Below are 57,312 nucleotides of genomic sequence, written 5' to 3' on the forward strand. Positions count from 1 at the left end.
CGGACCACGACCAGAAGCGGCCGCTCCTGCCACTTCGGATGCGGCAATCCGATGACCGCCGCCTCCTGCACGGCCGGATGGGCGACCGCGACATTCTCGAGGTCGATCGAAGATATCCACTCGCCGCCGGATTTGATCACATCTTTAGAGCGATCCGTGATCTGGATGTAACCGTCGGTGTCGATGGTGGCGACGTCTCCCGTCGCAAACCAGCCCTCCGCATCCAGCACCGCCCCGCCCTCTCCCTTGAAATAGCCTGAGGCGACCCAGGGCCCCCGCACCATCAGGTTTCCGGCGCTTGTGCCGTCATGCGGCAGCGGTGTTCCATCTTCGCCCACAATCCTAGGCTCGACGCCATAGATCGCGCGCCCCTGCTTGCATTGAACAGACACCTGGTCGGCAACCGGCAGATCACGATGGACCGGCAGAAGATTCCCGATGGAGCCGAGCGGGCTCGTTTCGCTCATGCCCCAGGCATGGATGACGAAGGCGCCGAAGATACTGCGGAATTTCTCGATAATGCTGCGTGGCGCAGCGGATCCGCCGACGACCACGCGGTCGAGCTTGATCGCCGAGAGATTGAGCGCGGGATTTTCCTCGATGTACTTGAAGAGGCCGAGCCAAACGGTCGGTACGCCGAGCGACAAGTTACAGCTTTCCTGTGCCGCCAGTTCGAAGATGCTCTTGCCGTCCAGGGCAGGACCGGGCAGCACGACCTTGGCCCCACACATCGCTGCCGCGTAGGGAATCCCCCAAGCATTCACGTGAAACAGCGGGACAACGAGAAGAACGCTGTCACCGCTGGACAACTTGAGACCATCATTCGCGCAGGCGACAAACGAATGCAGGATGGTCGAGCGGTGACTGTAAAGCACCCCCTTGGGGTTGCCGGTCGTGCCGGATGTATAGCAAAGCGACGACGCCGTTCGCTCGTCAAACACCGGCCAGATCAGGATGTCGTCTTCCGCCTCGACGAGCGTCTCATAGCAGAGACAGCCGGGAAGCTGGGCCGGGAGGTGTGCGCTGTCCGTCATCGCCACCAGATGCTCGACGGTGGCAAGATTCGGCCGCAGCTTCTGAACGAGATCGGCGAAGGTGATGTCGAACAGCAGCACCCGATTTTCGGCGTGGTTGATGATGTAGTCGATCTGCTCGGGAAACAGGCGCGGATTGACGGTGTGCAGCACCGCGCCGATGCCGGATACAGCGAAGTAGAGCTCCATGTGACGATGGGTGTTCCAGGCGAGCGTCGCGACGCGATCGCCCGGCCCGACGCCCAGTTTGATCAGCGCCTTTGCGAGCTTTGCCGCGCGCGACCGCAAGGCAGCATAATTGCTGCGATGGATCGTCCCCTCGCAGGTCTTGCTGACGATCTCCGCCCTGGGATGGAAACGCGCCGCATGCTCGATCAGACTCGAGATCAGTAACGACCGGTCCTGCATCAATCCGAGCACCGAGCTTCCTCCGTAACCCCAGCTGCGGGCGGCCTTTGTTTGATCTTGCCGTCCTCTCCCGGACATTTCTTGGTGGAGGTGCGCACTGTCAAACGAAACGATCCGCGCAAAGGCGAATTTCACATCCTTGAAAATGCGCGGGGCGACGATCGCATCGTCTTCGCTCAGAGTGATCCGTGCGCCATCATGGCGCGGGCTACATCGTGGGAAGCAGGGAACGCCAGGATGAGCGCGCTATTTGGCCGTTGACGGATCGGAGGGCTCCGACTCCATCTCGATAGCCCGTATCGTCATTTCACCGATGTGCCAGTACAGCGCGGATGCGTCAAAAGGGCTCCGACCGCTACCTGAAACGATATCTCACGCGCCACATACGGTCAGACGACCGTCCGCATCGATCAGACGCGCCTGGACGTTCGGACGGCTGGCGACGATATCCAGAATTCGAGGAATGGCCATCAGGCTAAACGCGGTCGAGAGAGCGTCTGCTTCGGTTGCGCTCGGCGCGACCACGCTGGCCGTTTGATAGAGGGATGGACTGCAGCCCGTTTTTGGATCGAAGAGGTGCGTAAAGCGACCGGCGGCGTCGAAACGGAATCCAGCGCCGGCCGTTGTCGCGACGGCGCGGTCGACGAGATCGATCGTCTCAGTGAGCGCGCCTGGCCTGTCCGGATCCGCAAGACCGACACGCCACGGCGCGCCCTCGGGTCGCGCCCCGATTGCGCGTATCTCTCCCATGTTGACCAGCGTCGTCGAGAAGCCCGCCTTTCGCAGCTTGTCGACGACCTTGTCGGTCGCGAACCCCTGCGCAATGCCGTTCAGAGTAACCGCTGCGCCACGATGTGTCAGAGCAATGCGATCTGGCCTCACCAGCAGTCCGCGGCAACCGACCCTGGTCAGAACTTCAGCGAGCTTCTCCTGCGGCGGGCCATTCGGATCGGGACGCTCCGATGAGAAATGGTCGGCATAGAGTCGCCACAATGGCTGAACGGTCGGATCGAATGCCCCGCCGGTCAGGTCGGCAAAGGCGAGCGAGGCCTCCAGCAGAGCCACCATGTCCGGGTCCGGCGCCACGAGAATGCCCGTGCGGTTGAGCGTGCAGATCGCGGAGTCCAGGCGGTACAAGCTGAATTGCTGCTCCAGCCTGCGCACGTCGAGAAGACAACTGCCGATCAATCGCTCGGCCTCGGCGCGGTCGGGATGATATATCTCCATCGAGACCTGCGCGCCGAGCGCCGAACCATGCCAGCGCACAGCCTCTTGCGCCCGAGCGATATGTGAGCCGCCCGCGAGAGCTGAACCGAGCGCCGTCGCGGTGATTGCAATCATCCGTCGCCGCGAGAGAGTTGGATTGCGCATCATCGAGCTCCTCAGTTGAGCCTGACATCGCCACGATCGTGTTCGGCAGCCCCGCTTGCCGTATCACCACCTAGCACATAGGCGCCTGGAATTTCCGCAAGTGTCACCACTCGCCCGCCATTATCGGCCGCAAACCCATCGGCCGCAGCCCGATTGCTGAACGGGACCGCTTCCGCGGCACCCATGCCGCCCTGCTTCCGGCTTTCGATCACGAAAAATGCCTTCCGTGCGTCGATCCAGTTGGTGGCGCCGGGATCCTCCCAACTCGTGGCGCGGGCCATGTCCGAGACGTAGATCGCCCGGATGTCCCGCGGCTGATCCGGCATCAATGTGAATGCCACGGTATCCCGGACAGAGGTGAACCAAAATGGATCGATCCGGCTCGCCGTGATGATCTGCCCTTTGGGTCCGGGATGCTCCGTCAAGTTCATGCCGCAAAAGACGCCCATCGCATCGCGGGTCAGCGGCAACGGCGGCGGCATGTTGGTGTTGCCCGTGTCCGGATTACAGCCAACGAGAAGCAACGCCGCGATGATGATCGCACCGACGGATCTTGGGGTCATAGTTCCCTCCGTGCGAAGAAGGTCGTCGCAAGCCCGAGCGGCGCCACGATCCAGACCAACAGCCCGAGCAATAGCGCAGCAATGCCTGTGGTCGCCGTTCCCGACAGCCCGGCCATGCCGGAAAACTGGCTCACGTTGAAGCCGGTGAGATTCGCCAGACGGTAAAGATCAGTGGGATTGAGAAACAGGAGCCATTCGAGGACCGTTGCCGAGATGATCTGTCCCTGGTCGATCACCAGGATCCCAAGCAACGCCATATCGAACACCAACACCATCAAAAGCCAGATTCCAACCGACAGGCCTGCCGCGGTGCCGCGATCGCGGACCAGACTGCTGATCAGGAATCCGACCGCCACGAATACAGCCCCAAGCATGATCGACGTCCCAAGCATGGAAGCGAAAGCGTACCAGCTCGCCGCCAGTACAGAGGCGCCGGTGATCGCGAGCGCAGCGGCGGCCGCGCCATAACCGAGAATCGTCGCGAAGGCGAGGATCAGGACATGACCGCAGAATTTGCCGAAGATGACCTGGCTGCGACCTACCGGGTAGCTTAGCAGCAGGATCATCGTGCCCCGCTCCATTTCACCGACCACCGCATCGTGCGAGATCAGAAGTGCGATCAGCGGCAACAGAAAGATCGTCAGACTGGACAGGCTGACAACCACCACATCGAGGGCGCCGGCACCCACATTGCCCGTGGGAGCGCTGCCGAGGAATGTCAGTGACAAGGCAAGAGCGGCCAGCAGTAGCGTCGTCGCCAACACCCAACGGTTCCGCAGGCCTTCCTGGATCTCCTTGAAGGCGATGATTGCGACTGTCCTCACGCGACCTTCTCCTGCGTGTTGAGGAAATGTGCGTAGAGATCGTCGAGGGTCGGCGCCGCAATTTCGATATTCTTGACACGGGGATCGCTCGCAGCCGCGCGCAACAGATCCATTTTGCCTTTCTCGTCAGCCACCAGAATGGTCCTGCGGCCTGCTGCCGAAAAGGTTTCGTTCGCGATCGGGGCGGCAATCGCGTCATCGGCGCCAGCCACCAGATCGAGCGAGACCCGGATCGGCAACTGCGAGAGCGAGCGCAACTCCGCCAACGTACCTTGTGCGACCAGCCGGCCCCGATTCATGATCAGGACGTGCTCCGCGCGATCTTCGAGTTCGTTTAGCGCGTGGGACGAGATCAGGACGGTGGCGCCCCCGTCACGCAATTCGTTCAGAATCTCGTAAAATGTCTGCCGCAGCGCCGGATCGAGCCCCGTGGTCGGCTCGTCCAGCAACAGCACGCGTGGTTGCCCGAGCAACGCCTGGGCCAGACCCAATCGCTGCCGCATGCCCTTGGAATAGGTCCCGACGCGGCGATCGGCAGCATCGTTCAATCCGACGCGGTCGAGCAGCGCCCATGCCGAGACCGGCTTGATCCGCTTCAGGCGCGCATAGAACGTCAGCGTCTCGCGCCCCGTAAGCGCCGCGTTGAATGCGACATTCTCGGGCAGATAGCCGAGCAGTCGGCGTGCCGAGAATTCGCCCGCCGCCGGGTCCTGCCCCATCACGCGAATTTCGCCGCGGTTTGCGTGGATCAACCCCAGCATCAATTTGATAAGCGTGGTCTTGCCGGCGCCGTTGTGGCCGACCAATGCGCTCAGCCGGCCGGGCACAAGAGAGAACGAGACGTCGCGCAGCGCGCGCACGGCGCGATAGTTCTTGTCGACACCGGTGACGGACACGGTCGCGGTCATCTGGGACTCCAGTCGGGCGAGGGCTTCGGCGGCGGCGCGACCAGCGGATGGCTGTCGACGACGCCGCCAGGATAGAGCGCCGGAAACTGCGCCTGCGCCCAGCGCAAGACCTGTACCGCCGGACTGTTGATCAAGACCTTGGCGGACGGCGCCGTCCACAGCACGCGGTCGACCAGATCGTTGGGCCGATAAGCGGTGTCGGCAATGCCGTCACCGTTCAGGTCGAACGCCGGGTTGTCGCTCCAGTAATTGCCGCGGCCACCTTTCGACCAGTCGAGATCGCGGGTGCCGACATATTTTACCTGGTTGCGGTTGCCGACGAATGCGTTGCCGGAAATTTCGTTACCTTCCGAGCCCGCCGTGAAGTGCACACCGATGCCACAACGTTCGAACCAGTTGTTGCGGAACCTGTTGTGGTTGGTGTTGTAGATGAACACGCATTTTTCCGGCCCGCTGCGGACGTCCCGCGTTGGCCGTATGTCGGGCACCATCTCCTTCTCGTCGTCCGCCCCTTGGCGGCTGACCGCGACCTCGTCGAACGGTCCGCCAACGACCCGGTTGCCGTCGATCTCGGCGTAATTGGCGTAGTTGAACAGTATCCCGTAGTCCCGGTCGCGATCGGAGATGTTGTTGCGGATAAGCAGCCGGTTCGAATACATGATGGCATAGCCGACAGTATTGCGCACGGAACGGTTGCCGCTGACCTCGCTGTCGTTGGTGTACATGTAGTGGACTGCGAAGCGCACCTGTTCGAAACGGTTGTTGATGAAGCGGTCCTTGCGGCTGCTGATCGTGAAAATGCCGTCTCGGCCATAGCGGAAGGTGTTTTCCGCGATGGTGACGTCGGGCGCGTTCCAGAGCGACACGCCGTTTCCGCTCTCGCTGCGGCGTCCCTCGCGCAATCCTTCGATAACGTTGCGTTCGACGCGGGAGCCCGCTGCACCATGAACGTAGATGCCGAACAGATTTCCTTCCAGGCGGTTGCCCTCGATCACTGCACGCTCGGCGGTCTTCTCGAGAAAGATCCCTGAATTCATGGCCTGGAGATCGCGGCCGGATTCCCTGATCGTGATGCCGCGGATCGTGACCTCTGGCGCTACCACGGTAACGACATTGCCGGACCTGCCGCCACTGAGCACGGCACCGGGTCCCCCGGTCAAAACGAGGCGACGGTCAATCCTGATGCCCCCCTTGTAAACGCCGGGTGCCAGCGTGACGACGTCGCCTTCCTGCGCACGGTCGAGCACCGCCTGAAGCGGCTGGTCGGCGACAGCCTTCAGCTCCGCTGCGGCGGCGGGACCAAGGACCCCGGCGGCGAGGACCGCCGCCGGAATGAGTCGTTGCAAGAGAGCCAAGTGCAATCCTCGCTTCAGACCACCTTGGGCTCGACCAGCATGCGGCCCTTCATCTCCATATGCATGGCATGACAGAACCACGAGCAGTAGTACCAGTAGACGCCGGGCTTATCCGCCGTGAACGACACCGAGGCCGTCGCCATCGGTGCAATCTCCATCTGGATGCCGTAGTTCACGATGCAGAATCCGTGGGTCAGGTCTTCTACGGCGTCGATGTTGGTGATGTAGACCGTCACCTGGTCGCCCTGCTTGACCTGGAATTGCTCGAGGCCGAATGCCGGTGCGGTCGACGTCATGTAGACGCGAACCTTGTTGCCGTCGCGGATGATCTTGGAATCGGCTTCGAGATTGATCCCGTCGGCCTTCGCCTGCTTCACTGCGTCCGCGAACATCGGGTCGGCCCTGTCCCAGATCGAGATCGGGTTGATCTTGGAACGATGGACGATCGTTGCATCGTGCGGCTCGGCGAAGCTCGGACCGTCGTGGACGAGAACCATCTTGTCGCCCGATATGTCGATCAGCTGATCGTTCTCCGGCTTCAGCGGACCGACATTGAGGAAGCGGTCCTTGGAGAACTTGTTCAGTGAAATCAGCCACTTTCCGTCGGCCTCCTTGGTCTGGCCCATGGAAGAGTGGTTGTGACCGGGTTGATAGTGAACGTCGAGCTTCTGGATGATGGGATCGACCTTCTCACCCTTGAAGGCGCGCTTTGCGAGCTCGATGTTCCACTTGCAGACCTGGCTGTCGAGGAACAGCGTCGTGTAGGCGTTGCCCCTGCCGTCATAGGCCGTATGCAGCGGCCCGAGGCCGAGTTCGGGTTCGGCCACGACCACGTCGCGCGGCCTGATCTTGTCGTCGAACAACTGGTCGAACAGCCGGACATCCATCACCGTGACGGTCGGCGACAGCTTTCCGGCCGCGACGATATGAATGCCGTCCGGCGCGGTATTCAAGCCATGCGGATTGTTCGAGACCGGGACATAGCGCGTGTACGGCGAGCCCTTGCGGCCGTCGAGTACCGGCACGCCGTTCATCTCCTTGAAGTCGCCCTTCTTTACGCCGTCCTCGATGCGCTTGAGGTTGAAGATCACGACCCAATCCTGCTCGTTGGCCGTCATCTCGGCCAGGGTGACGCCCTCTTCCGAATTGTAGCAGGTCGAGACCGCGTATTTGCCCTGGTAGTCGGCATCGACGTTGTCGAGATTGCCGTCGACGATCACCTGCCACGCGACCTTCATGGTATCGCTGTCCAGCGCCGTGAAGATCGAGTGATATTCCTTCGGCTTGTCGAGCACCTTGCCATCATTCGGAAGCGGCACGCCATCCTCGCCGTTGCAGAACACGTATCCGGTGCGGGGATATTTTTGCAGTCGCAGACCGTGGACCGTATGCTGGTTGGGCAACTCGATGATCTTGTCGCACTTCATGACGTCGAGGCGCACGCGCGCGACCCGGCTATTGGCCTTGTCGTTCATGAACGCATATCGGCCGTCATAGGTGCCGTCGGTGAACGTGATGTGCGGGTGATGCAAGTCGCCGTTCATGAACGTGCCGCCGCGGTTCTTGAGTAATTCGCGCGTGGCCGGCTGCATCCCTTCGGTCAACACCTTCAGGCTTTCATTGGTCTGTCCCCATCCCGTGGCGCTGCAGCGGTTGAAGACGGGAACGCGCATCAGCTCGCGCATCGAGGGCAGGCCGACAATGCGCATTTCGCCGGATTGGCCGCTGGAGAAGAACACGTAGTATTCGTCGAGTTCGCCCGGCGCCACCTCGGTCTTCTGCACCGCCGGACGCGCCGCCGGCGCCTTTGGTGCCGCATTGGTCTGCGCGTCGGCAGGTGCAACGAGGCCGCGGCCGTCACTCGACAGGCCGACGCCGCCCGCGATACCTACGCCGGCGGCCGCAGCCGAGGTCCCCAACAAAGTGCGTCGACTGACGGATTTTCCAGTTTCGTTCTCACTCATGCTAGCCTCCTGGTTTTCAAGTTGGTGGCGGGGTGACGGCTTCCGCGCGCGGCAACGCAACCGGCTTACCGCCCGCGGTGATGATCGTGCTCGGGCCTTTGCCGCCGCTGCGCATTGACGGAGACGACATCGCTTCACGTTTCTCGCGCTTCAGCCGCACCTGGATCATGTGCGGGCAGCGGTGGTCGTCGAAGTAGAGCTCCTGGCAATGCATGCAGTAGATGCATTCATTGACATTGATGTGCCCTTCGGGATGAATTGCCTGCACGGGGCATTCGATGGCGCAACGCTGACAGGGCGAGCCGCATTCAGGCCAGCGGCGCAGCCATTCGAACATGCGGATGCGGCCTGGAATCGCTAGCGCCGCACCAAGTGGACACATGTAGCGGCAGAAAAAGCGCTCGACGAACAATCCCGCCGATAGCAGTGTTAGCGCGTAGATGACGAACGGCCATTCGCGCGCGAACTTCAGAATGATCGCCGTCTTGAAGGGTTCGACTTCCGCAAGTTGCTCGGCAAATGCCGTCGAGTACAACGACATCCCGAACAGACCGAGGAAGATGATATATTTGAGCGGCCACAGCCGCTCATGAAGACCCCATGGCAATCGATATTGCGGAATCTTCACCGCCTGCGCTACGTTGTTGAGCAGTTCCTGCAACGCGCCGAACGGACAGAGCCAGCCACAGAACGGACCGCGTCCCCAGAACAGAAGCCCGGCGGCGATCGAGCACCACAGCAGGAAGATCAGCGGCGCGGAGAGGAAGTATTCCCAGCTGAACCCGGTCAATAGTGAATTGGCGAACGTCAGCACGTTGACGACCGACAACTGGGCGTTCGCGTACCAGCCGAGCCACACCAGGATGAACGCGAGGTAGGCGCGCCGCACCCAGGTGTAGACCTGCGGACGGCGCACCAGTTGGTTCTGAAAAAAGAAGATCAAGGTGAGCGCGCCAAGCGCGAGGACCGTGGTGCCGATCTTGACGATGTTGCCCCGCCAGATCTTCAGCCACAGTGGCTCGTCCTCGCCTGCGAGCGGTGGCGCAGCATCGCGCCGTTCTGCCATCGATGAAGCCGTTTTGTCGGGCGTTTTTGCCGGCGCAGCGGCCGGCAGTTGCGCCACCGGCTCGCGCTTCACGTAGACATCAGGCAGCCTATATTCCAGCTCGAAGGTCACCCATGCCTTTTCGCGCGCGCCCACGACGCGCTGCACGAGCAGTTGCAGCGTCCACGGTTCGGTCGGCTCGAAATTGAACTCGGCCGGTACGACGAACAGGGCAATCTCAGGAAAGTCGGGTGCGCCTTCGGCTTCGAGGCTCCCCAACCGGGTGTGGTCGCGATCGCGAAAGCGGATGCTGTTGGTCTCCTGGATCAACTCGATCCGATCGAAGATCCCGCCGCGAACGTAAGCTGCTCCCTTGAAGGAATAGCGGCCCGAACCTGCAACGACGATAGCCTGCTGGCCAGGCTTGAGCCGTGCAGTCAGGCGATCGTATCCGTCGTTGCCGAGCAAGCTGCGGCCGATGGTCGGCACCGCGACGTCGGCCACATACAGATCGATGAAGGTGTCGCCGGGCTCCCCCTCTTCCGGGCGGGCCGCTGCAGCCGCGTTGCCTGATTTCTCGAATGCCTGATTGACTTCGGCAAGGGAGATGGTCAGGCGGCGAACGGAGCCGTCACCGACCAGGCTTTGCCAATCGCGGATCGCGCTCTTGCCGGGATCAATCTCTTTGGTAGCTTGAGGCGCGGCTCCGGTCGGCGAATTGCCCTGGGCACCGAGACGACCGCTCTTGATGAGCTTGGTCGCGGACCTGACGATGCTGTCTCCCATCACCAGAACGGTGACCGTCGCGCCACTGACAATATCGACCTGCGGCGCGGGTGCCACTCCGCGCACAACGGGGTCCATGTCAGTACCAATCAGCTTGTTGACGGCTTCAAGGATGCGTTTTTCCGGAATACCCACCAGAACGATGGGCTCCTTATGTTCGACCAGCCTGAGGCCGGTGAGTACGCCCTTCGTACTGATTCCGATCAAAAGCTGAATCGGCTTGCCGGAGTAGCCGGTTGCGTTGGCGAAGTCCGAATTCAGATAGACGAACCCGAGAAGCTGGTCATCCTTATATGCAGGTGCAATCGCCGGATCGCCTTGCAGCGATCCGAACCTGTTTGCACCCGGAACCAGTTCGCCCGGCTCCGCCTTCGGCAGATACTCGCTCAATCTGCCAGCCGCATAGATCGGACAGCCGGAGCCCACCCAGCCGAGAATGGCCAGAACCAACCCCAGGTACAGACGGATGCCGAAGAGTTTTCGCAAGGGCGCCGCTTTCAGTTAGCAGAACGCCGTTGTTCTGAATCCCGCTCCTTGTAACAGCGCGACCAGGCTTGCCTTTGCGCTATCTCAAACTAATGCGATGCGGATCAGGCCAAGCTCCGCAAACTGATTGGAACCCAAGATGCGCAGCGAACCCCTGTTGGCAGCAGAGCCGACCGCTCCCGTCCGCAACGTCGGCGAACTCTATGCGATTGCATCCACGCAGGCCCAACGGGCCGCGCTGCGATATGGCAAGCTTGCGGCAGCCGGCGACGAGACCTTCGAGCCCGTCCGCTGCGTGTTTGAAGCATTGAGCGAGCGGGAGCGGCAGCGCGCTGAAGCAATCGAAGCAGCCTGCATCGCGGCTATCGGACGCGCGCCGGCTCAGGCCGATCTCTGCTGGATGCCGATGGACCTGGTTCCCACGGAAGAGCTGTCCGATCTCAAAAATTCCCTTCTCTCGACCGCCTATGGCGCATGGGCTCTCGCCGTCCGGCACCGCGAACGCGCTTTCATATTTTGGACTTATGTTGCCGCACGCGCTGAACTCGCAATCGTACGTGCGGCCGCTGAGAGAATGGCCCGCGAGGCGCTGCACGATGGTAATCTTCTACGCCGTGAACGCCGATTGGCCTGGCGGGCCGAGCGAAGTGAGGCCCATGCGGGAGACGCGCCCGCAGCCACCGAGCTGTCCTCGGCAGCGCTACTTGAAAGCCTTCTTTTCAAAGACATCTTCCGATGGTCGCAGGAAGCGCCCGCGGCGCAACGACGGCACCTCCTGTCCCTCATCGGAGACGGTTCACAAGGTCCGGTCCCCGAGACAAACGACACGCTGCCGCACCCTGAAGCACTCGACGAGGTCAAGCGTCGCGCGCTTCGACGCGCGGAGCAATTGTCTTCGATCTATCTGGATGAGGCCGACAAAGCCGTCGACCAGTCCCGGCTGGAACTGGCTCAGCAGCTCGCGGCCCGGTCCATCGCTCGGCTGGCAGACCTTCGGACCATCGCATCTCACACTGGATGATGGATCGCCAACGTCATCGACGTTTGCGCTCCGACAAAGACATGATCGCAATCCCGTCCGATGCTGGATTTATGGAACAACAGAACATCGTCGATTACCGGTCTGAAGAAATGACGATTGATGTCCGCGCGATCCCCCGGCCGACGCGCCATCCGTTGATCTTCGATACGTTTGATCAATTGGACTTAGGAGAGTACTTCTGTGTCGTGAGTGACCACGACCCGCGGCCGTTGCACTACCTGTTCGATGTCAGGTACCCAGGCGCCTTCACGTGGGATTATGTCGAGAAAGGCCCGGATGTCTGGCGTGTCTGCGTCGGCCGTGCTGCCCAGGCTGAATGAGTCACTACAGCTTGGATTGATACGAAGCCAAGCGCGTGGACGCGCGGCACGTTTCACGTCCGCTTTGCGCCGGAAGCTGCCTTCCAAGTGATTGTTCCGTCAGCGTGCTTTCTCTTTCACGTACCGTCCCGGCGCAGCTTCACCCGGAGGATAGAGGTTGCTGCCGAGTTGCGTGCGCGCTGCCAGCTTGTCTTCCGTCCATGGCTCCAGCCAGGCGATCCAGTCATTCCACCAGCTGCCGGGCTTCTCCTCCGCACCGGCGAGCCACGCTGCTGGATCTTCATCCCGACTGGCTGACACCCAATAGCTTCGCTTGTTCTTCGATGCGGGATTGATCACCCCGGCAATATGCCCGCTCGCGCCAAGGACAAAACGAATGTCGCCGCTGAACAGGCCTGTGGTTCGATATGCGGATCGCCATGGCACGATGTGATCTTCCATCGTCGCGAGGACGTAGGCAGGCAGATCGACCCGGCCCAGATCGATGGGCGTGTCGCACATCGTCAGCCTGTTCGGCTCCCGGAGGTTGTTCTCCAGGTACATGTTCCTGATGTACCAGCAGTACATCGGGCCGGGCAGATTGGTGACGTCCGCATTCCAGAACAGGAGATCGAAGCGTTCGGGCGGCTTTCCCTTGAGATAGTGATTGACCACATTCGGCCAGATGAGCTCCTTCGAACGCAGCGTCTGGAACACGAACCCGAGCTCGGCGCCCCGATAGATACCGCCCCTCCCGATCGACTGCTCGCGCAGACACACACTCTGCTCGTCCACGAATACGCCGAGGTCGCCGGGCTCACGAAAGTCGAGCATCGTCGTCAGCAACGTCACGCTCGCGACCGATTCGTCGCCTCGGGTGCGCAGGAGCGCGAGCGCTGAGGACAGGATAGTGCCTCCGACGCACCAACCGACAACGTTGATCTTGTCGACGCCCGAAATCGATCGGGCGACTTCCATCGCGCGTATTGCGCCGCGCTCGATATAATCGTCCCACCCAAGATGCCCGCATGACGCATCGGGATTGCGCCAGGAGACCATGAAGACGGTCTGGCCCCGCTCGATCGCAAAGCGGACGAACGAGTTCGCCGGCTGTAGATCGAGGATATAGAACTTGTTGATGCAGGGCGGGACGATCAGCAACGGCCGGGCAGCCACCTGCTGGGTTGTCGGTTCATACTGGATCAGCTGAAAGAGCTCATTCTCGAACACCACCGCGCCCCTGGACGTCGCGACGTCCTTTCCGACTTCGAATGCGCCTTCGTCCGTGATCGTGAGGTTTCCCTTGCCGAGATCGGCCACCAGATTGTCCAGGCCGGCCTTCAGGCTCTGACCTTCCGTTTCTGTCGCGATCTTGATGGCGTCGGGATTGGTGGCGACAAAATTGGTCGGGCTCATTGCCTCGACGAGCTGGCGCGTGAAGAACCGCAGGCGATGCTTCTCCTTCTCCTCCAGATCGAGAGCTTCCACGAAGTCGACGCAATAGCGCGCGTTCAGCAGATAGCATTGCTTCAGCAGGCTATAGTGTGAATTGTCGCGCCATTCCGTACCATTGAACCTCCGGTCCCCGCGCGCAGGCTCGACCGCTGGTTCAGCCTGCGCGCCCGCGCTCGTCTTGAGCGCATGTTCCGCGAGCGCATAGAGGCGCCTCAGATGGTCCGCCTGGAGTTCGACAAGACGTCCCGTCGAATCCATCACCGAACCGGCCTCCGTATGGCCGCCGGTGGCCGACGTGGACGCAAGAGACCGCCAGAAGCTCGCGCCCGCCTTCACGAAGGCATCAACGAACTCGTCAGGCATGTTGAACGGCCGGTTCATGTCACCCTCACTCGAACGAAATATAGTGCGTTGTTCGTTTCCTGCTCCGGGCCGCTTCTGTCTGGCAGCCTTCCCGGTCACCGCGTGACGTCAAAGGATGCCACACCGCTGTCCAATCGTCACGATCCCGCGTGGATAATCGAACCTGCCGTGATCCCGTCCAAGTTCACCGGGAGACGCTTGATATTGTCGTACAAGGGGCGCTTCGGGGCCTCCAAAAACGGCCACTTGCGATCGGGATCCGCCCCACGGCAAGATCAGAGGTCTTCGAGGCGACGCCAGGAATGTTGCACACGGCGGTCCTCTTTGCTGAACGCGAAATAGTAACCGCCGCCGCCGCCGGGCTGGTCATGCGTTCGATCAATCGCAAAGCCCGAATAATGGCAATACAGCAGAGTGCCGACACCACCGTGCCCGACAAAGAGCGCATCGCCCGGTTTTTCCCGAGCCAAGACGTGTTCGACCTCGCGTACGATGCGCAACTGGGCATCAACCGCGCGCTCCCAGCCCCGAACGCTGATTTGGGGCTGCGCAAAAAACTGATCGGCCACCCCCTGAAATTCGTCAGGCATCAGGAATCCGGTTGCGGATCGATCATTCTCATGCATCGCTTCCCGCACCTCTACCTCGAGGCTCAGCTTCGCGGCGATGATCTCGGCCGTCTCGATCGCCTTCCGCTCGCCACTGGAGATGATCTGCGTAGTGCGCGAGAGCTGCCGCGTGCCCGCGACTGCGTGGGTGCGAGCCCTCCCGATCTCACTCAGGCTCCAGGACGGGACCGGGATCGCCGGATCAATGTCCACCTGGGGATGGGTGAGATAGCGTACGAGGCTCGTCATGAGCTAGGCATCATTCTGCGTCGTGACCCGCAGGCCCGCGGCATCGAAAACGTGCACGTCCCGAGCTGCGGCGATGAGCGTAGCCCGCTCGCCGGGTATCGGGGTCTCCCTGCCGCGCACCTCGGCAACGAACAGCCTGTCGTCGGCACGGCGCACATAGGCAAAGGAAGCTTCGCCGAGCCGTTCGACCAGTTCGACGACGCCTTCCACGGCGAAGGGACCGTCTTCCCCTCGGCCGAGATGCTCCGGACGGACACCGACCGTCAGCGAGTCGCCGACCTTCAATGATGTCGCCGGTAGATCGAAGCTGCGAAAGCCGGGTCCCGAGATGCGTGCGCAGCCGCCCTCGACGCTGCCAACCTTCGCTTCGAAAAAATTCATCGCAGGCGAGCCGATGAAGCCGGCAACGAACAGATTGGCCGGCGCGTAGTAGAGATCGAGCGGCCTGCCGACCTGCTCAATGCAGCCCTTGTTCATCACGACGATCCGGTCGGCCAGTGTCATCGCCTCGACCTGGTCGTGCGTGACATAGACGATCGTCGACTTCAGCATTCGATGCAGATTCGCGATCTCGACGCGTGTCGAGACGCGCAAGGCCGCATCGAGATTGGAGAGCGGCTCGTCAAACAGGAAAACGGCAGGCTCGCGCACGATCGCACGACCAATCGCAACGCGCTGACGCTGACCGCCGGAGAGATCGCGCGGATAGCGCTCGAGCAATTCGTCGAGCCGCAGCATGCGGGCAGCCTCCGCGACGCGCCGGTCGCGCTCGGCCGGCGGAACCCCCGTGAATTTCAACCCGAACGTCATGTTCTTGCGCACGTTCATATGCGGATAGAGCGCGTAGGACTGGAACACCATCGCGATGCCGCGCTCGGCGGGCGCGAGCGTGTTGACAAGCTTGCCGGCGATTTGGATGTCGCCACCCGACGCACCGTCGAGCCCGGCAATCATCCGCAGAAGCGTCGACTTGCCGCACCCTGACGGCCCGACGAGAACGACGAATTCGCCGTCCTCGATGTCCAGGTTGACGTCGTTGAGCACGGTCGTCGCGCCATAACGCTTGTTGAGGTGCTCGATGCGCAGATTGGCCATTCTGACAACCTATTTGACTGCGCCGGAGGTGAGGCCTGCGATGAGTTGGCGCGAGAGGATCACGTAGATCAAGACGACCGGCAGGATCGCCATCGACAGCGCGGCGAGCACCGAATTCCAGTCGGTGATGTACTGGCCAAGAAACTGCTGCACGCCGAGCGTGACCGTATGCGTCGAATCGCTCGACGTCAGGATCAATGGAAACCAGAGATCGTTCCAGATCGGCACGATGGTGAAGACAGCGACGGTCGCGATCGCCGGGCGCAGCAACGGCGCGACCACCTCGAAGAAGATGCGGGTTTCCGGAACACCGTCGCAGCGCGCGGCATCGCGCAGGTCCTTGGGGATCTGCTGGATGAACTCGCTCAATATGAAGATCGACATCGGCAGGCCTTGCGCGACGTAGACGAGAACCAGGGCCGTCAGCGTGTCGTTGAGGCCAGCCGAGCGCATCATGTTGAGGATCGCGACGGAGCCAAGCCGGATCGGCACCATGATGCCGATCGACAGAAACAGTGCGAGCGCCGTCGAACCACGAAAGCGGTATTCGGTCAGCGCCCAGGCCGCCATCGCGCCAAACAGCAGCACGAGCGCCATGCTGACGAGGGTCACGATCAGCGAATTCGAATAGTAGGTCAGGATATGGGAGGAGCGAAAAACCTTCTCATAGCCGACGAGGCTGAAGGTTGTGGCATCCGGCAGCGCGAGCGGGCTGCCGAAGATGGCGCTGCGCACCTTGAACGAATTCATCACGACGAGCAGGATCGGACCTACCGCCAGCACGCTGTAGGCGATCAGGACGAGATGGACACTGAGGCTTTTCGCGCGCTGCTCCGCCGTCATGCCCGCCCCTCAGAAAGCGTAACGGCGGACGCGCCGCTGCACGAGGAAGAGATAGAGACAGAGGCCGAGGAGGATGATGAAGAACATCACGGTCGCGACCGCAGAGCCCATCGTCGGATTTCCGAGTTGGAGCTGATTGCCGAAGAAGGTGCGGTAGAAAAACGTGCCGAGAATGTCGGTCGCGAAATTCGGCCCCGCAAGCGCGCCCTTGACCGAATAGATCAGATCGAAAGCGTTGAAGTTGGCGACGAAGGTCAGGACCGAGACCAGGCTAATCGTCGGCAGGACGAGCGGAAGCTTGATGTGGAAGAAGATGCGGAAATGCCCGAGCCCGTCGACGCGCGCCGCGTCGATGAGTTCTTCGGGGATGTTGAGCAGCGCGGCATAGATCAGCATCATCGGGATGCCGACGAATTGCCAAACGGAAATGAGGGACAGGGTTACGAGCGCGCTCGATTCGAGACCCAGCCAGGGAGCGAACAGTGAGCCCAACCCAACGGCCTTCAAGGCGCCGGAAGCAACGCCCCAGAGCGGGGAAAGGATCAGGTTCCAGGAGAATCCGACGATGACAACCGACAGCATCGTCGGCAGAAACATGACGGTGCGGTAAAAGCCCTTGAGCCTCAAGCCCGGCAGGCTCAGCAATCCTGCGAGCGCAATACCGATCGGATTCTGCACGCACATGTGCACGGCAAAGAAGATCAGATTGTTGCCGAAGGCATTCCAGAACGGCTTCGACCACAGCGCGTCGCCGAGCAGCGTTTCGAAGTTGGCGAGCCCGACGAAATACCGCGCTCCCGATGGATCGCTCGTGTAGGTCGAGAGCGCCATCGTCGCGACGAGCGGATAGATCGAGAACAGGGTGTAGATCGCGACCGCCGGTCCGAGAAAGAACAGCAGAAGGCCCGCGAGTTTTGCGCGAGGCATCTGGGCGGTGATGTTCGAGACCGATTCGGGCATGACGGAAAGAGATCAAACCTAAAGTGAGTTATCGTCCCTCTCCGCGCTTGAGGCTCGCGCCATGGGTTAGCGGAGTGTGCAGCAACTATCGAATAAAACAAGGAAGTCCCTCTCCCCGCGAGAGCGGGGAGAGGGACTGGCGTCATTTAGCGGGCTTGTACCACTTGTCGAGGCCGTCCTGCAGTTGCTTGCCGGCGGCATCAGGCGTCAGCTTGCCGTTGACGACCTGCGCCGACACGTTCCAAAGCTCGTTTTCGAGATTCGGCGTACCGCGCGACAGGATCTGGTACGAGTTGCGGATCGTCGACTTGCAGTTCTGGCGCCATCCGACCATCGTCGCCGCGACGTCGTCCTCGACCTTCACTGGCGTCTTGGCGAGGGAGAAGAAGCCGGGAAGGGAGTTGGCGTAGATCGTCGCGAATTCCGGCGTCGTCAGCCATTCCAGAAACTTCTTGGCATCTTCCTTGTTCTTCGACGCAGCGTTGACGCCCATCGCGATGTCGGTGTGATCGGAGATATAGCAATCCGCCGTGCCAGCCGGCTGCGGCGGCGGGAACGCACCCATGGCAAATTTCGCCTGGCCGCGGAACGTCGAGATATCCCACGAGCCAGCCGCATAGATCGCGCCCTTGCCGAGCGAGAACAGGTTCTGACTGTCTGCGTAGGTCTGCGCCTGGAAACCCGATCCGAGATACGGCGCCCAGCTGGCGATTTCCTTGAACGCTGCGACGTATTGCGGGTCGGTGAGCTTCTCTTTGCCGGCAATCAGATTGGCGCGACCGGTCTCGCCTTTCCAATAGTCGGGGCCGATGTTCTGGAAGCCCATGGTCGCGGCCTCCCACTGGTCAGCCGTGCCCATCACCAACGGGACGTAGGTCCCGTCCTTCTTGAATTTCTCAAGTACGGCGTGGAATTCCTCGAGCGTCTTCGGCTCGGACACGCCGACCTTGGCGAAAGCTTCCTTGTTGTAGATGAACCCGGCGATGACGGAAGCGATTGGGACGCAGAAGGTGGTTTTGCCGTCGTCGGTTTGCCATGCGGCCTTTGCGACATCAGAGAAATTGTCCATGCCCTTGAGGCCGTCCACCGCGTCGAGCTGATGCTTCTGATAAAGCGCGAGCGAGGCATCGAACGGACGGCACGTAATGAGGTCGCCGGCAGTACCACCATCGAGCCGCGCGTTGAGGGCGGCGTTGTATTCCTTGGGCGCCGAGGGCGCGAATTCGACCTTGATGTCGGGATAATGCTTGTTGAAGGCGGGAATGATCTTCGAATTCCAGATGTCGGCGTCGTCATTGCGCCAGCTCTCGATCTTCAACGAGCCTGCCTGGGCCGACGCAAGCCCCGCAAGCAACGCCAACGCGGCAACCTCAGCTCCCATTGCAGCCTTGAATGTCCGTCTCATGCTACGCTCCCTTGTTCGGGCCTTCGCCCGTGATCCCGTTGACGCTTGCGCGGCGCAACGCGTCGTCTATCCGGCCTTCCGCAGCAGCCAGCCACGTGACCGCTTCGCTCATGCTGACGATACCGCAGGCAACCAGGATTGCCGGCTTGACCTCACCGCCGGCCTCGCGCAGCGCCGCTTCCGCTTTGGCATCGCTGACGCCGGCGATTGTTGCGACGATCCCGCGCGCCCGCTCGCGCAATTTCGCATTATCGGCCTTCAGATTGACCATCAGGCCCTGATGGATGTGACCAAGCTCGAATCCCATCAATGATGAGAGCATGCCGAGCGCGGCCTTTTGCGCAGCTCCGGCCGCGAGCCGGGTCGAGCCGCGCAGCGCCTCCTCCCCGCTCTCGAGCAGGATCGACGCGTCGGCACCGACGAGCAAGGGCGAACCTTGACGATGCGCAATGCCAATCACGAAAGCGCCGCGACGGCGCGCCTCTGCGGCGGCCGCGACCGTGAACGGCGTCGAGCCGCTCGCCGATACGACGATCACGGCATCACGAGAGAGGTCACCGAGCCCGGTCATAGCCCGCTCGCCGGCTGCGGCATCGTCCTCCGCGGCCCCATCGATGCGGAACGGCTCGGTTGTCCCGCCGGGCAGGACAATTGCGATGCGGCTTTCATCGAGGCCGAACGTGCCAGGAAGCTCGGCTGCATCTTCGGCCGCTGCAAGACCGGAGGAGCCTGCGCCCGCGTAGACCAGGCGCCCGCCTGCTCGCCAGATCGCAGCAAGGCGAAGCGCGGCGGCGCGGATGTCGGCGGAGGCAGCTGCGACTGAAGCAATCGCTCGGCGATACGATGCGAGCATCGCCTCCGCAAACATCGCCTCATTGACAATCACGACACCGTCCGTGCCGCGCCACCTCTCCCCGTCCGTCTCCAAGTTCGGCAGTACCGACATCGTGAATACCAATGGTAGATACCTCTTGTATTTGTTTTAGCCATATGACATACCACTTGTCTAGAGGCGTTAAGAAATTTTTTAGGAGGCTCCTTGGCGACGGCCCAGTTCTTCCTCGGTGTGGACGGCGGCGCGACGCGTTGCCGCGCGAGACTGCGGGATTCGTCTGGCCGCGAGCTCGGGCGCGGCCTCGGGCCGGCTTCGAACATCTATCTCGATTTCGACGAGGCCATGCGGGTCGTTCGTGAAACGATCGAGTCCGCGATCGCCGACGGCGCGCCAAGGCAGGAAATCGCAGTCGGCCTTAGCCTTGCGGGGCTTTCGGACGACAAGGAAGCGGAGCGTGTCTCCGCTGCCCTGCCCGGCTTTGCGCGCATCGTCGCAGTCAATGATGCTGTCGCCGCCTGCGTCGGTGCCAATGGCCTCGGCGACGGCGGCCTGATCATCGCGGGCACGGGCTCGGCAGGCATCGCTCGCGTGGGAGCTCGAACGACCATCATCGGCGGGCGCGGTTTCTGGCTCGGCGACGACGGATCTGCCGCACGCCTCGGCGAGTCGGCGTTGCGCGCGACGCTGCGTGCGATCGATGGCCTCGAGCCGATGAGCGGACTCTCGCAGGCGCTCGGGCGCCATTTCGATTACGATCCATTGCGGATGAGCCGCTGGGCAGCGGACGCGAGGCCCAGAGACTACGGCGCCTTCGCACCCCAGATCCTGGACGTCGCCAGGTCCGGAGATATGCGCGCGCGCGAAATTGTCGGCGAAGCAGCCAGCGCGATCGCCGCGCTTGCGAACGCGCTGAATGCGCTTGGCGCCGAGCGCATAGCGCTCGCTGGCGGCTTCGGTGAGCCCTTGCGTCCCTTCCTGCCGCCTGACGTGGCCAAGCGCCTCGCCCCGCCGCGGCGCGATGCGGTCGACGGCGCAATCCTGCTCGCCGGCGGAACGCTCGCGGAGGACGCAGCATGTCCATGACGGTCGAAACCGCGCCGGGTCAGAAGCTCTATCGTGCCGTGGTCGACGCGCTTCGGCGCGAGATTGAGACCGGACGCTTCGCGGAGACGCAATTGCTTCCGGCCGAGCGCGTATTGTGCGAACTGCTCGACGTATCGCGCACCACGCTGCGCAAGGCGATTGCCGATCTGATCGCCGAAGGCGTGCTGTTTCATCGCCATGGCGCCGGGACCTTCATCCATCGCGCAACGCCGCGCGTCGAACAGCCCTCGTCGCGCCTGACGAGTTTCACGGAAGACATGCGGCTGCGCGGATTGGAGGCGAGTTCGCGCGAGCTTGAGCGCGGCGTGTTCCTGCCGACGCCGGAAGAGGCCATGATGCTTGGCGTACGGCCGAACGAACGCGTGTTCCGGCTCGGCCGCCTGCGCCTGGCCGACGGTTCGCCCATGGCGATCGAACGCGCCGCCGTGCCGATACGCTATCTGCCTGAACAGGATTCGGTCGGCGGCTCGCTCTACGAGGCGCTCTCCGCGCGAGGCTTCAAGCCCACCCGGGGCCTGCAGCGCTTGCGTGCGACCCTCGTCGATCATGTGGATGCGGAACTACTTGGCGTCGCAGCGGACAGCCCGGCGCTCTATATCCAGCGCATCGCCTACCTTGCCGACGGATCCTGCGTCGAGTTCACGAAATCCTGGTACCGCGCCGACGCCTATGATTTCGTCTCCGAACTCACGCTGTCGCCACCGACCCGAAAGGCGTACCGATGACGACCCACATGCTTCAGGAGATCGGCGAGGCAGGCGAAGCGGTCGCGCGCCAGCTTGGCCAGAATGCGGAGCGGCTCGCTGAACTTGGGGCGCGCCTGCGCGCCCTCGATCCGCCACTCGTCGCAACCATCGCCCGCGGCTCATCGGATTGCTGCGCGCTCTATCTGAAATACCTCGTCGAGATTGTTTCGGGGGTGCCTTGTGCCTCTATCGGCCCCTCCATCGCGACGCTTTATCGTACGCCGATGCGGCTCGAAGGCGGCGTTTCCGTCGCGATCTCGCAATCGGGACGCAGCCCGGACATCGTCGAAATGCAGCGCGCCGCACGGCGTGGCGGTGCACTGGCGGTCGCACTGGTCAACGACGTGACCTCACCGCTCGCGCAAGAGGCCGAAGTGCTTCTGCCGCTGTGTGCCGGCACGGAACGTTCCGTCGCTGCGACCAAATCGATGGTTGCAGGTCTCGTCGCGGGCGCGAGCCTCGTCGCGGCCTGGCGCGAGGATCGGCAGCTCGCAGACGCCCTCACCGGCCTGCCGGACGTCCTGCGCGGGCAAGCGGCGCCGCCGCCCGCGACGATGCTGGAGAGACTCGCAAATGCCCGCAGCGCCTTCGTGCTCGGCCGTGGCGCGACGCTTGCGATCGCCGCGGAGGCGGCGCTGAAGCTCAAGGAGACCTGCGCGATTCACGCCGAGGCCTACTCCGCGGCGGAGGTACTGCACGGCCCGGCCGAACTTGTGGCCTCGGGCTTTCCCGTCATTGCCTTCCTGCCGTCCGACGCGGCGCGCGAAGGCATGCTGCCGACACTCACGGCCCTGACCAATGCCGGCGCGACGGTGATCACGATCGAGGCGGGCGGCGCTGACGAGGCCGATCGTCTCGCGACGGCAAAAGTCGAGGCGACGCTGCTGGAGCCCATCGTCATGATCCACCGCTTCTACCGCCTTGCCGAGGCGCTTGCGCTCCGGCTCGGGCGTGATCCCGACCGCCCGCGCAACCTGCGCAAGGTGACGGAGACTGTTTGATGACCATACTATCCGGCGCGCGAATTTTTGATGGCGAGCGTTTTCTCGACGACCACGCCGTCGTCGTCGAGGGCGGGCGCATCGCGGCAATCGTCCCTCACTCCGAGAGACCTCACGGCGCCGCGCACGATCTCGGTGGCGGCCTGCTCGCGCCCGGCTATATCGATGTGCAGGTCAATGGCGGTGGGGGCGTTCTTTTCAACGAGGATCCAACGCCCGAGGGCATCGCCCGTATCGCCGACGCGCATCGCAACCACGGGACCGTCGGGCTGCTGCCGACGCTGATAACCGACGCGCCGCAAGTGACGACCACCGCCATTGCCGCCGCGTGCGAGGCGTGGCGTCTGACGCCGGCGTCGCTCGGCATCCATCTGGAAGGGCCGTTCCTGGATCCGCGCCGCAAGGGCGCGCATGAGCTGAGGTACATCCGCAACCTCGGGCCCGACGACGTCGCGACGATCGTCGGAGCAAATTGCGGCTCGGTCATGCTGACGCTCGCGCCCAATCGGGTCGGGGTGGAGAGCATCGCCGAACTTGCCCGTCATGGCGTGCTCGTCTCGCTCGGCCACTCCGATGCGACCTACAAAGAGGCGCGCGCCGCGGTCGAAGCCGGCGCGCGCGCGTTCACCCATCTATTCAATGCGATGAGTGCGCCGGCCGTTCGCGAGGCGGGCATGGTCGGTGCCGCGCTCGATCTTGACGAGCCGTTCGTCGGCATCATCGCCGACGGCCATCACGTGCATGAGGCGAACCTGCGCATCGCGCTTGCCGCCAAGCGTCGCGATCGTTTCATGCTCATTACCGACGCGATGCCGCCGGCGGCCGGTGGTCCCGATCAATTCGATCTGCTGGGCCGCCGCGTGACGAACGTTGATGGTTGCCTGCGGCTCGACGATGACACGCTCGCCGGCTCGGTGCTGACCATGGACGAGGCAGTGCGTTATGCCGTCAACGTCCTGAGGCTCGATCTCGCCGATGCACTCGCGATGGCCTCGCGCGTCCCGGCGACGTTTCTGCGGCGTGAGACCGAGCTCGGGCGCATCGCGCCCGGATATCTGGCGAGCCTCGTGCATCTCGACGACGATTTGCGCGTGCACGAAACCTGGATCGAGGGCCGACCGACTGCCAACGGCGCCTAATGCATAGATCTGGCGGGCGTTGTTTCGATTGAAGGACGCGATTGAGCCATGTCTTCTTCATCTTCGTCGACAGCGCAGCCCCTCCGCGTTCTCGTGGTTGGCCTCGGCACCATGGGAACCAGCCACGCCCGCGCCTACCGGGCGATCGAAGGCTTCGAACTCGCTGGCCTCTGCACGTCTCGCGCGGCCGATCGCCAAGACCTCGAGGCCGAGTTTCCCGGCCTGCCGCGTTTCGAACGATACGACGAGGCACTCGCGACGCTGCGTCCTGACGCCGTCGCGATTTGCACCTACACCGAGCATCACGCCGCCATGGCGCTAAGGGCATTCGCGGCAGGCGCGCACGTGTTCTGCGAAAAGCCGCTCGCCGACACGCTGGAAGACGCAAAGCGCGTCGTCGACGCGGCGCGCGCGAGCGCAAAGGCGCTGCTGATCGGCTATATCCTCCGCGTCCATCCGTCGTGGTCGCGCTTCGTCGAGATCGGCCGGACGCTCGGAAAGCCACTCGTGATGCGCATGAATCTCAACCAGCAATCGGCCGGCTCGTTCTGGGAGGTTCACAAGAAGCTCATGCTGTCGACCTCGCCGATCGTCGATTGCGGCGTGCATTATGTCGACATCATGTGCCAGGTGGCGCGCTCGCGGCCGGTCGCGGTGCACGCAGTCGGGGCGCGACTCACGGACGAGATCGCGCCTGGCATGTACAACTACGGCCATCTTCATATCACGTTCGAAGACGGATCGGTTGGCTGGTACGAGGTTGGCTGGGGACCGATGATGAGCGAGACCGCTCATTTCGTGAAGGACATCATCGGGCCGAACGGCAGCGTGTCGATCGTTGCAAAGGAAAGCACGGACGCGACTGCGCGTTCGGCGGACCATGACACCCATACGCGCACCAACGCGATTCGCATCCATCACGCGGCTCTGAACTCGGAACGCGACTTCGCGAGGCCCGATGAACTCCTCTCCACCGAAGACGAACCCGGTCATCAGGAGCTCTGCGAGCGCGAGCAGCAGCTGTTTCTGAAGGCGATCCGCGGCGAGATCGATCTGTCCGAGCATCACGAGGCCGCGATCAACTCGCTGAGCATCGTCTTTGCCGCCGACGCCAGCGTTCGAAGCGGCGAAGTCGTACACCTGTAGCGACTGATTTTCGGATGCACTCGTGGCACGCAATGCCTGGCCCGGCAGGGAGCAGGACACGATCAGAGCATTGAACACCCGTAGTGAGCTCGTCGATGTCCTCTCGCGGCCAACGAAGCGGGACGGCTTTGACCTGTGTGTGTGCAAACGCCATCGCTACGCCGCAACGTCCGCAAAGAAAAACCCCGGCGGTTGCCCGCCGGGGTTCTCTGATCGGTCGAAAGATCGATCTTAGAAGTTGCGCTGAGCGCGGAGGAGCATGCTGACCGAGCTCTGGTCCTTCAGCTCATACACGCCTGCCGGCTTGGCAGCGGCAGCAACGCCCGGGCTCGCGATGGTGCCCGAGTACTTCTGGTCCAGATGCGACCAGTTGACGTCCGCCGTGAAGGCCAGGTTCTTGACCGGGGTCCACACGGTGTTGACACCGATCACAGCGAAGTTGAAGTCGGGGTTGCAGGTACCGACGAGGCCGAGCAACGTAACAGCGTTGGCGCAGATCGCGGTCTTGCCACCGTCACCGTACCGCACGGAGCCGTAGCCACCGTAGATGCCGCTCGCCACGTTCGGGGTCCAGTTGTGGGTATAACCACCGCGGAAGCCCCAGGTCTTCACAGACTCGATCGACGAGCCGGTGGTGAAGACACCATCAGCAATGCCGGCGATTCCGACGCTCTGGTACGCGCCGATGCCGCTGCCGCTGTACATGAAGAAGGTCTGCGGGAACAGGCTCTGGAAGTTGTAGCGAGACGCGCCATCCGTGTAGACGGCCTGCAGGTTGATGCTGTCGCCAGGTCCGGTCGGGATGTTCTTGATCGACAACGCACCCTGGATCGCCCAGCCCCACTTGTCAGCCGGGTGACCGGTGAGTTCCGTGGCGCCGTAGTAGGCGGGATGCATGTCATGAGCGGCAACCGAGATCTGGGCCAGACCCCAGGCCTGGTCGACACGGATCGCACCAACGATGTCGGGAGAACGCGTTCCACCCCAATCGTTGGTGCCATAGATGCCCTGAACCATGTTGGCAGCCGTCGCACCCGACAGATTCCAGAGGTTCGAATTGCCGCCTGCCGACGTGGTGATGTCCTGCAACGCGATCGAGCCGGTGATGCCCTGGCCGAAGTCAGCCGTGTAAGCGACCTGGTTCACGCCGGTGACGTGGTTGGAACCGCCCGGAATGGTGTCGGGACCGCCAGCCGGATAGCTCTGCCACGGAGCGTCGAACACCGAGACCGTGCGGCCGAAGGTGAAGCCAGCGAACTGGATGAACGCGTGGTAGAGGCCGAGCGAGGCCGAACCGTCCGCGGCGCCCTGCGCCGAGCCGTTGCTGCCGCTCACGGTGTTGCTGGTCCAGGTGAAGACCATATCGGCGTAGGTGCGAACCACGCCATACTCGGTCGCCGTGCGGGTATCGACGGTCAGGTCCATACGAGCGCGGCTGTACCAGTAGTTGGTCAGACGGTTGTTCGAACCCTGGTTCGCGCCTTGCTGGAAGGAATAGTCGCCTGCGCCAACCGAGGTGTCCGCACGGACGTAGCCGCCGAACTTGATGCAGGTATCAGTGCCCGGCATGTAGTAGAAGCCTGCGCCGTACAGCGAGCAGATCTTCACGTATTCGACCGCCTTGGCCTTCACGGGGAGATCGGCTGCCTGTGCTCCGCCAACGGCGATCAGAGCCGCCGCCGAGCCAAGCATAAGGCTCTTCGTCAATTTCATTTGATTAACCTCCAAGTTGGTGTTGGGCGACTTGGACGCGATCGACGATCGCGGCCTCCGGCCCTCAATTCCCCATTCGTCCGCACCCGGGTTCCGGCTGCGGAAACGACTTCAAGGTGCCCCCCTCCGTCGCTAGGTTCGATATAATTTAACGAAACAATCATCTCAATTGATTGTTTTGATCAATTAACGGTTCGCGACGACCTGTTGTATGAGCGCAACACCACCAAATTCGAGGGGTTTTGGTCACATTTCGCGCCGAATAACAGCAAAAAACCCTCGGGGGGCATCCCGAGGGTTTCCTTGGAGGTTTAGCGAGTGGCGTTTCAGAACCCTTTGTTGAAAGAGTTTGAGCTGCTCCTAAACACCAGAGATGATTATTTTAATTAATTGATATTTGCAAGCCCATATTTGAGCCGATGCTTGCCGCCGTTTGGTTGCAAAAGTTGAGTATATTGCCTCGGTGGATAACGAATATCTGAGAGCAAAATCATTTGAGATAACCGTAAAGTAGCTAAAAGGCCCCTGGTGCCTTCAACCTCGCCGGAACTCAAAAATGATCGAGAAAAACCTCGACCGAGCAATCAAGGATTTCATTTGGAATGTGGTCGAGATCCACTCCCAATTGGAGGAGATCCATAAGAGCTGGGCCGAGCTCCTCGGCATCACAGAACCGCAATGGCTGATTCTGATGGCCATTGAAGAGTTGGATGAGGGGCAAGGCGTGGCTGGAATCGATGTTGCGGGCAAGTTGCGGATTCACCCGGCATTCGTCACCAATCAGACGAAGAGTCTCGAGAAGAGCGGATTGTTGTCGCGAGTGACTCGTGCGGACGACGCGCGTTATGTCTTGATGTCTCTTACAGCCAAGGCACAAGCGGAAATTGCGAAGCTCGCCAAGAGGAAACTTGCTCTAAACTCGACAATGTTCAACGAGTTCGACGAGAAAACCTTGGCAGACATCAACGCCGCGCTGGCGACGATTGCGAAGAATGCGCGGCTGGCATCCCGCCTGCTGGCGATAGATATCTCCTGAACCTTCAGCAGCTTGTTGACTGGCGCATAGGTAAGGGCCCCAAACTCGAACGAGCCACAGAGCGGACATCTTTGGACTTGATCTGCTTGCCGCTGGCAGCCTGCTACAAGTAATTTATCGGTTCAAATTGCCGATGCGGTCCGAGTTTTCGCTCAAGCCAATCGAGAACGAAATCGTCCTTCGTGACGAAATTTTCAAGCTCCCCCGAGCCCCGAGATATTGCAATGGAGCAATCCACTCCGGCAAGCTTGCAGTCGGCTTGCAGTTCAAGAGCATCCTGCTGGTCGACCATCGCCCGACCACCGGCTACAATCAGGACCGGACAGCGCATTCGCTGCACCAGTTGTAGACTAGACGTCCGCGCGCGGTCGGTGGCCGGGTCCCAGATTCCAGTCATCCAGCCCACGTTCGCTCGATGTCGGACCGCTGTCCAAAGTCCGCCGTCACAAACAGCCGCAACTATCCTGCGGTCGGTTGCAGCGATGCGCGACGCATGACTGGCGGCCATTCTCTCACCGCTGACAGCAATTCGGTCGGCATCGACATCCGATCGACTTTCCAAATAGTTCACCCAACTCGCCAAGAAGGCTTCAGGCCCGAACAGACGATGCCTTGATGCATCTTCTCCTCGAACAACCAAGATCGACAAATTGCGCCCCTCAGCCGCAGGCAGAAGCCGGCTCAAGCTCGTATCGACGGACGATTCTTCGTCGCTAATGCAAATGACCACGGGCGCAGGCCGTGCGCGACACGCGGGGGGCAGAAAGCACCCGGCAAGCCGCACTTGATCAAAAGGCTCAATCTCTACCCGCTCCACGCGACGAGGCTCACAGGCCTCGAAACTCCTGAGACTAGCCTCCATCCGGTCCTCAAGCGCGATGCTCGATGAACTCCCTGGATCAGCGAGCTCTCTTGCCACCTCAAAAGCTGTCAGGGCGCAAAACCAGGATTCACTGGATGACGTTTGCAACTTTTTCCTGATGGCGAACTCAGCCGAATCCCGATAGCGATCACCAACCGTCATCCAGTTGTGAATCCAGCGGTCGCGATCTCCAGGAGCCGCAACCAACAAATTGTCAAGAAATGCCGCTGCAGCGTGCCGCACATCTGCAAGGTTGGCGCTGGCGTTCGTCATAGATGCCTGCGGCCACCAATCGCCGTCCATGTCCCCCTCCGAAGGCCTGCTCTCCAACTCCCATAGGCACCCCTCCTTGGTTTTCGCCCGACCGTCCCCTCAACGCGTCCCTTGTCCATATCGCGAGCAGGCGAACTTGCCTGCACGAGACGCCGGCAAGACGCGCAATCACGATTGTCGGGAATACGACTTAACGAAGATTAGATTTTTGATCAGCTCGGTCAACCCTTGTCGGCGAACATAAATGCAGGCAACGATGACCAAGATTGTGTGATCGTTTCATTTGGTTTCCGAAGCCTGGACCAAAGCCCCGCCATGAATCGTGGCGACACAAGCTTCATCCAGGACTGCATCAACCCTTCGGCATTCTCCAACGTGGCCCCAAGGACCTGCATGCCCATCTCGGGCTTTTCTTGCAAGAGCGGGCGGTATTCTTACGGGAAAAGCTTGCCGAACTTGGCATTCCCTTTGTGGCCGGCATCGGCGGGCAAGCCGACGCGGCCTGGCGCAGCCCCCTCTCAGGTGGCGGCAACCGCATTGGTGCAGGCCGTCACGCGACCATGCGTGACGCGTCATGTAAGCTTTCGCGTCTGCTGCGCGCTATCCAGTCGCCCCGAGCTCAAGTGTGACAGGTCCTTCGATCGTGCCGAAGGTCAGGGGCCCCGCCACTCCGACCGGCCTCACATGCAAACGGTTGAATGCCGGGCGGAAGCCGCCTTGCGCCCTTGCCGTCAATTCCAGGCCGGCAGCCTTCCGGCACAATTGGAAGGACAGAAGCAGAGCATCTGTGCGCCAGGCCGCCATGTCGCCGTCGTCCTCATAGAGATCGGCAGTGGCATGCGACGCCGGTGAGCCGAAGACCATGAGCGACCGCTCGCCCGGATTGCCGGCCAAATCGATATCAACGACCGGAATCATGGCTCCAGCACGGACGAACACAGGCAGGCGTCCAAGGGGCGCGGCGACCTGCACAGTCTCACCATCTGAGAAATGCCGGCCATCGTGCCAGTCGTACCAGCCACCTTCATGGGCAGGTAGCTGGACGCGGCGATCGGAAGCGCCCTCCTCGAGCACGGGCGCGACGAGCAGATCGGGGCCGACCATGAAGGCGTCCTCGACTTCCCTCACCGCCGCATCATCAGGGAAATCCCAGAACAGCGGGCGCACCACGGGCTCATGGTCGCGGCTGGCGCGCCACATCTGCGTGTAAAGGTAGGGCAGCAGCCGGTGCCGCATCCCGATCACCGCTCGCACCTGCGGCAGCACGGATGCGTGCATCCAGGGCAGAGTGACCGAACCGTCGTCGTTCCACGAGTTCATGATCATGCGCGGCCAGAGTGCGCAGAACTCGACGAAGCGGCACAGCAACTCCGGGCTTGGCCTCGGGCCATGAAAGCCGCCGACATCGTGGCCGATGTTGAACAGCCCCGACAGGCTCATGTTGAGGCCCTGGGTGAGATTGAAGCGCAGCGTCTTCCAGGCGGTCTTGTTGTCTCCCGACCAGGTCTGGCCATAGCGCGCAAGTCCCGCCGGCCCGCCGCGGGTGATGACATAGGGCCGCCGCGAGGAGGATCGATCCGCCTGTGCCTCGAAGGATAGCTTCGTCATCAGCAACGCCTGTGCCGGACGCGCCAGCACCTGGGCGAAGGGGCGACCATCGCCGGCACAGACCGCGTCCTCATCCCAGATCTCGAACTCATTGTTGTCGTTCCACATGGAAACGACGCCATGATCGAGCAGCGCATGCTCGATGCCCGCGCGCCACCACCGGCGTCCGTCGGGATTGGTGAAGTCGACGTGAAAGCCGACGCCGTCCCAAAACTGCGCGACGGCCGGGGCTTTCGTCGCCCCGTCCTTCACCAGAATGCCGGCGTCGATGGCCTCGGTGAGCCGCGGATGATCGTCGAGCAGACACGGCTTGATGTTGGTCACCGGCTGCATGCCGGCTTCGACCAGCCGCGCCATGGTCACCGATGGATCGGGAAACTTGTCGTGATTCCAATTGAATACGTAGCGCCGCCCGCCGATCGAGGTATAGCCGGAGCCGAAATGGAAGCTGTCGCAACGGATGGCGTGGCGGCTGCAGTCGGCGATGAAGTCCATGACCCGCCGGTCGGCGTCGGGCGCATCCGCGATCGCCATCGACGTGACACCGAACCCGAGCGACCAGCGCGGCGCAAAGGCCTGGCCCCCCGTGAGCCAGGAGAAACGACGCACGACCTCGCGCACACCGGGCCCCGAGAGCACGTAGAAGTCGAGGTCGCCATCATCGGCGCGATAAGACCGGAACGTGCCGTGATAGTTATCGATCGTGCAGCCGAGATCGACAGATCCGGTGGCGAGATTGTCGTAGAAAATGCCGTGAGCGCCTTGCGGCCCGTCGACGATGACGAACGGCAGCATCTTGTAGAGGGGATCGCTCAGCTCGGCATCGAACCCGCAAGGGTCTACGGCGTCGATGGCAAAGCGCCGTCCTGTGCGATCGAGCGGTCCGGCTTTGTCGCCGAGGCCGTAATGGCGCTCGTCCGGATGACGCGCCATCATGTGCGCGATGGCCGGCGTTTTGTTGGAGACGAAATAGGCCTGCGTCGGCCGGTCGCGCAGAAATGGCTCGACCTCGCCGTCTCGCCGCCAGGCAACGCCGAACGGGCGAAGCGTGACCTCGGCCGTCAGCCCCTCCGCGGCAATGGTGACGGTGCCCTCGCCCATTGAGACCGTCACCGCGGGATTGACGAAGCCCGACAGATCGTCGCGGTCGCGCCCGCCATACGGCGGCTCGATGCCGCCAGGTGCCAGCGACCAGCCACGATCAAACCGAAAGCCGCCAGCACGCCGAAGCGTCACCCGGCCGAGATCGCGCTCAAGGATGCGCACCGCGACGGTGGCCCCCTGCCCGACGTCGAACATTGCGGCTCCGCCCTCGCAACCGCGATAGCGGCCCTCAACCAGGGCTTTCATATCTCAGCACTCCATCATTGACATTGCTCTATCGTCGCCTGCCCTCAGGATTCAGCGGCCGGGCCGCACGGCAGCCCCTTCGGCGTCGAACAGGTGAAGGTGGGCCGGCTCGAAACGAACCCGGAGAGCCTCGCCGCGCCCCCGCAGCGCCTGACCGTTCTGGCGCACCGTGATCTGCGGCAAGCCGGGCGCGCTGCCATAGAAATACGTGTCGCCGCCGAGCTGTTCGACGAGGTCGATGGTGAGTGCGAGATCGGCGCCCTCCGCGGCGAGCGCGATATGCTCGGGACGTACGCCGAGCGTCGCCGATGCGCCCGCGGCGAGTGAGCCCGTCGTTACCTTGATCGGTTCACTGGCCTCACTGAGGCGTACCAGCCCCGGCGACACCACCTGCACCGGCAACAGATTCATGCGCGGCGAGCCGATGAAGCCCGCAACAAAGAGATTGTCCGGCCGATTGTACAGGTCGAGCGGCGTGCCAACCTGCTCGATGCGGCCGCCGCGCAGCACGACGATGCGGTCTGCCATGGTCATCGCCTCGACCTGATCATGGGTGACGTAGATCATGGTGCCGCCGATCTCCGCATGCAGCGCCGCAAGCTCCTTGCGGGTGGCAACGCGCAGTTCGGCATCAAGGTTGGACAACGGCTCGTCGAGCAGGAATATCTTGGGATCGCGGACGATCGCGCGACCGATCGCCACGCGCTGCCGCTGGCCGCCCGACAGCGCCTTCGGCTTGCGCTCGAGATACTCGGTGAGGCGCAGCATCGCGGCCGCGCGCCGAACCCGGGCGTCGATCTCGGTACGCGCAAGACCCATGTTCTCGAGCGCGAAGGCCATGTTCTTGTAGACGCTCATGTGCGGATAGAGCGCATAGGACTGGAATACCATAGCGAGCCCCCGGTCGGACGCTGGCACGCGCGTGACGTCGAGGCCATCGATCGCAATCTCGCCGTCGGTCACCTCCTCGAGCCCGGCGATGATGCGCAGCAAGGTCGACTTTCCGCAGCCGGACGGGCCGACGAAGACGATGAATTCGCCGTCCGCGATCGCAAGATCGACGCCGTGGATCACGGCGATCGTCCCGTAGGCCTTGCGGACGCCCTTGAGAGTCAGGCCAGCCATGAAGACATCCCCGCCATCATTTCATCCCCGTATTGGCTATTCCGGTGGCGATGAAGCGCTGCAGAAACACGAAGACAAGAGCCACCGGGATCAGCGACACCACAGTCATCGCCAGGAGATAATTCCACTGGGTCTGCAGCTCGCCCTGGAAGGCGTTGAGACCGATCTGCAGCGTGAAGGATTCGGACTTGGTGAGCACCGCGAGCGGCCACAGAAACTCATTCCATCGCCACATGATGGAGAAGATGGCGAGCACTGCCAGAGCCGGCGCCGCCAGCGGCATGACGATCCGCCAGTAGATTTGCCACTCGCTTGCCTTGTCCATGCGGGCCGCCTCGATGAGGTCGCGCGGCAGCGTCAGCATGTATTGCCGTAACAGAAAGACGCCTGTGGGCGTCGCGGCGCCCGGAAGAATGACCGCCCAGAGCGAATTGACGAGACCGAGTTTCGTGACGACGAGATAGACCGGCACGAGAATGATGGTGATCGGGATCATGAGCGTGCCGATCACCATCAGCATGGCAACGGTCTTGCCTCTGAATTCGTAGATGGAGAGAGCATAGGCTGCCATCGAATTGATAAGCAGTGTGATCAGAGTTGCGATCGTCGTGACGAACACCGAGTTCCACAGATAGTGCGTGAAGGCGAATTTCTGGAGCGGCTCGGTGTAATTCGCGGTCACGAAACTCAAGTGCCGAACCGGCGCGAGCTTGGCGGTTGGCACGCGATATTGCTGTTTAGGATCGGCCGGATCGATCATCTGGGCGATCAGCCCGATGCGCCGAACTTGCGCTAGCTCGCGACGCTCGCCATTGTCGAGGGTGGCTGCAAAAAGCGGCAGCGGCTGCGGATAGCCCTGCACCCTGACCTCCTGCTGGGACAGCGGCAGCAGCGAGGGCGGAAATTCCAGGAGGCTTGCCTGGGTCTTGAACGAGGACAGGACCAGCCATACGACAGGTCCGAACATTAGCACGACGCCAAGCCCGAGATAGGCGTAAGCGGCGATGTCGGTCCAATGCCAGTGCCCGCTCCGACGGCGGGCGCGCAGGAGCTGAATTGGCTTCATGAGGCGCTCCGGGTGCGAGACAGCTGCGCCAGCGTGAGCAGAAACAGCACCACGCCGAGCACAATCGACGCCGCCGCGGCGAGGCCGAAATTCTGCACCTGGCTCGCAAATGCCGTCTCGTAGATGTACTGCACGATCATCAGGGTTGCGGTACCCGGTCCGCCGCCGGTCAGCACGAACACCTCATCGAACGTCTGCACGCCGCGGATCAGCGCCAGCACGATCACCACGATGAGGTTCGGCCAGAGCAGCGGCAGCGTGATCCGCCAGAACACGCGCCAACGCGGCGTCGCGTCCATCTGGGCCGCTTCGTAGAGATCGGCTGGAATGGCCTGCAACCCCGCAAGCAGGATGAGGGTGCCCATATGCGCCCAGACCGAGACGAACACTGACCAGAACATCGCCCAGCCCGGGTCGACGAAGAACAGGATCTTCTGCCCGCCGATCGTGGTGAGCCCGGCGTTCAGCAGGCCGTCGCGCTGCAGGATCCATTTCCAGACCAGCGCAACCACGACCGGCGACAGCAGCACCGGAAAGAAATATACCGCGCGAAAGAAGCCGCGGCCGCGGATCCGCATGTTCAGGACCAGCGCGGTGACGAGCGAAAGCGCCACCATGGATACGAGCTGGAACATGGTGAAACGCAGCGTATTGGCAACGCCGCGCCAGAAATGATCGACCCGGCACGAAGCTGGATCGAGGAAGGAGCCGCAATCGAACAGATAGGCGTACTGATCGGTTCCGACATAGGGTCGCTGCGAAGGAAACAGCGACTCCCCACCGGTGAACGAAAACACCAGATCGATCGCAAGCGGGACGAACACGAACAGCGAGAAGAAAACGAGGTTCGGCAGCAGAAAGACATAGGCCATCCGCCGCTCGCCGATGAGCCGCTGCAACAGGCGCATCGGACGGTCAACGAGGCGCAGCAGGGTCCCAAGCACTGCACCGAGCGCTGTCTCGCCCGCGCGCCGCAAACGCGCCAGCAGCGGGACGGTCGGCGCGGCCTGCGGTTCAATGCCGGTTGGCAAATCAGTCATGCCGTGATGCGTCCGGCGCCTATTTCTTGTTGCGCTCGGCGAGCTGCTGCTCGATGTCGCCCGAGATGCGCTTGTAGGCCTCATCGAGAGTAACCTCGCCGGCGACGGCCTGGCCAAGCCGGCTGATCACCGCATTGAGGATGACGCGGCTCGCCGGATAACCCTGCAGCCGGTTGGCCGCTGGCGCGAGCTGGTTGACGCTGTCGCTGAAGACCTTGAGCGCCGCATTCGCAACCGGCGACGCATCCTTGTAGTCGAGGCCTTTGCGGGCGAGACCGAGATGGCCCGGCACGAACAGGGAGCGGGCATAGAACTCGGCGACGACCTCCTCGCTCGCGATGTAATCGAGCACGCGCGCCACTTCTTCGGGGTGCTTGGTCGACTTGATGCCGACCAGCGCCGCGCCGCCCGGCATACCGGAGCAGTTCGCCGGCCCACATGGCGTCGGCACCGCAACCCAGTCAAACGCCGTTCCGATCGTCTTGTCGAACTGGCTGATCTGCCAGGAGCCCGATTCGTACATGACGACCTGGGCGTTCTTGAATTCCTCGTTGGCGCCACGGTAGGTCGCCCCCGCAACCGAGCCCCATAGCTCCTTCGACATCACGCCAGTGTTGTGCCAGTCGTAGATCAGCTTGGCCGCGCGCTTGAACCCGTCGTCAACGACCGCCGGCTGACCATTGCCATCGAACACGGCGGCGCCTTCCGAAATCGCCAATCCGAAAAAGCGGTGGCCGGAACGGTCGAACGCGATCGGAAATGGCGCCTGGACCTTGTCCGCCACCTCCTTTGTCGCCTTGCCCCAGTCCTCCCAGGACGCTTTCGGACCCGGCATTGCGACGCCCGCCTGCTCGAACAGCGTCTTGTTGACGAAAGGTCCGGTCACGGTCAGTTGGGTCATGAAGCCCGGGATTGAAGACGTGTCGCCCGGCACCCGCATCCACTGCAGGAAGGGACCGTAATTCGCCTCCCAGTAATCGGCGTTCTTCAAGTAGGGGCGCAGGTCGAGCATATAGCGGGCAAGACCGCCCATGTCGCCGACGCGCGCGATGTCGGGTCCCTGCCCCGAAGCCAGTTGCACCGGTAGATTCTCGTTGATGGCCTTGAACGGCACCTGGTCCAGAACGACGTGAATGTCCCGGTTCTTGTCCTCGAACCGGCGGAGGAGATCGGCCATTACCTCGCCTTCGTTGCCGTCCGAGTACCAGGTCATCCGAAGGACTGTCTGCGCCTCGGCGGGGCGAACGCCCGAACCGCCCGCCAGGAGGCAGGCCGCCAGCACGGAGGTGCTGATAGCGCGTCGGGTCATTGTCCTCATTTGCGTCCTCCGGCGATGCTTTGATTGTTAGAGGCAGTTTGGCAAACGTTTGCCTAAGCTGTCAATCGCTGTATTCTCCCTGTTCAGCGGATCACACCCGAGCCGAACAATGACGAGCAAGCAACGCTCCGCCCCCGCCTCACTCGCGACAGTCGCCGCGGCTGCCGGGGTTTCGATCGCCACCGTCTCGCGCATCGTCAACGGCGAAACGCGCCGGGCCTCGGCCGAGACCATCGAGCGCGTCCGCAAGGCCATCGCCGTCGTGGGCTACCACCCCAACCACGCTGGCCGAACGTTGCGGCGGCGCGAAAGCCGCCTCGTCGCGATGCTCGCCCCCAACCTGGACAATCCCGTGATGGCCGCCATCGCTGCTTCGACCGAAGCCGCCTTGCGCGCCGCCGGTTATGTGATGATCCTCTGCGACACGCACGATCGGCCCGATCTGCAGGACGAATATCTCAACGCCATGCGTTCGCAGGTGGTGCGCGGCTACATCATGGTCGCCAGTGTGCCGAGCGCAGTGCTGAAGGATTTCGTTGCTGATGGCGCGCCAATGGTCTTCGTCAACCGCCGCCCGCCGTTCGGGCGCGGTGCCTTCGTTGGCATCGACAACATCAAGGCGGGCGCTGAGGCCGCCGACATGCTGTGGTCCGCGGGACTGCGGCGCTGCGGCGTGCTGGCGCCCGCCCAGGGATCGTCCGTTACGCGGGATCGCCTCAAGGGGTTCTGCAACCGCATGCGCGCGCTCGGCGTCACAGAAATCCCGAAGGCCGAGGCGGCCGGCCGTTCTCACCTCGAGATCGGCTATGAGGCCGCCCGGCAGCTCGCCGCGCGAGATGGCTGGCTCGAGGGACTGATGTGCGTCAGCGACCAGATCGCCTACGGCGCCTATCGTTTTGCTCGCGAGAGCGGCATCCTGGTTCCGGAGCGCTGCAGGCTCGTCGGCATCGATGGCAACCCACTCAACCGCTGGATTGCGCCGTGGCTGCGATCGATCGAGGTGAAATACGAGGATTTTGGCCAACCGATCGTCGAGCTACTCGACCACGTCTGGCACGGCAGGGGCCACGCGGAGCGGATCATGCCGCACGGCGAGGCGTAACAAGGTCTCATCTCCTGATCCGTTCGTCGCACGATGCGCTGCAGTTGAAACGGCTGCCGTCTCGATCGGCCTAAAGCTGACAATCCGGCACGAAAAGACTTGCGCGCAAGTCTCACCGATCCGCGGCTAGAGCGCGCGATCGGCGTGGTGTATCGGCCCGAGACGGAATTCTTGAGCCACTATTTTCGAGGCCGTGCTGCCTGAGCAGTACGACGCCTTGGTCTGGTTTGAAGAGACGAGCGCAGTCGCGCCGCTAGCCGTCGGCTCGTCGCGTGGCGCTGCGGACACCTATCCGTTCGGATTCTGACTGGCGCTCGGGGCCTGATCGCGAAGCTGCGTCACACGATCAGGCATTTGCGAGACGGGTTCGAACTTGGCGATGCGCTGGTCCAGACGCCACAGTTCGATGGGATAGAAGCTCACCAGCGCCTGGGCCTGGCGCTTGGCTTCCTCCTCGCCGTCGCAGACGAGATTGATGCAGCCGAAGACATGGCCGTCAGGATCGATCTGGAATGCCCGGTAGTGCTTCATGATCTGCCTTCTCCTTGCCAGCGCTTGCGGACAGCCGGGGCGGTCAACCAATCGGTCAGATTGGAAGCCACTTCGTCCTGCTTCGCACGGCGCAGCAACATCTCTCGCTCCTTGCCGGCCGGAAGACGGCGGGCATGTTGGCGCGCCAGTTCGGCTGAGATCTGCAAACGCTCCTGAAGCGAATGCGTCTGTTTGGTACGGTTGCGTTTGGTGGTCATCTTCTGCATTCACGAACGATCTGGATGGAAGGGAATCGGCCCCGGCCGGAGGCTCAGAGCGCCGGGGCCGATCGCCTGCCGCACCAGGAGGCGGCCCGGGCGGACAGCCTTCGTAGCTTCGGGGCGGAACCGGGTTCCGGCATTTCCATAGGTTAAGCGGAGCAATTGTTGCTCGCCGCCAGGTCTGGCGCTGCACTGCGATGCGGTCAGGCGAATGGAGCTTGCTGCCCAACGATATGAAAGACCGGCTACTTGCTGCGGTAGAGTTGCAGATAGCTCGGCGAGTACAGCGCGGCGTCCTTGAGTGCTTCGACATCGTTGACCGTCAAGGTGCGCTCGCGCAGTACGATCAGGCCGGCGGCGCGCAATTCCTGCACGGTGCGATTGAGATGGACCACCGACAGGCCGGTGGCGTCGGCCAGATCCATCTGGGTTACCGGCATGATACAGGAATTGCCGTCGATCATTCCGACCGGGCGCAGCCGCTCGAAAATCTCGCAGAACAGATGCGCCACCCGTTCCAGAGCGACACGGCGGCCGAGATTGATGGCCCATTCGCGCTGGATGGCGCAGCTCACGAGCGTCTCGCACCAGAACGCCTCCGCCAGCGAACGGTCGCTCGCGATCAGACTCTCGAAACGCGCGCGCTTGATTTCGGTATAAACGACCGGCGTCAGCGTCGCGATGGAGTGATCCATCACCGCCAGCAGGAACGCATGCGCGTCGCAGGTCTCGCCGGGGAAGATGAAATTGACGATCTGGCGGCGCCCGTCCTCCAGTGTCTTGTAACGGCAGAGCCATCCCGACAGCACGATGCGGACGCTGTCGACGGGATCGCCCTCGGAGATCAGGTCCTCGCCAGAACCCGCGCGTTGCATCCCTTCGAGGACGGCGTGCTCGAGCGAAGCAGAGGCGCCCGCCGACAACGGCCGCAGCGCATTCAGCCGGCGAATGACCGGATCAGTAACGCTTCGATCGAGGGTCGACACGGGCATTGGTTACCCCCCCGGCGTATGGAACGTGCGCTTGCTCAAGGGAATCGTGATCGTACATTGCAGCCCTGAAGTGCTGAACGCTATTGTCGTCTGGCCCTTGAACTCGAACGCCAGCGTGCGCTCCAGAAGCTCGGTGCCAAAACCCTTTCGCGGCGGCGGTGTAACCTGTGGCCCGCCCCGCTCGCGCCATTCGAAGACCAGTTCCGGCGGATCGGTGGCCTCATCGAAGCGCCAGGAGATTTCGATCCGCCCCGTGGGCCGGCTCAAGGCGCCATATTTCAGCGCGTTGGTCGCGAGCTCGTGGATGGCGAGCGCGAAAGTCTCCGCGGCCTTAGGCTGGAGACGTACCTTGGGGCCGGAAACCCGCACCTGCTCACCCTCGCGAGCATTATAGGCCAGGAGCTCCTCGACGACGAGATATTCGAGATCGACGCCGCCCTCGGGATCGCGGGTCACCAGCGCCTGGGTGCGCGCGAAGGCGTTCAAGCGGCCGTCGAGATGGGAGGCGTATTCCTCTACCGTAGAGCTCGATTCCGCGGAGCGGCGGGCGATCGAGCGCACGACGCCGAGCGTGTTGCGGACACGATGCTGGAGCTCGGCGAGCAGCAGGCGCTGCCGCTCCTCGGCGCGAGTGATCGCGGTGACATCGATGAAGGTGATGACGACGCCGGCGATGAAATTGTCGATGCTGCGATAAGGCAGGATGCGCACGATATAGCGGGTACCGCTGTCCGGCGCGGTCAGCTCGCGCTCGGCGCTCGCCAGCGTCCGCAGCACGCGGCGGACGTCATCATAGAGCTCCTCGATGGGGATGCGCGCCTTGATGTGGGCGATCGGGCGGCCGACGTCGGTTTCCACCAGGTGCAGGACCTGCGTAATCGCGGGCGTGAAATTCATCACCCGCAAATCATTGTCGAGGAACACGGTTGCGATCTGCGTGCTCTCGAGGAAATTCTTCAGATCGCTGGTGGCGCGCGTCAGTTCCTGCACGCGGTGCGCCAGCTCGCCATTGACCGTGGTCAGCTCCTCGTTGACCGACTGCAATTCCTCGCGCGAGGTCTCGAGCTCTTCATTGGCCGATTGCAGCTCTTCGTTCAGAGACTGGTATTCCTCGTTGGAGGATTTCAGCTCCTCGTTGGTGCTCTCGAGCTCCTCGATGGTCGCCTGCAGTCGCTCCCGCGTCGCCCGCAGCTCGCTTTCCAGCCGCTCGACGTGCTCCGTGCGCACCAGCGCATTGGGATTGCCCTGGTCGGCCTCGATCGCGCGGACAGGACCGTCTTTGAACAGCACCACGAAATTGCGGTGACCGCCGGTGCCCTCCTGGATCGGCTCGACCGTGATGTCGACCAGAACGCGGTGGCCGTTCAGCCCGAGTAGCACCTGCTCGGCATGGGCGGGCTCGTTGGTCTCCGCCGCGCGGCCGAGCGCTGTGCGCAGTTCGAGCCTGAGATCGCGATGCACGAGTTGCAGCAGGTCGAGCGTGGCGGCGCCCGCGGTCGGCTCGATGTAGCGGCCGGTGCGCCCCGAGAAGTGCAGGATCTGGAAATTGTCGTCGGTGATGACATAGGCCGGCGCGTAGCGCTCGGCGATCCGCTGTGCGCGGCGCTCCAGACCCACATCCGGGCCGAACGAACGCACCGGCGGCACCTCGACCGGCGCCCTGCCCGCCGTCGTCGTGATCGGAAATTCCGGCGGCAGCCGCGTTCCGGTCTCGAGCTTCTTGAAGATGCGGGCGCGGCGGTCGACCGGCGCGAACAGCTTGGGATGCCGCGTCACGTTCTCGGAATTACCGAGAAAGAGGTAGCGGTCCGGCAACAGCGCGAAATGGAACAGCGGGATCACCCGGTTCTGCAGTTCGGCATTGAGATAGATGAGGAGGTTGCGGCAGGAGACGAGATCAAGCTTGGAGAACGGGGCGTCCTTGATGACGTTGTGCTGCGAGAAGATGCACATCTCGCGCAATTCCTTCACCACACAATAGGTATCGCCTTCGCGCACGAACCAGCGCGCGAGGCGTTCGTTGGTCATATCCGCCTCGATACTGGTGCGGTAGCGGCCGACCCGCGCGGTGGCGAGCGCCCGCCCGTCGATGTCGGTTGCGAAGATCTGGACCTGCGGTGCGGAATCGAGCCGCGCCATGTGCTCGCGCAGGAGGATGCCGATCGAATAGGCCTCCTCGCCGGTGGCGCAGCCGAGCACCCAGATCCGAACCTGCTGGCCCGCGCCCTTGCCTTCGAAGATCTTTGGCACGATCTGCGTCTCCAGCACCTCGAATTCGCGCTTGTCGCGGAAGAACTCGGTGACGCCGATCAGAAGATCGTTGAAGAGGTGCTGCGCCTCGTCCTTGTCGTTTCGCAGGAAATCGACGTAGCCCGGAATCTCGTCGATCTGGACCACCTGCATGCGCCGCTGCACGCGACGAAGGAAGGTGTTCTGCTTGTAGCCGTGGAAATCATTGCCGGTCTTGTTGCGCAGGATGTCGGCGATGCGCGAGAGCGAGGTCGCGGCTGCCGCCAGCACTTCGTCGAAGCCCTGCTTCTCCTCGAGGCGCCGCAGGTGCCGGGCATAGACCTGGATGTGCTCGGGGATATCCTCCGGCGGCAGCACGTAGTCGGCGATGGCCGCGGGCGTGTTGCCGTCGAGCAGATGCTCGGATTCGGGGCTCGCTATCTTTTCCGCAATGGCCAGACCGCCGTGGTCCTTGAGCGTGGCGGTGCCGAGCGTGCCGTCACCGCCGGTGCCGGCAAGAATCACGCCGATCGACTGCTCGGCGCGCTCTTCGGCGAGCGACACCAGGAAACTGTCGATCGTGGCGCGCTCGCCCGGTGCCTGCTCGGCCTTGCGGATCGCGAAACGGTCGCCCTGGATGGTGGTGATCATCGCCGGCGGGCACAGGTAGATCGTACCTCCCTCGATCGTCCCGGCGTCACCGATGTCGGCGACCTTGGCGCCGTTGGAGCCGCGCATGGCCTCGCGCAGCCGGTCCTCGTCGAAGGCCTCGTGATGCTGAAGCGCCAGCACGATGGCCTGGTCGTCCGCCACGGTCAGCTTGGCAAAGAAACGCTGGATGCTCTCCAGGGCGCCGGGCGATGCGCCCACGCCGATGATCAGCGGGGCCTTGACCTGACGCTCTCCCTCGACCGGCTGGTCGCCGACTTCTTTCATGGCTCTGGTAGCTCTCTTTGGCTGGCCGGGAGCAACGGGCGTCCGGCCCCTGCAATTAGCAGAAATCGATCTTACCCCAACAGCTCAAAGGCAGAAACGCCGTCTGCGCCGTTCGATCCCGCAGCGCAAGCGTTGTCAGGCGCCATGAGGCGGGTCATACCCGCCCGGTGGCGCTGGAACCCACGATGCAAATATCCGAAGAGTGGCCCTGATCCGGCGTGCCGGGGGCGCCGCAGCGTTCGACTAAATATTCGAGCTCGGCACGGAATTCAGAAGGCCGTCCGTCGGTCGGCCCCTACGCTCCTGGATCAACCTGCCTCTGAAGATAGATCACCCGCTGCTCGATCAACGTGCGATGGCGCTCCCACTCGATCAGGGTCTGCTTGAGGAGATCGACGAGCCGTTCGGCCTGGCGCGTATCATGGCCGCCGGCCATGAGGTCGCGCACCCGATCTTCCTGGTCGCGGATCCGCTGCCAGCCTTGCTCGATATCCTGATCGGCCTTGACGAGAAGCCGCTGCTCGGAATGGAGCTCCTCGGTACGCTCGGCGAGGGAATGGGCCATGGCAGTGCCTCAAGCTTCCTGCTTGCGAACCCGGGGATCAAGCGAGTGTAGCACGACCCGCCGGATCATGTCGGCATATTCGCGGTATTCGGCAGCCCGCGAGGCGTACATTTCGGCGACCGCGGGCCGGCCGCTGCGCCGGCCGTCGGAAGCCATACGTTGCACCAGTTCCGCCCGCTCCTCGATGATGCGCAGTGCGACGCGCAAGGCTTCATCGACGCGTCCCTCCTGCTCCTTGGCCAGCGCATCGGCCGTGTAGGCGTGACCGACCTGACAGCGGAAACGCATCGGGCGCGATTCTTTGACCTCGGAGAGCACGCCGCCACAGGCCGGACAGGTCAGCGCGACGGGATCGGCAAGCGAAGTGAGGATGTCACTGCCGATGCGGTCACCAGCCGCAATCTCGACTTCGAGCCTGATCTCCGGCGGAATCGGCAACACCGCCCCTGGAGGCTCTCTGACGAGCTCGGACAGGACGTCGCCCATACTGGCGCCCGGCACACAGAGATCGATGGTGGTCGCCTCGATAGCGCGCCTTGGCATTTCGTCGGCGATGGCATCGGACGGATCCTGCACCACCGTCGTCCCGCCGCAACGCTTGATGGCGTTGAGGCCGGCCGCGCCATCGGACAACAGCCCGCTCAGGAGAACGCCGATCACGCGCGAACCGTGATGCAGCGCGGCCGAGCGAAACAGCGCATCGATCGCCGGCCGCACCATGTTCTCGCGCGGACCGCGGCCGAGCAGCACACGGTCCTCGGACAGCAGCAAATGGTGATCGGGTGCGGCCAGATAGACGCGGCCGGGTTCGATTTTCATGCCGTTTTCGGCCTGCCGGACCGGCAGCTTGCCGGCGCTGCTTGCGACCGTGGAGAGAATGCCAATGCCTTGCGCCGGTATGTGCAACACGATGAATACGGCCGCCGGCAGGTCTGCCGGGAGGCGGCCCAAAATCTGCTTCAAGGGTGCCGTCGCCCCCGCCGAGCCCCCGATGACGATGATGTCGCGGTTGCTCATGGAACCGGCCTTCGATTGCATCGTTTGGACCAAGGCGGCTTCCGGTCTTATGTTCCTAAAGACTTGGAGGAGACTTGCTTGATCCTTGGAGGCACCATGTCGGCATCGCCCACATTGTCCCGTCAACGCATGCCGCTGGCGGGCCGGCGCATTCTGGTGGTCGAGGACGAATATTTCCTCGCTGATGACATCGGCAGGACACTTCGCGCGCTCGGCGCCGAGATCGCCGGACCGGCCGGTCACATCGAGGACGCGGTCGAGATTCTGCACGATGGCGGCGTCCTGAACGCCGCAGTGCTCGACGTGAACATTCGCAGCGACATGATCTTCCCCGTAGCCCGCGAGCTCAGGGCGCGCCACGTGCCCTTCGTGTTCACGACTGGTTACGACAAAATCACCATCATTCCCGAGTTCCAGGACATCGTGCTCCTTGAAAAGCCGCTCGATCTCGCAGCGATGGCCCGGAAGCTGACGAGGCTCATCGACGCTCCAGGGATCTGACACACAACGGCGCGTGGTGCTCGCGCCGCTCATCGCAAAGATAGAGGGACACGCGATGATCTACACACCCAATCCCGCGCTGGATACAAAAGTCCTGGCGAATTCGCGCGAGCTGGTTCGCGAGGCGCTCGCGCTGCTGCGCGGCAGCGATCATCTCGTCAGTGCGCTGCGCCTGCGTGAGGAGCTGGGACGTCAAGAACTGCCGCGCAGTGAACGTCAGCGGCCGGGCGTAACTAGCGTCCCGCTCACGGCAAGTTGACGGCTAGAACAGATGCGCGAGGGCCAGTCAGGCGGTCACCGCCAAGCACAACGCAGCGGCGAAATAAGGCAGCGCAACGCGCAAGATGACCTCCCGCCCCGTCAGCTCAGCATCATCCAGACAATTGCGCCCGTCATCACGAGAAAACCCGTAATGGCGGTTGCGACAAAGGCCTGTTCCACGCGATCCATCGCCATGGCAGCCCCTTTCCAGCCCGATCAGTCTGATGGGCTGGGAGGTGTTGCGCATTAGGATATGTGAATCGACCGCTGCTACTTATGTCCGCAGAGGTGCACCAAGGCCGAGCCGCAAGGAGTTGCGGCGCTGCGATTTTAGCTGTTCCCGCCAGAATCCCGCCAGTTCCACAGCCGTCACCGGAGGCTGCTTCCTGGTCAAGCGGTATGGCCGTCGAACTCAGCCTGTCACGCTGGGGCGTCATCCGCGCGGGATCCGACCCGCCGGGAATTCCGCGCGGCCCGAGTTGCTCTCTTTGCAGATCGCCGGCCGAGCACGGCGGTGAAGAGGCCTCCGCAAAAATATCGAAAACAACCCCATGCAAAGTAGCAAGCAATCCCGAACTTAGGCGAAATACGGATTTTGCGAACTTGCTTGACACGTCGGGCAAATCACCGGCATGATGCCATCATCGCAGCATCTGGATGGATCACTTGCGCCGGCCTACCTGGCCTTGCGCGCAAAGAAGTTCTGGAACGCAGCGAGCGCCTCGGGCGAGCGCATGCGCTCTGCGAAGAAATGGTTCTCCTGTCCGATCCGCCGCTCGATCTCTTCCGTCGGGAGCTTCAGGAGCTTGCGCGCGATCGCGACGGCGTCGGCCGGCAGCGCACAGATCTCGCGCGCCACCTTCTGGGCCTCGACCACGGCGTGCCCGGGCGCCACGATCTGGTTGACGAGGCCGGCCTCCCTCGCATCCTCCGCGCTCATCTCGCGGCCCATGACCAGCGTCGCAAACGCGCGCTGATGCCCGACCATCTGCGGCACGAGCAGGCTGGTGGCGCCATCGGGCACGAGGCCGTAGTGGATATAGGGCGAAGAGAACGTCGTGGTCGTGCTCGCGATCACGTAGTCGCAGTGCACGACCATCGTCATGCCGATGCCAATCGCGATGCCGTCGACCGCAGCGATGATCGGCTTGGTGTTGTTGACCAGCGCCTGCAGGAAAATCACGGAATTGCGCGGCCGCGCGCCATCGTCGGCCGCGGTCGCGGCCTTGAGGAAATCGCCGATGTCGTTGCCGGCAGTGAAGACACCCGAACGCCCCGTCAGGATCAGGCAGCGGATCGCTGGATTGGATTGCGCGGCGTTGATGGCATCGCTCATCGCCAGGTACATGTCCTGCGTGAGCGTGTTCTTCTTCTCGGGACGGCGCATCGTGATCGTGCGCGTGGCGCCGTCGTCGGTGACGATGATGTGCTCAGCCATGGCGCTTGCCTCGCATCACTAGCGAATGAATCCGAATCGCGACGGCCTGGTCCTTTGTCTTCGGACAGGGTCGCACGTCGCAAGCCAAAGCCAAACGAAAATTTGTCAGAATGAGACTGCGCGGCTTGCGATCTGTCGACGGCCCTCGGAGACGACATCAATGGACGTCGGACCGGCCGGAGACAACAACGATTTGCGCGGTTAGCTACGAAGTTGGATTTGCCGAAAATAGTGAGTTTGGGGAGTGAACCACCTGGCTAGGGCGCGCACCTCGTCTTCGCATGTTTCCAGTGCGATCTTCTGGGCGAGCATCACATCACCGATTGGCAGATCACCAACCGGCACGAAACAGAGCCCCTCGCGGAGGCGACCTGTTTTGTCAATCTCGCATACATTGACCGAGGTGCCAGTATAGATCCTGTACTGATTTCCGGTGTTTCCTCCGACGACGTCGAAGTAGCCCTTACTTGCGAACTGCTCTCGCTGCGCCTGCGATAGCCATTCTCGCAGCATCCGCAGCGACCGTCCCTCGGGCGTAGTCTCGGCGCCGTGCCTTATGAAGAGGGCTCTCGTCGCTCTCACGCGACGACTCAAGAGAATTGATCGAACCCCGAACATGACTAGGCGACTACCCGCCAACTAGTCTGGGAAAAAAGAGTGTCTCTTCCGCCGAGGGGTCGAACGACCGGACTTTCGATACCTGATCTGGACTGGTCCGGACCGCCGCGGTAAAGCCAATCCTGGTCAATTCGTAAAAGCGCTGTTCCGCCTCGGCCAGTTCCTTTGCGTCGCCGGAGTTGAAGGAATAACGGCTATCCCCGTTGCGGTCCATCACGAGCTGGATTGGCATAATCGCACTCCTATGATTGCTATTGGTCGAGGATCTTGATCCACGGGCAACGCCCTATCAGGGCGTCGCCGTAGCCGCGTTTCCTTTAGCCTCCCTTAGACGCCTCGTATGTGTCCCGGTATCCTCTGGCAATCGTTCGAACGCCCCGTCCGATATCGTCGTAGACGTCGTCCGGCAGGTTCGCCAGGGAGACACGGAGCGACCATTCGGGAGCATCGAAGCCGCCACCGTTCAGCAGCACGATCCCGTGGGCTTCCGCCAAGCGGAATGCAAGGTCGAGCGGATGAATGTGCTTCTTCAGATAGTCAACGGCTTCATCCCCGATGTTCTTCCGGGCCCAGAACTCGAAATCGATCAGGGCATAATAGGCGTCGTAGTTTGGATTGGGCGACAGCTTGTCGGCGAGTCCAAGGCCATCGAGCATCGCCCACAGCCGCTTGTTGACGATTTCCATGCAGGCAGCCTGGTAGGCCTTCTTCGCGTCCATCATTTCCGCGAGCGAGAAAAGGCTCATCATCACCTGCTGCGGCAGCGACAGGCCGGCAGTGTGATTGAGCGCGACGTCGCGACTGTCGGCAACGATGCGATCGATGAATTTCAGCTTGCGCGGCTCCAGCGTCAGCGGCCCGTAGCGCTTGTCGAGCGCCTTCACGGCGTCGTCGGGCAGCTTCGCGATCATCTTGTCGAAGATGTTGTCTTCGTGAATGGCGATGGCGCCGAGCCGCCATCCCGTGCAGCCGAAGTATTTCGAATAGGAATAGACGCCGATGGTGTTGTGCGGGAGCTCACCCAGCAGCGAGCGGAAACCGTGGACGAAGGTGCCATAGACGTCGTCGGTGAGCAGCATGAGGTCGGGGCGCTTGGTCTTGACCAGGTTGCCCAGCTTGGCGATCGTCTCCGGGCTCACCCCCATGCCAGAGGGATTGGCGGGATTGACGATGAAGAAGGCCTTGATCTTCGGATCCTCCAGCTTCTTGATTTCATCGTCGGTGAACTGGAATTTGTTTTCCTGCGGCGCCCTGATCTGGACGACCTTGAGGTCATAATCCTCCAGATGCGTCATCTCGATGTAGGGTGTGAAGATCGGCGTTCCCAGCGCGATGGTGTCGCCGGGAAGCAAAAGGCGATTGGCCTTCAGCGACTTGAAGAGGTAGCACATCGCCGCCGTGCCGCCCTCGACCGCATAGATGTCGAACTTGCCGGCCGGCCGCGGCTCACCGCAAACGGACCACATCAGATATTCGTGCACGATCTTTTCGTTGTGCACCAGCATGCGGTCCGGCACCGGATAATTGTCGCCGATGATGGAATCGACGAGCTCATGGACGAAGGCGTCGGGGTCGAAGCCGAATTTCTTGACCGCAAAAGGCAGCATCTCCGAAAGGAAGCTCGCGCCCGGCATGTCGGAATGCTTGGCGAGCCAGGCCTCAAACCGTGGGGCAATGCCTTTCGCCTGAGGCATGCCGCCAATCCCCGCCGGGTGCTCCATAGTTCGCTTGCTTTCGGTGATCGCGAACTGCCCCAGCAGGAAGAAACCTTCGCGCGGCGTGGTGGCCACCCAGTTCGGATTGCCGCGGCCGGCATTCAGAAACGCGGATTGCGTCCGCTTTGACGTCGCCTTGGCGAGATTGATCAGCTCGTCCTTGATCTCGAACGGGCTCAGCGCCTCGAATTTTTTCAGGGTCAAGATATCGGCCATGTGACACTCCCGAGCTGTCGAGCTGTGCAACTTCGCCTGCGCAATCGCGCTCAGGATGATGAGCGGTCAGTGACGTCCCTTGATCTACCTCAAGGCCCAGGCGGCGATAACGCTCCGGATCGACGCAATTGCTGCAATGCAGGAAACGATTTCGTCGGCGGGTTCGCAGATGCCGCGAGGCTCGGCAATTGCCATTGACATAAATCAACGTTCCCTCTTCGAACCGTCTCTTCTTGTTGATCGATACGGCTTCAGCTCTCGTCGTCGGATCTTCGATTCACGAAGTGGAGCGAGAGCAAAGCGGGCGCACGCCGACGGCATGAACGGGGTGACATCATGATCGACTGGTTCTTTCAGACGCTCAAGACCTATCCGGAAATCGCGATCTTCCTGTCCCTGGCCCTGGGCTACTATTTTGGTTCCTTCACCTACAAGGGCCTGGGACTGGGGGCTGTCACCGCGACACTGATTGCCGCTGTCATCATCGGCCAGATCGGGATCACGATTACAGGCCCGCTCAAGCCGTTTTTCTTCCTGATGTTCCTGTTTGCCATCGGCTACGGCGTCGGGCCGCAATTCGTGCGCGGCATCGCGCAGGATGGTGTTCCCCAAGCGCTATTCGCTGCCGTCGTGTGCGTGTTCTGCCTGATCGCCCCCTATGTCGCGGCGAAGATCGCCGGTTACGACGTCGGTTCGGCCGCCGGGCTCTATGCCGGCTCGCAGACGATTTCGGCGTCCATGGGTCTGGCAACCGATGCCATCAACAGGCTCGGTCTGTCGCCGGAAGAAACCAAGAAAATCCTCGACGGCATGCCCGTCGCCTATGCAGTCACCTACATCTTCGGCACCGTCGGATCGGCGATCGTCCTTGCGCTGTTTGGTCCGGCCCTGCTCGGCATCGATCTCGAAGCAGCGTGCAAGAGATATGAAGAGGAGCACGGCGGCAAGAAGCAGTTGGGCGGTCCTGGCACCGCGTGGCACCAGTTCGAAGTCCGTGCATTCCGCGTTCGCGAGCGCGGCCCGGCGGTCGGGAAGACGGTGCAGGAGGCCGAAGCGCTGGTCCCCGATCAGCGGGTGTTCATTCTGCGGTTGCGACAGGACGGGAAGATCATCGATGCCATTGCCGATGCCGTGATTCACGCGGGTGATGTCGTGGCCGTGGCAGGCCGGCGCGACGTGCTCGTTCAGCTGATCGGTGAACAGGCGGAGGAAATCGACGATCGCGAGCTGCTCGCCATGCCGATCGAAGGCGTCGATGTCTACGTGACCAGCAAGGACGTTGACGGCAAAACCCTGGAGGAACTGGCGAAGAGCCCGGCCGCGCGCGGCGTGTTCCTGCGCAAGATCACAAGGGGCGCGATCGCGGTCGACATCCCCATCCTTCCCAACACCAAGCTGAACCGCGGCGACATCGTCACCATCGTTGGACGCACGCCCGATGTCGCGGCCGCGACAAAGATGCTTGGCCGGCCGGATCGGGCAACCGACGTTGCCGACGTTGCCTTCATCGGCGCCGCCATTGCCATCGGCGCGCTGGTTGGCGCGATCGTCTACAAGATTGGCAGCGTGCCCCTCACGCTGTCCACCTCCGGCGGAGCGCTGATCTCAGGCCTGTTCTTCGGCTGGCTGCGTTCCGTGCGGCCGACCTTTGGCCGAATCCCCTCGCCTACCGTCTGGTTCATGAACTCCGTCGGCCTGAACGTTTTCATTGCCATAGTCGGTATCTCGTCGGGACCGGGCTTCGTAGCCGGCCTGAAGGCGCTTGGCATCGGGCTGTTCCTGTGGGGCGTCGTGGTAACGACCGTGCCGCTGATCCTCGCAATGTATGTCGGCAAATACCTGTTCAAATTCCATGACGCCATCGTGCTCGGATGCTGTTCCGGCGCACGGACCACGACTGCCTCGCTCGGCATGGTCAATGATCGCGCCAAAAGCCAGATTCCGGGTCTTGGCTATACCGTCACCTACGCGGTTGGAAACACGCTGCTGACGATCTGGGGCATGGTGCTCGTCATGCTGATGACCTAGAAATCGGCTGCTGGAGATGCTGACCTGGCTGGAGCAGTTTCTCGTCCGTTATCCGGAGCTCGCGCTGTTCCTGGTGATCGCCGCAGGCTACTGGATCGGAAGCTTCAAGATCGGCGCCTTCAGTCTCGGCCCGGTCACGGGTTCGTTGTTCGCCGGCCTGGTGGTCGGCGACTTCGCGCATGTGCCCGTTTCCAGCATGACCAAATCCTTCCTGTTTCTGCTGTTTCTGTTCGGGGTCGGCTATTCCGTCGGTCCGCAATTCGTGCAGGCGATGAAGCGCGACGGGCTGAAGCCGATGCTGCTCGCCGTCGTCGTGTGTCTCACCGGCCTTGCGGCCGCAATCGTCGTGGGGAGGATACTCGGGCTCGATCCCGGCTTTGCAGCGGGGCTGATGTCGGGGGCGCTCAGTCAAAGCGCGGCGATGGGAACGGCGACCGACGCGGTCAACGGCCTCTCGGCGACCGAGGCGCAGCGTGCCCTCTATGTCTCACACATCGCAGTTGCTGATGCGGTCTGCTACATCTTCGGGTATGCGGGGGTGATCACATTCTGCACGGTGGTCGCGCCGGCACTCCTGAAGATCGACCTGCGCGAAGAGGCGCTCAAGCTCGAGCAGTCGCTGGGAATGACCCGCACCAAGCCGGGTCTGGCATCCGCGTGGCGAAAGTTCGAGCTGCGTGCCTATCGGCTGGACGAGCACTCTCCCCTAGCCGGATCGACCGTCGCGGCCGCCGAAGCCCGCCTGCCCGAGCACCGCGCGTTCATCCATCGGATCCGCCGTGGAGAACGCATTCTCCAGGCGGAGCCCGGCACCATCCTCGCGCCAGGCGACGTCATCACGATATCGGCGCCGCGCCAGATCATCGTGGAACTGATCGGCTCCCGCGCCGAGGAGGTCGAGGACAGAGGGCTGCTCGACATTCCCTTGATCTCCGCTGACGTCTTCCTGATCGATGCCAAGCTCGCGGGCATGAACCTGCAGGAGGCCTCGCTGCAGGACTGGACCCGCGGCCTCTATTTGCGCTCGTTGAGCCGGGGCGGCCAGGAGCTTCCGATTGCTCCCGGCATCATCCTGCAGCGTGGCGACCTGCTGCGCATCGTCGGCCCCGAACCGGTCGTGGAGAACGCGGCGAAGAATATCGGCGTCATCGTAGCCCCCAGCACAAGCATCGATTTTGTGGTGCTGGGGCTCGCTATCTTCTTCGGCGGCATCTTTGGCGTTCTCGTGAGTTTTCCTGTCGGCGGCATCAAGATCGCGCTGAGCACGAGCGTCGGCACGCTGCTTGCCGGGCTTCTGGTCGGCTACCTCCGCACGCTCAATCCGCGCTTCGGCCGGATTCCGGACGGCGCCATCAGTCTGATGACGTCACTCGGACTGGCCGCGTTTGTCGGGCTCACGGGGATCCATGCGGGGCCGATCTTCCTCTCCGCCTTGCGGGAATCGGGCATCGGCCTGCTGCTCGGCGGCATGGTCGTGACCCTGCTGCCGCAGATCGTCGGATTCTGCTTCGGTCATTTCGTCTTGCGCATGAACCCAATCCTTCTGCTCGGCGGGTTGACCGGGGCGCAAACGGTAACGGCGGCAATGGCCGCCCTCCAGGAGCGATCGGGAAGCCCGGTGCCCGTACTCGGCTATACGCCGGCCTATCCTATCGCGAACATCCTGCTCACGACCTGGGGCTCGGTCATGGTCGTTGTGTTCGCGGCCTGAGGCCGACACGGGACAACCTATGTGTTGGGAAGGGACATTCAGCGTCGCATCACTAGTGCTACGGCTGCCTTTTCGAGATATCCCGGTTCAATCCATCATGGGCCAGTTTTCGTGAAAGACGTGGGGAAGGGAAGCCCGAAACATTCGATTTTTTGGGCTTTACCCACTTCTGCACGCGATCATACAAGTGGGGCTCATTCGTCATCGGGCGCAAGACGATCAAGAAGCGCATGCGAGCCAAGCTCAAGGCGATCAAGATGGAGTTGCGCAAACGTATGCACGACCCCGTCGCGAAAACCGGAGCTTGGGTGAAGCAGATGCTGCAAGGGCATCTGAACTACTATGCGGTCTCGGGTAACCACGAATACGCCCCCCTCTGTCGGAAGGGCCTAAAGCTAGCTGGAGCCAAGCAGAGGTCGTCCGAGTAAACTTCGAAGCCAGTGCCGCCCGCCCAAGCGCCTTTCGCTAGCTTGGCAAAGATGGACTCCTGGCCGGCCCCTGACACGCGGAGCGTCAGATCGCGTCGTCGACGATCAAATGTGGCTTGCCCTGCGAGCAGGATTCGACACGGGCCCTAATGCGAAAGGTTGCGGCAAGGTTTTCCGGCGTCAGGACGCCGGCCGCCGTGCCGAAATCGTGCAACGTTCCATCAGAGAGGATAGCGACCTTGTCGGCGAATTTCAGTGCCAGGTCGAGATGGTGCAGCGCGATCAGCACGAGCATACCGCCGTCATGCGCAAGGCTGCGCACCTGCCGCATCGCTTCCAGCTGGCGGTGCATGTCCAGTGCGCTGGTCGGCTCGTCCAAGAGCAGCACCTGCGGTTCGCGCACGAGACATTGGGCAAGCCCGACGAGCTGGCGCTGTCCACCGCTCAGCTCGGAAAGGATCTCATTGGCAAGATCGCCGATATCGAGTGCTGCCAGCGCCTGGTCCACCGCCGCCAGATCAGACCTCTCCAGACGCCAGCCGCTAACCTGCTTGCGCGCAAGAAGGACGGATTCGAATACAGTCAGCACTGCGCTCGCCGATTGATCCTGAGGCATGTAGGCGATGGCGCGATCTGCATCGCGCACGCCTTCCAACCGGCACTCGCCGGGCCCCGGAAGAATGGTTGCCAGGCGCCGGAACAGCGTCGACTTGCCCGCAGCATTCGGTCCGATGACGGCTACCACCTCGCCGCCGTAGCAGGGCGGAAGCGTCACATCACGCAGGACCTGGCGTGATCCGAAGCGTGCGCCGAGGCGGTGCGTGCTCAGCACTACCATATGTCCCTTCCGCTTTTCAGGATCAGATAGAGGAAGATTGGCAACCCGATCGCTGAGGTGACGATGCCGATCGGCAGGACGGCGCCGGGCACCGCGATCTTGGCCAGGATGGAGCTGACCGACATGATCAGCGCGCCAGTCAGTGCGCTCGCGGGCAGCAGGAAGCGCTGGTCTTCACCGACCATCATGCGGGCGATGTGCAGACCTACGAGACCGATAAAACCGATCGTGCCGACAAACGCGACGGGGATTGCCGACAAGAGGGAAACAAGGATCAGAGTTTCGAGCCGAAGTCGCCGCACCGGAATGCCGAAGCTCGCCGCGCGCGCCTCGCCAAGACGCAAGGCGGTCAATTGCCACCTGCGGCGAAGAAAGACCGGCAAGGTCAGACCCACAACGAGCGCGGTGATGACAAGCTTGGGCCATGTCGCCTTTGTGAGGCTGCCCATGGTCCAGAAGACGATGGCCCCGACCGCCTGCTCGGCCGCGAAGTACTGGGTGATAGCGAGCGCCGTATTGAAACTGAAAACCAGCGCTATGCCCAAAAGCACGATCATCTGGATCGAGGCTCCACGCCGCAGGCTGGCCAGATGGATCAGGAAGGCGGTTGCCATGGCCACGATGAAAGCATTGGCCGCAACGATGTAGTCGCCCGCCATAGGAACCAGCGCGACACCGAAGGCGAGCGCCAGGGCAGCGCCGAAGCTTGCACCGGCGGAAATGCCCAGCGTGAATGGGCTCGCCAGCGGATTGTTCAGGATGGTCTGCATCTGAGCGCCGCCGATGGCAAGCGCCACGCCGACGACGACGCCCATGAGAGCCCCCGGCATGCGGATCGACCAAACAATGACGCGCGTCTGCGCATCCGCCTCTGCTGGCAGAACGAGGGCACGCACAACGTCTCCAAGCCCATAGCTTGCAGGTCCCGTCGAGAGGTCGCCGACCAATGCGATGCAAACCCCGGCCACCAGCATGAGGAGAACGATCCACCGCCTGGCGCTGAGCGCTTGATAGGCGTCGCGTCCGGCTAAAGACGGGGCTTCGGTGTGGACATCTGTCATCACTGGCTGTCCGAAAGGCTGACGCTATAGCCGGCGCGGAAGCCTATGGGCAGGAAGCGGCGATGGTATTCAGCAAATGTCGTATTGGGGTCCAGATCGGCAAACAGGTCGGGGTGGAACCACTTCGCCAATTGTTGGACGGCGACAAATTCATATGGGCTATTGTAGAACTGGTGCCAAATGCCGTGAAAATTTCGCGTCTTCTTCGCCGCGATACCGGTATAGGCGTCGCGAGCAACGAACCATTCGAGCTTCTTGCGGATTACGCGAGGATCTGCCCCTGGTCCCAACGGAATCCAGTGGCCGCCGGGCACATAGGCTTTCCAGTCGGCACTGGTAACCACCACATGTTCGGGATCTGCGACGATGACCTGTTCGGGACTGATCTGCCCGAAGGTCGACGGAATGATATCGCTGCCGATATTGTGGCCGCCGGCGAGTTCGACATATTTGCCGAAATTCTCCGCGCCGAAAGACAGGCAGCAATCCTGCGAGTAGCCACCGATCCGTTCGACGAACACATTGGGGCGTTTCGGTTGTTTGATGGCGAGGACGTTGGCAACCGCGGCCATGGCCTGGTGGCGGAACGCGATAATCTCCTCCGCACGCGCCTCGCGCCCCATGATTCTGCCCAGGAGCCGAATGGTCGGTTCGGTATTTTCCAGGGGACGATGGCGAAAATCGATATAAAGGACCGGTATGTTCAAGGCCGCGAGCTTCTCGATGTAGTTGGCGTCCTTGTTGGCCTCCATGGCTTCAAGGTTAAGCAGCACGACATCAGGCTTCTGAATGATCGCCGCTTCGATGTCGATCAGGCTGTCCTCCTGCCCCTTGAAGGAAGGTAGCTTCGCCAACTCGGGAAACACTTCGAGATACTGCGCGTAAGTGGCCGGATCGGCCGCAATCAGATCGCTGCGCCAGGCAATCACGTGAGCCAAGGGATTGTTCGGCTCTAGCGAGGCGATGAGATAAAGCTGCCGGCCTTCGCCCAGAAGCATGCGCTTGACCGGCGCGTTGATCGTTACCTCTCGGCCCGCGATATCAGTCAGGGTCAGCGGCGCCTGTGTCTGCGTCTGACCAGGCTCGCCGGCAAATGCCACCGTTGGAAGCAAAGCAAGCAGGACAAGAACCCTTGCCGCGGCTTGAAGCAGCGATCGATGTTCCGTCATGGTCGGCTTCCTTCGGCGTTCGCAGTGTTGAGCCAGATGCCGAGAGCCGACAAGAACGACAAGGCGTAAAGCGTGGCGACGAGCGGGAACGCGGCTTCAAGACCAAAGAGCTGCGTGACGCCGACGCCGGCGATGATGCCGCTCACAGAAGCAATCTGCTGGGAAGCTTGCGCCAGGCCCAGAACCGAACCTTGCCGATCATTCGACACGGCTACCGAAATGAGCGCGAGAAGGACCGGCGTCGTTCCCCCAAGAAGCGCGCCCCAGATAAAATACAGGAGTGCGAATACGGCAGCGGAGCCCGTGCTGCCTGCCAGTTGCGTAACCAAAGCACACGCGGCCGAAATGAGCACGTTCCCACCCAGCACATAGGATGGCGCGCGATTCTCGAAGAGTCGCGCCCATAAGGGCGCGGCCACGACAAAGCCGCATGCCAGCAGCCCATAAGTGAGGCCGGCGACCCAATGCCGGGCGCCAAATGCCTCGGTCATGTACAGTGAGAAAGGAACCTGCAGAACCATGCGGCTCGCGAGGAGCATCCCCATTAAGCCAAGAAGAGCTGCGATCGGAACACGGGTCGACGCTGCAGGTTTTGCGATAGCTGCGCCGCCGGGATTGCTGGCAACAGTTCCCAGCGCCGGTACAGGCAAGCTCGACCAGGCAACGACAGCGCACAGCGCACAAACTGCGCCGGCCGTCAGATTTACCGCGGCAAAGGGAAAACGGTCGAGAATGAGCCCGCCCAGGAAAGCTCCGCCCAGCGAGCCAACATTGGTGGCAATCTGAAGCCAGGCGAAGAGGCTCGCGCGATCCTTCCCGCCGGTGATCTGCACGCCATAGGCCTGTGCCGGGGCGATATAGCCGGCGCAGGCGCCCTGCAAAAAACGTAGCGCCACGATCGTCCAGACATCCTGCGCAGCAGCAACAAGCAGTTGCGTGACCGCCAGACCGCCAAGAGCGCGAACCATCATGAGCCGATTGCCGTAACGATCGCCGATTTTCCCCCAAAGGGCGCTGGTCAGTGACATGCCGATCATCGGGCCAACATAGACACCAACGCTTGCCAATCCGAAGACGTTATCGGAGGAGCTCAACACTTTGATTTGGATCGGCCAGAACGGGCCACTCATTTCCATTGCCCCCATGGATATGAATTGCAGGCCGAACAGCAAAACAAAAACGGGTCCGAAACCGCGAACCGCGACGGAAACATTGGTCATTCCGCTCCCGCCATTGGATTGGGCAGCTCGTGCTCGACGCGATAGTCGCGATAGCACTCCAGATGCATCCGTAGCACCGAGCGGCTCGGC

General features: G+C 62.4%; 51 protein-coding genes (2 of these 51 running past the window's edge). 15 read left to right on the top strand and 36 right to left on the bottom strand.

The genetic code is table 11. From position 1 onward, the window contains the following. The 8 genes from Q2941_RS08140 to Q2941_RS08175 all read right to left on the bottom strand — a co-directional run. A protein-coding gene (locus Q2941_RS08140; RefSeq protein ID WP_458192136.1) for a 3-(methylthio)propionyl-CoA ligase crosses the window boundary here: on the bottom strand, positions 1-1,454 show its 5' portion. 178 nt of this gene lie to the left of the window's left edge; the window shows 1,454 of its 1,632 coding nt (coding positions 1-1,454); its start codon is at positions 1,452-1,454; its stop codon lies beyond the left edge, outside the window. A gap of 360 nt (positions 1,455-1,814) precedes the next feature. Continuing rightward, positions 1,815-2,813: an FAD:protein FMN transferase gene (locus tag Q2941_RS08145; protein ID WP_458192138.1), complete on the bottom strand. Its 999-nt coding sequence runs from the start codon at positions 2,811-2,813 to the stop codon at positions 1,815-1,817. Between the two features lie 11 nt (positions 2,814-2,824). Continuing rightward, positions 2,825-3,376 carry a nitrous oxide reductase accessory protein NosL gene (locus Q2941_RS08150; protein WP_254112000.1) on the bottom strand — a complete coding sequence of 184 codons (552 nt, stop codon included), beginning with the start codon at positions 3,374-3,376 and terminating at the stop codon, positions 2,825-2,827. Then, on the bottom strand, positions 3,373-4,200 hold the full coding sequence (locus Q2941_RS08155) for an ABC transporter permease subunit (protein ID WP_254111999.1): 828 nt from the start codon (positions 4,198-4,200) through the stop codon (positions 3,373-3,375). The genes Q2941_RS08150 and Q2941_RS08155 overlap by 4 nt, the downstream gene beginning before the upstream one ends. After that, positions 4,197-5,108 carry an ABC transporter ATP-binding protein gene (locus Q2941_RS08160; protein ID WP_458192139.1) on the bottom strand — a complete coding sequence of 304 codons (912 nt, stop codon included), beginning with the start codon at positions 5,106-5,108 and terminating at the stop codon, positions 4,197-4,199. Before Q2941_RS08160 ends, Q2941_RS08155 begins: the two co-directional genes overlap by 4 nt. Beyond that, on the bottom strand, positions 5,105-6,463 hold the full coding sequence (locus Q2941_RS08165; RefSeq protein WP_458192141.1) for a nitrous oxide reductase family maturation protein NosD: 1,359 nt from the start codon (positions 6,461-6,463) through the stop codon (positions 5,105-5,107). Before Q2941_RS08165 ends, Q2941_RS08160 begins: the two co-directional genes overlap by 4 nt. A 14-nt stretch (positions 6,464-6,477) precedes the next feature. After that, on the bottom strand, positions 6,478-8,427 hold the full coding sequence (gene nosZ / locus Q2941_RS08170; protein WP_458192142.1) for a TAT-dependent nitrous-oxide reductase: 1,950 nt from the start codon (positions 8,425-8,427) through the stop codon (positions 6,478-6,480). Positions 8,428-8,443: 16 nt separating this feature from the next. Next, positions 8,444-10,708 (bottom strand): 4Fe-4S binding protein, encoded by a 2,265-nt coding sequence (locus Q2941_RS08175; RefSeq protein ID WP_458192174.1) that lies wholly within the window; start codon positions 10,706-10,708, stop codon positions 8,444-8,446. Positions 10,709-11,051: 343 nt separating this feature from the next. On the opposite strand from Q2941_RS08175, the gene Q2941_RS08180 reads away from it, so the two are divergent. Together Q2941_RS08180 and Q2941_RS08185 are read left to right on the top strand one after the other, a co-directional pair. After that, complete coding sequence (locus Q2941_RS08180; protein ID WP_458192144.1) at positions 11,052-11,765, top strand: hypothetical protein; 714 nt, start codon at positions 11,052-11,054, stop codon at positions 11,763-11,765. Positions 11,766-11,806: 41 nt separating this feature from the next. Continuing rightward, positions 11,807-12,106 (top strand): DUF2249 domain-containing protein, encoded by a 300-nt coding sequence (locus tag Q2941_RS08185; protein ID WP_371260495.1) that lies wholly within the window; start codon positions 11,807-11,809, stop codon positions 12,104-12,106. 99 nt (positions 12,107-12,205) lie between these two features. Here Q2941_RS08185 and phaC read toward each other — a convergent pair whose 3' ends face one another. The 7 genes from phaC to Q2941_RS08220 all read right to left on the bottom strand — a co-directional run bounded on the left by phaC (position 12,206) and on the right by Q2941_RS08220 (position 19,949). Next, entirely contained in the window at positions 12,206-13,921 is a 1,716-nt protein-coding gene (gene phaC, locus Q2941_RS08190; protein WP_458192145.1) for a class I poly(R)-hydroxyalkanoic acid synthase, read from the bottom strand. Positions 13,922-14,178: 257 nt separating this feature from the next. Next, positions 14,179-14,760, bottom strand: coding sequence for a histidine phosphatase family protein (locus tag Q2941_RS08195; RefSeq protein ID WP_458192146.1), 582 nt, complete (start codon positions 14,758-14,760; stop codon positions 14,179-14,181). A 3-nt stretch (positions 14,761-14,763) separates the two neighbouring features. Beyond that, positions 14,764-15,855 (bottom strand): ABC transporter ATP-binding protein, encoded by a 1,092-nt coding sequence (locus tag Q2941_RS08200; protein ID WP_458192147.1) that lies wholly within the window; start codon positions 15,853-15,855, stop codon positions 14,764-14,766. A gap of 9 nt (positions 15,856-15,864) precedes the next feature. Continuing rightward, positions 15,865-16,698, bottom strand: coding sequence for a carbohydrate ABC transporter permease (locus Q2941_RS08205; protein ID WP_027524153.1), 834 nt, complete (start codon positions 16,696-16,698; stop codon positions 15,865-15,867). Positions 16,699-16,707: 9 nt separating this feature from the next. Then, positions 16,708-17,625 (bottom strand): carbohydrate ABC transporter permease, encoded by a 918-nt coding sequence (locus Q2941_RS08210; RefSeq protein ID WP_027524152.1) that lies wholly within the window; start codon positions 17,623-17,625, stop codon positions 16,708-16,710. A gap of 175 nt (positions 17,626-17,800) precedes the next feature. After that, positions 17,801-19,063, bottom strand: a complete 1,263-nt coding sequence (locus Q2941_RS08215; protein ID WP_254111992.1) for an ABC transporter substrate-binding protein — start codon at positions 19,061-19,063, stop codon at positions 17,801-17,803. Between the two features lies 1 nt (position 19,064). Beyond that, positions 19,065-19,949, bottom strand: coding sequence for an N-acetylmuramic acid 6-phosphate etherase (locus Q2941_RS08220; RefSeq protein ID WP_254111991.1), 885 nt, complete (start codon positions 19,947-19,949; stop codon positions 19,065-19,067). A 153-nt stretch (positions 19,950-20,102) separates the two neighbouring features. On the opposite strand from Q2941_RS08220, the gene Q2941_RS08225 reads away from it, so the two are divergent. Genes Q2941_RS08225 through Q2941_RS08245 form a run of 5 tightly spaced genes read left to right on the top strand, consistent with a single transcriptional unit; the run spans position 20,103 to position 25,034 of the window. Continuing rightward, positions 20,103-20,981, top strand: coding sequence for a glucosamine kinase nucleotide-binding domain-containing protein (locus Q2941_RS08225; RefSeq protein WP_254111990.1), 879 nt, complete (start codon positions 20,103-20,105; stop codon positions 20,979-20,981). Next, complete coding sequence (locus Q2941_RS08230) at positions 20,972-21,727, top strand: GntR family transcriptional regulator (protein ID WP_458192148.1); 756 nt, start codon at positions 20,972-20,974, stop codon at positions 21,725-21,727. The genes Q2941_RS08225 and Q2941_RS08230 overlap by 10 nt, the downstream gene beginning before the upstream one ends. Next, entirely contained in the window at positions 21,724-22,749 is a 1,026-nt protein-coding gene (locus Q2941_RS08235; RefSeq protein WP_458192149.1) for an SIS domain-containing protein, read from the top strand. The genes Q2941_RS08230 and Q2941_RS08235 overlap by 4 nt, the downstream gene beginning before the upstream one ends. After that, positions 22,749-23,888 carry an N-acetylglucosamine-6-phosphate deacetylase gene (nagA, locus tag Q2941_RS08240; RefSeq protein WP_458192150.1) on the top strand — a complete coding sequence of 380 codons (1,140 nt, stop codon included), beginning with the start codon at positions 22,749-22,751 and terminating at the stop codon, positions 23,886-23,888. The genes Q2941_RS08235 and nagA overlap by 1 nt, the downstream gene beginning before the upstream one ends. A 48-nt stretch (positions 23,889-23,936) precedes the next feature. Further along, complete coding sequence (locus tag Q2941_RS08245; RefSeq protein WP_458192151.1) at positions 23,937-25,034, top strand: Gfo/Idh/MocA family protein; 1,098 nt, start codon at positions 23,937-23,939, stop codon at positions 25,032-25,034. A 231-nt stretch (positions 25,035-25,265) separates the two neighbouring features. On the opposite strand, the gene Q2941_RS08250 is transcribed toward Q2941_RS08245, so the two are convergent. Beyond that, the gene (locus Q2941_RS08250; RefSeq protein ID WP_027524145.1) at positions 25,266-26,747 is read right to left on the bottom strand and encodes a porin; all 1,482 of its coding nucleotides are present in this window, start codon (positions 26,745-26,747) and stop codon (positions 25,266-25,268) included. A gap of 556 nt (positions 26,748-27,303) precedes the next feature. On the opposite strand from Q2941_RS08250, the gene Q2941_RS08255 reads away from it, so the two are divergent. Beyond that, positions 27,304-27,783, top strand: a complete 480-nt coding sequence (locus Q2941_RS08255) for a MarR family winged helix-turn-helix transcriptional regulator (RefSeq protein WP_027524144.1) — start codon at positions 27,304-27,306, stop codon at positions 27,781-27,783. 103 nt (positions 27,784-27,886) lie between these two features. On the opposite strand, the gene Q2941_RS08260 is transcribed toward Q2941_RS08255, so the two are convergent. The 6 genes from Q2941_RS08260 to Q2941_RS08285 all read right to left on the bottom strand — a co-directional run bounded on the left by Q2941_RS08260 (position 27,887) and on the right by Q2941_RS08285 (position 36,425). Continuing rightward, positions 27,887-28,948 (bottom strand): alpha/beta hydrolase family protein, encoded by a 1,062-nt coding sequence (locus tag Q2941_RS08260; RefSeq protein ID WP_458192152.1) that lies wholly within the window; start codon positions 28,946-28,948, stop codon positions 27,887-27,889. A gap of 570 nt (positions 28,949-29,518) precedes the next feature. After that, complete coding sequence (locus Q2941_RS08265) at positions 29,519-31,876, bottom strand: glycoside hydrolase family 31 protein (RefSeq protein ID WP_458192153.1); 2,358 nt, start codon at positions 31,874-31,876, stop codon at positions 29,519-29,521. A gap of 51 nt (positions 31,877-31,927) precedes the next feature. Further along, complete coding sequence (locus Q2941_RS08270) at positions 31,928-33,001, bottom strand: ABC transporter ATP-binding protein (protein ID WP_458192154.1); 1,074 nt, start codon at positions 32,999-33,001, stop codon at positions 31,928-31,930. A 16-nt stretch (positions 33,002-33,017) separates the two neighbouring features. After that, on the bottom strand, positions 33,018-34,067 hold the full coding sequence (locus tag Q2941_RS08275; RefSeq protein ID WP_458192155.1) for a carbohydrate ABC transporter permease: 1,050 nt from the start codon (positions 34,065-34,067) through the stop codon (positions 33,018-33,020). Continuing rightward, positions 34,064-35,107: a carbohydrate ABC transporter permease gene (locus Q2941_RS08280; protein ID WP_458192156.1), complete on the bottom strand. Its 1,044-nt coding sequence runs from the start codon at positions 35,105-35,107 to the stop codon at positions 34,064-34,066. Before Q2941_RS08280 ends, Q2941_RS08275 begins: the two co-directional genes overlap by 4 nt. Before the next feature lie 19 nt (positions 35,108-35,126). After that, entirely contained in the window at positions 35,127-36,425 is a 1,299-nt protein-coding gene (locus Q2941_RS08285) for an ABC transporter substrate-binding protein (RefSeq protein WP_458192157.1), read from the bottom strand. A 109-nt stretch (positions 36,426-36,534) separates the two neighbouring features. Between Q2941_RS08285 and Q2941_RS08290 the strand changes: the two genes are divergently transcribed. Both Q2941_RS08290 and Q2941_RS08295 read left to right on the top strand, forming a co-directional pair. Next, positions 36,535-37,527 (top strand): LacI family DNA-binding transcriptional regulator, encoded by a 993-nt coding sequence (locus Q2941_RS08290; protein WP_458192158.1) that lies wholly within the window; start codon positions 36,535-36,537, stop codon positions 37,525-37,527. Between the two features lie 99 nt (positions 37,528-37,626). Next, positions 37,627-37,731 carry a hypothetical protein gene (locus Q2941_RS08295; RefSeq protein WP_371260494.1) on the top strand — a complete coding sequence of 35 codons (105 nt, stop codon included), beginning with the start codon at positions 37,627-37,629 and terminating at the stop codon, positions 37,729-37,731. A gap of 84 nt (positions 37,732-37,815) precedes the next feature. Here the strand turns inward: Q2941_RS08295 and Q2941_RS08300 are convergent, their stop codons facing one another. From Q2941_RS08300 to Q2941_RS08325, 6 genes are all read right to left on the bottom strand, one after another. Further along, a complete protein-coding gene (locus tag Q2941_RS08300; RefSeq protein ID WP_035662904.1) occupies positions 37,816-38,058 on the bottom strand; it encodes a hypothetical protein in 243 nt (80 codons plus the stop codon). Then, on the bottom strand, positions 38,055-38,285 hold the full coding sequence (locus tag Q2941_RS08305) for a hypothetical protein (protein ID WP_371933062.1): 231 nt from the start codon (positions 38,283-38,285) through the stop codon (positions 38,055-38,057). The genes Q2941_RS08300 and Q2941_RS08305 overlap by 4 nt, the downstream gene beginning before the upstream one ends. A 239-nt stretch (positions 38,286-38,524) precedes the next feature. Beyond that, entirely contained in the window at positions 38,525-39,271 is a 747-nt protein-coding gene (locus Q2941_RS08310) for a Crp/Fnr family transcriptional regulator (RefSeq protein ID WP_027524134.1), read from the bottom strand. A 3-nt stretch (positions 39,272-39,274) separates the two neighbouring features. Next, entirely contained in the window at positions 39,275-42,436 is a 3,162-nt protein-coding gene (locus Q2941_RS08315; RefSeq protein WP_458192159.1) for a CheR family methyltransferase, read from the bottom strand. Between the two features lie 295 nt (positions 42,437-42,731). Further along, the gene (locus tag Q2941_RS08320) at positions 42,732-43,001 is read right to left on the bottom strand and encodes a hypothetical protein (RefSeq protein ID WP_027524132.1); all 270 of its coding nucleotides are present in this window, start codon (positions 42,999-43,001) and stop codon (positions 42,732-42,734) included. Between the two features lie 9 nt (positions 43,002-43,010). After that, positions 43,011-44,018 carry a chemotaxis protein CheB gene (locus Q2941_RS08325; RefSeq protein ID WP_027524131.1) on the bottom strand — a complete coding sequence of 336 codons (1,008 nt, stop codon included), beginning with the start codon at positions 44,016-44,018 and terminating at the stop codon, positions 43,011-43,013. Positions 44,019-44,114: 96 nt separating this feature from the next. Between Q2941_RS08325 and Q2941_RS08330 the strand changes: the two genes are divergently transcribed. Both Q2941_RS08330 and Q2941_RS08335 read left to right on the top strand, forming a co-directional pair. Next, the gene (locus Q2941_RS08330) at positions 44,115-44,519 is read left to right on the top strand and encodes a response regulator (protein ID WP_027524130.1); all 405 of its coding nucleotides are present in this window, start codon (positions 44,115-44,117) and stop codon (positions 44,517-44,519) included. A gap of 55 nt (positions 44,520-44,574) precedes the next feature. Beyond that, the gene (locus Q2941_RS08335) at positions 44,575-44,778 is read left to right on the top strand and encodes a hypothetical protein (RefSeq protein ID WP_156944423.1); all 204 of its coding nucleotides are present in this window, start codon (positions 44,575-44,577) and stop codon (positions 44,776-44,778) included. 678 nt (positions 44,779-45,456) lie between these two features. On the opposite strand, the gene Q2941_RS08340 is transcribed toward Q2941_RS08335, so the two are convergent. The 3 genes from Q2941_RS08340 to aspD form a co-directional block, all read right to left on the bottom strand. Further along, the gene (locus tag Q2941_RS08340; RefSeq protein WP_254111982.1) at positions 45,457-46,218 is read right to left on the bottom strand and encodes an enoyl-CoA hydratase-related protein; all 762 of its coding nucleotides are present in this window, start codon (positions 46,216-46,218) and stop codon (positions 45,457-45,459) included. Between the two features lie 628 nt (positions 46,219-46,846). Continuing rightward, on the bottom strand, positions 46,847-47,068 hold the full coding sequence (locus tag Q2941_RS08345; RefSeq protein WP_458192160.1) for a hypothetical protein: 222 nt from the start codon (positions 47,066-47,068) through the stop codon (positions 46,847-46,849). Positions 47,069-47,153: 85 nt separating this feature from the next. Then, the gene (gene aspD, locus Q2941_RS08350) at positions 47,154-48,767 is read right to left on the bottom strand and encodes an aspartate 4-decarboxylase (RefSeq protein WP_458192161.1); all 1,614 of its coding nucleotides are present in this window, start codon (positions 48,765-48,767) and stop codon (positions 47,154-47,156) included. 79 nt (positions 48,768-48,846) lie between these two features. Between aspD and Q2941_RS08355 the strand changes: the two genes are divergently transcribed. The 3 genes from Q2941_RS08355 to aspT (Q2941_RS08365) are packed head-to-tail and all read left to right on the top strand — an operon-like array spanning position 48,847 to position 52,506. Further along, positions 48,847-49,107, top strand: coding sequence for a hypothetical protein (locus tag Q2941_RS08355; RefSeq protein ID WP_458192162.1), 261 nt, complete (start codon positions 48,847-48,849; stop codon positions 49,105-49,107). Then, a complete protein-coding gene (gene aspT, locus Q2941_RS08360) occupies positions 49,104-50,795 on the top strand; it encodes an aspartate-alanine antiporter (RefSeq protein WP_458192163.1) in 1,692 nt (563 codons plus the stop codon). The genes Q2941_RS08355 and aspT (Q2941_RS08360) overlap by 4 nt, the downstream gene beginning before the upstream one ends. Positions 50,796-50,811: 16 nt before the next feature. Next, positions 50,812-52,506, top strand: a complete 1,695-nt coding sequence (gene aspT / locus Q2941_RS08365) for an aspartate-alanine antiporter (RefSeq protein ID WP_458192164.1) — start codon at positions 50,812-50,814, stop codon at positions 52,504-52,506. 513 nt (positions 52,507-53,019) lie between these two features. Here aspT (Q2941_RS08365) and Q2941_RS08370 read toward each other — a convergent pair. The 5 genes in view from Q2941_RS08370 to Q2941_RS08390 are tightly spaced (each overlapping or abutting the next) and all read right to left on the bottom strand, a layout consistent with a single transcriptional unit that may run on beyond the window. Next, positions 53,020-53,772: an ABC transporter ATP-binding protein gene (locus tag Q2941_RS08370; protein ID WP_027524122.1), complete on the bottom strand. Its 753-nt coding sequence runs from the start codon at positions 53,770-53,772 to the stop codon at positions 53,020-53,022. Further along, the gene (locus tag Q2941_RS08375; RefSeq protein WP_458192165.1) at positions 53,766-54,833 is read right to left on the bottom strand and encodes a FecCD family ABC transporter permease; all 1,068 of its coding nucleotides are present in this window, start codon (positions 54,831-54,833) and stop codon (positions 53,766-53,768) included. The genes Q2941_RS08370 and Q2941_RS08375 overlap by 7 nt, the downstream gene beginning before the upstream one ends. Further along, the gene (locus Q2941_RS08380) at positions 54,833-56,002 is read right to left on the bottom strand and encodes an ABC transporter substrate-binding protein (RefSeq protein ID WP_458192166.1); all 1,170 of its coding nucleotides are present in this window, start codon (positions 56,000-56,002) and stop codon (positions 54,833-54,835) included. Before Q2941_RS08380 ends, Q2941_RS08375 begins: the two co-directional genes overlap by 1 nt. Beyond that, the gene (locus Q2941_RS08385) at positions 55,999-57,222 is read right to left on the bottom strand and encodes an MFS transporter (RefSeq protein WP_254111975.1); all 1,224 of its coding nucleotides are present in this window, start codon (positions 57,220-57,222) and stop codon (positions 55,999-56,001) included. The genes Q2941_RS08380 and Q2941_RS08385 overlap by 4 nt, the downstream gene beginning before the upstream one ends. Then, a protein-coding gene (locus Q2941_RS08390; RefSeq protein WP_458192167.1) for an IucA/IucC family protein crosses the window boundary here: on the bottom strand, positions 57,219-57,312 show its 3' end. 1,796 nt of this gene lie beyond the right edge of the window; only the last 94 of its 1,890 coding nucleotides appear in the window; the start codon falls outside the window, past its right edge — the gene reads right to left on this strand; the stop codon is at positions 57,219-57,221. The genes Q2941_RS08385 and Q2941_RS08390 overlap by 4 nt, the downstream gene beginning before the upstream one ends.

Source organism: Bradyrhizobium sp. UFLA05-153, from assembly GCF_054185185.1.

Excerpts from the sequence above, each read along its gene's own strand:
- Q2941_RS08265 (WP_458192153.1), bottom strand. The coding sequence starts at position 31,876 with ATGAAAGCCCTGGTTGAGGGCCGCTATCGCGGTTGCGAGGGCGGAGCC.
- Q2941_RS08255 (WP_027524144.1), top strand. The coding sequence starts at position 27,304 with ATGATCGAGAAAAACCTCGACCGAGCAATCAAGGATTTCATTTGGAAT.
- Q2941_RS08250 (WP_027524145.1), bottom strand. The coding sequence starts at position 26,747 with ATGAAATTGACGAAGAGCCTTATGCTTGGCTCGGCGGCGGCTCTGATC.
- phaC (WP_458192145.1), bottom strand. The coding sequence starts at position 13,921 with ATGAACCGGCCGTTCAACATGCCTGACGAGTTCGTTGATGCCTTCGTG.
- Q2941_RS08315 (WP_458192159.1), bottom strand. The coding sequence starts at position 42,436 with ATGAAAGAAGTCGGCGACCAGCCGGTCGAGGGAGAGCGTCAGGTCAAG.
- Q2941_RS08310 (WP_027524134.1), bottom strand. The coding sequence starts at position 39,271 with ATGCCCGTGTCGACCCTCGATCGAAGCGTTACTGATCCGGTCATTCGC.
- Q2941_RS08340 (WP_254111982.1), bottom strand. The coding sequence starts at position 46,218 with ATGGCTGAGCACATCATCGTCACCGACGACGGCGCCACGCGCACGATC.
- Q2941_RS08195 (WP_458192146.1), bottom strand. The coding sequence starts at position 14,760 with ATGACGAGCCTCGTACGCTATCTCACCCATCCCCAGGTGGACATTGAT.
- Q2941_RS08385 (WP_254111975.1), bottom strand. The coding sequence starts at position 57,222 with ATGACCAATGTTTCCGTCGCGGTTCGCGGTTTCGGACCCGTTTTTGTT.
- Q2941_RS08150 (WP_254112000.1), bottom strand. The coding sequence starts at position 3,376 with ATGACCCCAAGATCCGTCGGTGCGATCATCATCGCGGCGTTGCTTCTC.
- Q2941_RS08160 (WP_458192139.1), bottom strand. The coding sequence starts at position 5,108 with ATGACCGCGACCGTGTCCGTCACCGGTGTCGACAAGAACTATCGCGCC.
- Q2941_RS08235 (WP_458192149.1), top strand. The coding sequence starts at position 21,724 with ATGACGACCCACATGCTTCAGGAGATCGGCGAGGCAGGCGAAGCGGTC.
- Q2941_RS08275 (WP_458192155.1), bottom strand. The coding sequence starts at position 34,067 with ATGAAGCCAATTCAGCTCCTGCGCGCCCGCCGTCGGAGCGGGCACTGG.
- aspD (WP_458192161.1), bottom strand. The coding sequence starts at position 48,767 with ATGGCCGATATCTTGACCCTGAAAAAATTCGAGGCGCTGAGCCCGTTC.
- Q2941_RS08375 (WP_458192165.1), bottom strand. The coding sequence starts at position 54,833 with ATGACAGATGTCCACACCGAAGCCCCGTCTTTAGCCGGACGCGACGCC.
- Q2941_RS08300 (WP_035662904.1), bottom strand. The coding sequence starts at position 38,058 with ATGAAGCACTACCGGGCATTCCAGATCGATCCTGACGGCCATGTCTTC.
- Q2941_RS08205 (WP_027524153.1), bottom strand. The coding sequence starts at position 16,698 with ATGACGGCGGAGCAGCGCGCGAAAAGCCTCAGTGTCCATCTCGTCCTG.
- aspT (WP_458192164.1), top strand. The coding sequence starts at position 50,812 with ATGCTGACCTGGCTGGAGCAGTTTCTCGTCCGTTATCCGGAGCTCGCG.
- Q2941_RS08230 (WP_458192148.1), top strand. The coding sequence starts at position 20,972 with ATGTCCATGACGGTCGAAACCGCGCCGGGTCAGAAGCTCTATCGTGCC.
- Q2941_RS08320 (WP_027524132.1), bottom strand. The coding sequence starts at position 43,001 with ATGGCCCATTCCCTCGCCGAGCGTACCGAGGAGCTCCATTCCGAGCAG.
- Q2941_RS08200 (WP_458192147.1), bottom strand. The coding sequence starts at position 15,855 with ATGGCCAATCTGCGCATCGAGCACCTCAACAAGCGTTATGGCGCGACG.
- aspT (WP_458192163.1), top strand. The coding sequence starts at position 49,104 with ATGATCGACTGGTTCTTTCAGACGCTCAAGACCTATCCGGAAATCGCG.
- Q2941_RS08260 (WP_458192152.1), bottom strand. The coding sequence starts at position 28,948 with ATGGACGGCGATTGGTGGCCGCAGGCATCTATGACGAACGCCAGCGCC.
- Q2941_RS08290 (WP_458192158.1), top strand. The coding sequence starts at position 36,535 with ATGACGAGCAAGCAACGCTCCGCCCCCGCCTCACTCGCGACAGTCGCC.
- Q2941_RS08245 (WP_458192151.1), top strand. The coding sequence starts at position 23,937 with ATGTCTTCTTCATCTTCGTCGACAGCGCAGCCCCTCCGCGTTCTCGTG.
- Q2941_RS08215 (WP_254111992.1), bottom strand. The coding sequence starts at position 19,063 with ATGAGACGGACATTCAAGGCTGCAATGGGAGCTGAGGTTGCCGCGTTG.
- Q2941_RS08280 (WP_458192156.1), bottom strand. The coding sequence starts at position 35,107 with ATGACTGATTTGCCAACCGGCATTGAACCGCAGGCCGCGCCGACCGTC.
- Q2941_RS08210 (WP_027524152.1), bottom strand. The coding sequence starts at position 17,625 with ATGCCTCGCGCAAAACTCGCGGGCCTTCTGCTGTTCTTTCTCGGACCG.
- nosZ (WP_458192142.1), bottom strand. The coding sequence starts at position 8,427 with ATGAGTGAGAACGAAACTGGAAAATCCGTCAGTCGACGCACTTTGTTG.
- Q2941_RS08370 (WP_027524122.1), bottom strand. The coding sequence starts at position 53,772 with ATGGTAGTGCTGAGCACGCACCGCCTCGGCGCACGCTTCGGATCACGC.
- Q2941_RS08345 (WP_458192160.1), bottom strand. The coding sequence starts at position 47,068 with ATGCCAATCCAGCTCGTGATGGACCGCAACGGGGATAGCCGTTATTCC.
- Q2941_RS08325 (WP_027524131.1), bottom strand. The coding sequence starts at position 44,018 with ATGAGCAACCGCGACATCATCGTCATCGGGGGCTCGGCGGGGGCGACG.
- Q2941_RS08145 (WP_458192138.1), bottom strand. The coding sequence starts at position 2,813 with ATGCGCAATCCAACTCTCTCGCGGCGACGGATGATTGCAATCACCGCG.
- Q2941_RS08305 (WP_371933062.1), bottom strand. The coding sequence starts at position 38,285 with ATGCAGAAGATGACCACCAAACGCAACCGTACCAAACAGACGCATTCG.
- nagA (WP_458192150.1), top strand. The coding sequence starts at position 22,749 with ATGACCATACTATCCGGCGCGCGAATTTTTGATGGCGAGCGTTTTCTC.
- Q2941_RS08270 (WP_458192154.1), bottom strand. The coding sequence starts at position 33,001 with ATGGCTGGCCTGACTCTCAAGGGCGTCCGCAAGGCCTACGGGACGATC.
- Q2941_RS08380 (WP_458192166.1), bottom strand. The coding sequence starts at position 56,002 with ATGACGGAACATCGATCGCTGCTTCAAGCCGCGGCAAGGGTTCTTGTC.
- Q2941_RS08185 (WP_371260495.1), top strand. The coding sequence starts at position 11,807 with ATGATCGCAATCCCGTCCGATGCTGGATTTATGGAACAACAGAACATC.
- Q2941_RS08330 (WP_027524130.1), top strand. The coding sequence starts at position 44,115 with ATGTCGGCATCGCCCACATTGTCCCGTCAACGCATGCCGCTGGCGGGC.
- Q2941_RS08335 (WP_156944423.1), top strand. The coding sequence starts at position 44,575 with ATGATCTACACACCCAATCCCGCGCTGGATACAAAAGTCCTGGCGAAT.
- Q2941_RS08285 (WP_458192157.1), bottom strand. The coding sequence starts at position 36,425 with ATGAGGACAATGACCCGACGCGCTATCAGCACCTCCGTGCTGGCGGCC.